The organism is Thalassobaculum fulvum (genome assembly GCF_014652915.1).
Classification (GTDB): Bacteria; Pseudomonadota; Alphaproteobacteria; order Thalassobaculales; family Thalassobaculaceae; genus Thalassobaculum_A; species Thalassobaculum_A fulvum.
This window is the reverse complement of sequence record NZ_BMZS01000011.1, coordinates 1-54,277: the sequence shown is the minus strand read 5'-3', so window position 1 is coordinate 54,277 and position 54,277 is coordinate 1. Positions and strand designations below refer to the sequence as shown.

58 protein-coding genes and 1 tRNA gene (1 of these 59 cut by a window edge) are annotated in these 54,277 nt (G+C 71.9%); 30 read left to right on the top strand and 29 right to left on the bottom strand.

Translation table 11 applies throughout. The features are described 5' to 3' along the window. The 5 genes from IE246_RS21680 to rplU form a co-directional block, all read right to left on the bottom strand. Positions 1-1,011, bottom strand: the 5' portion of a protein-coding gene (locus IE246_RS21680) for a glutamate-5-semialdehyde dehydrogenase (protein ID WP_189993621.1). Its footprint begins 285 nt before the window's first position; the window shows 1,011 of its 1,296 coding nt (coding positions 1-1,011); it begins with the start codon at positions 1,009-1,011; its stop codon lies beyond the left edge, outside the window. Further along, complete coding sequence (gene proB, locus IE246_RS21675; protein WP_229837431.1) at positions 1,008-2,174, bottom strand: glutamate 5-kinase; 1,167 nt, start codon at positions 2,172-2,174, stop codon at positions 1,008-1,010. Before proB ends, IE246_RS21680 begins: the two co-directional genes overlap by 4 nt. After that, the gene (obgE, locus tag IE246_RS21670) at positions 2,162-3,223 is read right to left on the bottom strand and encodes a GTPase ObgE (RefSeq protein ID WP_189993619.1); all 1,062 of its coding nucleotides are present in this window, start codon (positions 3,221-3,223) and stop codon (positions 2,162-2,164) included. Before obgE ends, proB begins: the two co-directional genes overlap by 13 nt. A 103-nt stretch (positions 3,224-3,326) precedes the next feature. After that, positions 3,327-3,599, bottom strand: a complete 273-nt coding sequence (gene rpmA, locus IE246_RS21665; protein ID WP_189993617.1) for a 50S ribosomal protein L27 — start codon at positions 3,597-3,599, stop codon at positions 3,327-3,329. A gap of 26 nt (positions 3,600-3,625) precedes the next feature. Further along, positions 3,626-3,943: a 50S ribosomal protein L21 gene (gene rplU, locus IE246_RS21660; protein WP_189993615.1), complete on the bottom strand. Its 318-nt coding sequence runs from the start codon at positions 3,941-3,943 to the stop codon at positions 3,626-3,628. A 237-nt stretch (positions 3,944-4,180) separates the two neighbouring features. Between rplU and IE246_RS21655 the strand changes: the two genes are divergently transcribed. The 9 genes from IE246_RS21655 (at position 4,181) to IE246_RS21615 (ending at position 11,511) form a co-directional block, all read left to right on the top strand. After that, a complete protein-coding gene (locus IE246_RS21655; RefSeq protein WP_229837430.1) occupies positions 4,181-5,287 on the top strand; it encodes a cytochrome b/b6 domain-containing protein in 1,107 nt (368 codons plus the stop codon). Further along, positions 5,284-5,682 (top strand): DUF1924 domain-containing protein, encoded by a 399-nt coding sequence (locus tag IE246_RS21650; RefSeq protein ID WP_189993611.1) that lies wholly within the window; start codon positions 5,284-5,286, stop codon positions 5,680-5,682. The genes IE246_RS21655 and IE246_RS21650 overlap by 4 nt, the downstream gene beginning before the upstream one ends. Positions 5,683-5,720: 38 nt before the next feature. Further along, positions 5,721-6,227 (top strand): diheme cytochrome c, encoded by a 507-nt coding sequence (locus tag IE246_RS21645; RefSeq protein ID WP_189993609.1) that lies wholly within the window; start codon positions 5,721-5,723, stop codon positions 6,225-6,227. A gap of 88 nt (positions 6,228-6,315) precedes the next feature. Next, entirely contained in the window at positions 6,316-7,152 is an 837-nt protein-coding gene (locus IE246_RS21640; RefSeq protein WP_189993607.1) for an arginase family protein, read from the top strand. 17 nt (positions 7,153-7,169) lie between these two features. After that, complete coding sequence (locus IE246_RS21635) at positions 7,170-7,682, top strand: PAS domain-containing protein (protein WP_189993604.1); 513 nt, start codon at positions 7,170-7,172, stop codon at positions 7,680-7,682. 135 nt (positions 7,683-7,817) lie between these two features. Beyond that, positions 7,818-8,666: a chromate resistance protein ChrB domain-containing protein gene (locus IE246_RS21630; RefSeq protein ID WP_189993602.1), complete on the top strand. Its 849-nt coding sequence runs from the start codon at positions 7,818-7,820 to the stop codon at positions 8,664-8,666. After that, a complete protein-coding gene (gene chrA, locus IE246_RS21625) occupies positions 8,663-10,000 on the top strand; it encodes a chromate efflux transporter (RefSeq protein ID WP_189993600.1) in 1,338 nt (445 codons plus the stop codon). The genes IE246_RS21630 and chrA overlap by 4 nt, the downstream gene beginning before the upstream one ends. A 168-nt stretch (positions 10,001-10,168) precedes the next feature. Next, positions 10,169-11,206: an NAD(P)/FAD-dependent oxidoreductase gene (locus tag IE246_RS21620; RefSeq protein ID WP_189993598.1), complete on the top strand. Its 1,038-nt coding sequence runs from the start codon at positions 10,169-10,171 to the stop codon at positions 11,204-11,206. Beyond that, positions 11,203-11,511, top strand: coding sequence for a 2Fe-2S iron-sulfur cluster-binding protein (locus IE246_RS21615; protein ID WP_189993596.1), 309 nt, complete (start codon positions 11,203-11,205; stop codon positions 11,509-11,511). The genes IE246_RS21620 and IE246_RS21615 overlap by 4 nt, the downstream gene beginning before the upstream one ends. Before the next feature lie 186 nt (positions 11,512-11,697). Here the strand turns inward: IE246_RS21615 and IE246_RS21610 are convergent, their stop codons facing one another. Continuing rightward, positions 11,698-11,961, bottom strand: coding sequence for a Usg family protein (locus tag IE246_RS21610; RefSeq protein WP_189993595.1), 264 nt, complete (start codon positions 11,959-11,961; stop codon positions 11,698-11,700). A 308-nt stretch (positions 11,962-12,269) separates the two neighbouring features. Between IE246_RS21610 and IE246_RS21605 the strand changes: the two genes are divergently transcribed. The 3 genes from IE246_RS21605 to IE246_RS21595 all read left to right on the top strand — a co-directional run bounded on the left by IE246_RS21605 (position 12,270) and on the right by IE246_RS21595 (position 15,092). Continuing rightward, positions 12,270-12,587, top strand: a complete 318-nt coding sequence (locus tag IE246_RS21605) for a co-chaperone GroES (RefSeq protein WP_189993593.1) — start codon at positions 12,270-12,272, stop codon at positions 12,585-12,587. A 62-nt stretch (positions 12,588-12,649) separates the two neighbouring features. After that, positions 12,650-14,284, top strand: coding sequence for a chaperonin GroEL (gene groL / locus IE246_RS21600; protein WP_189993591.1), 1,635 nt, complete (start codon positions 12,650-12,652; stop codon positions 14,282-14,284). A 232-nt stretch (positions 14,285-14,516) separates the two neighbouring features. Then, positions 14,517-15,092 (top strand): PAS domain-containing protein, encoded by a 576-nt coding sequence (locus IE246_RS21595; RefSeq protein ID WP_189993589.1) that lies wholly within the window; start codon positions 14,517-14,519, stop codon positions 15,090-15,092. A gap of 7 nt (positions 15,093-15,099) precedes the next feature. Here the strand turns inward: IE246_RS21595 and IE246_RS21590 are convergent, their stop codons facing one another. From IE246_RS21590 to IE246_RS21580, 3 genes are read right to left on the bottom strand one after another with little or no spacing between them, the layout of a single operon-like run. After that, the gene (locus tag IE246_RS21590) at positions 15,100-15,729 is read right to left on the bottom strand and encodes an HAD family hydrolase (RefSeq protein WP_189993588.1); all 630 of its coding nucleotides are present in this window, start codon (positions 15,727-15,729) and stop codon (positions 15,100-15,102) included. Beyond that, positions 15,722-16,657: an NAD(P)-dependent oxidoreductase gene (locus IE246_RS21585; RefSeq protein ID WP_189993585.1), complete on the bottom strand. Its 936-nt coding sequence runs from the start codon at positions 16,655-16,657 to the stop codon at positions 15,722-15,724. Before IE246_RS21585 ends, IE246_RS21590 begins: the two co-directional genes overlap by 8 nt. A gap of 7 nt (positions 16,658-16,664) precedes the next feature. After that, positions 16,665-17,069: a tellurite resistance TerB family protein gene (locus IE246_RS21580; protein WP_189993583.1), complete on the bottom strand. Its 405-nt coding sequence runs from the start codon at positions 17,067-17,069 to the stop codon at positions 16,665-16,667. Between the two features lie 186 nt (positions 17,070-17,255). Here IE246_RS21580 and IE246_RS21575 point away from each other — a divergent pair, with 186 nt between their 5' ends. The 9 genes from IE246_RS21575 (at position 17,256) to IE246_RS21535 (ending at position 26,781) form a co-directional block, all read left to right on the top strand. Then, positions 17,256-17,933 (top strand): TetR/AcrR family transcriptional regulator, encoded by a 678-nt coding sequence (locus IE246_RS21575; protein ID WP_189993581.1) that lies wholly within the window; start codon positions 17,256-17,258, stop codon positions 17,931-17,933. Then, complete coding sequence (locus tag IE246_RS21570) at positions 17,930-19,234, top strand: phenylacetate--CoA ligase family protein (protein ID WP_189993579.1); 1,305 nt, start codon at positions 17,930-17,932, stop codon at positions 19,232-19,234. Before IE246_RS21575 ends, IE246_RS21570 begins: the two co-directional genes overlap by 4 nt. Next, positions 19,231-19,992: an enoyl-CoA hydratase/isomerase family protein gene (locus IE246_RS21565; RefSeq protein WP_189993577.1), complete on the top strand. Its 762-nt coding sequence runs from the start codon at positions 19,231-19,233 to the stop codon at positions 19,990-19,992. Before IE246_RS21570 ends, IE246_RS21565 begins: the two co-directional genes overlap by 4 nt. A gap of 113 nt (positions 19,993-20,105) precedes the next feature. Continuing rightward, entirely contained in the window at positions 20,106-21,044 is a 939-nt protein-coding gene (locus tag IE246_RS21560; protein WP_189993575.1) for an AEC family transporter, read from the top strand. A gap of 28 nt (positions 21,045-21,072) precedes the next feature. After that, on the top strand, positions 21,073-21,954 hold the full coding sequence (locus IE246_RS21555) for an NAD(P)-dependent oxidoreductase (protein ID WP_189993573.1): 882 nt from the start codon (positions 21,073-21,075) through the stop codon (positions 21,952-21,954). Between the two features lie 86 nt (positions 21,955-22,040). Next, positions 22,041-23,390, top strand: a complete 1,350-nt coding sequence (locus IE246_RS21550; RefSeq protein WP_189993570.1) for a trypsin-like serine protease — start codon at positions 22,041-22,043, stop codon at positions 23,388-23,390. A gap of 96 nt (positions 23,391-23,486) precedes the next feature. After that, entirely contained in the window at positions 23,487-24,938 is a 1,452-nt protein-coding gene (locus tag IE246_RS21545; RefSeq protein WP_189993568.1) for a trypsin-like serine protease, read from the top strand. Further along, positions 24,935-25,273 carry a hypothetical protein gene (locus IE246_RS21540; RefSeq protein ID WP_189993566.1) on the top strand — a complete coding sequence of 113 codons (339 nt, stop codon included), beginning with the start codon at positions 24,935-24,937 and terminating at the stop codon, positions 25,271-25,273. The genes IE246_RS21545 and IE246_RS21540 overlap by 4 nt, the downstream gene beginning before the upstream one ends. 122 nt (positions 25,274-25,395) lie before the next feature. Beyond that, on the top strand, positions 25,396-26,781 hold the full coding sequence (locus IE246_RS21535) for an amidase (RefSeq protein ID WP_189993564.1): 1,386 nt from the start codon (positions 25,396-25,398) through the stop codon (positions 26,779-26,781). Between the two features lie 13 nt (positions 26,782-26,794). On the opposite strand, the gene IE246_RS21530 is transcribed toward IE246_RS21535, so the two are convergent. From IE246_RS21530 to IE246_RS21520, 3 genes are all read right to left on the bottom strand, one after another. Next, a complete protein-coding gene (locus tag IE246_RS21530; RefSeq protein WP_308434499.1) occupies positions 26,795-27,646 on the bottom strand; it encodes an ABC transporter permease in 852 nt (283 codons plus the stop codon). Further along, on the bottom strand, positions 27,643-28,398 hold the full coding sequence (locus IE246_RS21525; RefSeq protein WP_189993562.1) for an ABC transporter ATP-binding protein: 756 nt from the start codon (positions 28,396-28,398) through the stop codon (positions 27,643-27,645). Before IE246_RS21525 ends, IE246_RS21530 begins: the two co-directional genes overlap by 4 nt. Before the next feature lie 245 nt (positions 28,399-28,643). Then, positions 28,644-30,278, bottom strand: a complete 1,635-nt coding sequence (locus IE246_RS21520) for a dihydroxyacetone kinase subunit DhaK (protein WP_189993560.1) — start codon at positions 30,276-30,278, stop codon at positions 28,644-28,646. A gap of 116 nt (positions 30,279-30,394) precedes the next feature. Here IE246_RS21520 and IE246_RS21515 point away from each other — a divergent pair, with 116 nt between their 5' ends. Further along, positions 30,395-32,191, top strand: coding sequence for a flavin-containing monooxygenase (locus IE246_RS21515; RefSeq protein ID WP_189993558.1), 1,797 nt, complete (start codon positions 30,395-30,397; stop codon positions 32,189-32,191). Here IE246_RS21515 and IE246_RS21510 read toward each other — a convergent pair. After that, positions 32,180-32,253 (bottom strand) — tRNA-Gly (locus IE246_RS21510). The genes IE246_RS21515 and IE246_RS21510 overlap by 12 nt on opposite strands. Positions 32,254-32,425: 172 nt before the next feature. On the opposite strand from IE246_RS21510, the gene IE246_RS21505 reads away from it, so the two are divergent. From IE246_RS21505 to argE, 4 genes are all read left to right on the top strand, one after another. Next, complete coding sequence (locus IE246_RS21505) at positions 32,426-33,541, top strand: calcium-binding protein (protein WP_189993556.1); 1,116 nt, start codon at positions 32,426-32,428, stop codon at positions 33,539-33,541. A gap of 86 nt (positions 33,542-33,627) precedes the next feature. Further along, positions 33,628-34,020, top strand: coding sequence for a Co2+/Mg2+ efflux facilitator ApaG/CorD (gene apaG, locus IE246_RS21500; RefSeq protein WP_189993554.1), 393 nt, complete (start codon positions 33,628-33,630; stop codon positions 34,018-34,020). A 169-nt stretch (positions 34,021-34,189) separates the two neighbouring features. After that, positions 34,190-34,822, top strand: a complete 633-nt coding sequence (gene folE, locus IE246_RS21495) for a GTP cyclohydrolase I FolE (protein WP_189993552.1) — start codon at positions 34,190-34,192, stop codon at positions 34,820-34,822. 10 nt (positions 34,823-34,832) lie between these two features. Continuing rightward, complete coding sequence (gene argE / locus IE246_RS21490; protein WP_189993550.1) at positions 34,833-36,014, top strand: acetylornithine deacetylase; 1,182 nt, start codon at positions 34,833-34,835, stop codon at positions 36,012-36,014. A gap of 220 nt (positions 36,015-36,234) precedes the next feature. On the opposite strand, the gene IE246_RS21485 is transcribed toward argE, so the two are convergent. The 9 genes from IE246_RS21485 to IE246_RS21445 form a co-directional block, all read right to left on the bottom strand. After that, positions 36,235-36,405, bottom strand: a complete 171-nt coding sequence (locus tag IE246_RS21485; RefSeq protein WP_189993548.1) for a hypothetical protein — start codon at positions 36,403-36,405, stop codon at positions 36,235-36,237. A 47-nt stretch (positions 36,406-36,452) separates the two neighbouring features. Continuing rightward, complete coding sequence (locus tag IE246_RS21480) at positions 36,453-37,115, bottom strand: class I SAM-dependent methyltransferase (protein ID WP_189993547.1); 663 nt, start codon at positions 37,113-37,115, stop codon at positions 36,453-36,455. Next, entirely contained in the window at positions 37,112-38,332 is a 1,221-nt protein-coding gene (locus tag IE246_RS21475; RefSeq protein ID WP_189993544.1) for a BtaA family protein, read from the bottom strand. Before IE246_RS21475 ends, IE246_RS21480 begins: the two co-directional genes overlap by 4 nt. A 102-nt stretch (positions 38,333-38,434) precedes the next feature. After that, positions 38,435-39,043: a hypothetical protein gene (locus IE246_RS21470; RefSeq protein WP_189993542.1), complete on the bottom strand. Its 609-nt coding sequence runs from the start codon at positions 39,041-39,043 to the stop codon at positions 38,435-38,437. 97 nt (positions 39,044-39,140) lie between these two features. After that, complete coding sequence (gene hslO / locus IE246_RS21465) at positions 39,141-40,109, bottom strand: Hsp33 family molecular chaperone HslO (protein ID WP_189993539.1); 969 nt, start codon at positions 40,107-40,109, stop codon at positions 39,141-39,143. Then, entirely contained in the window at positions 40,106-41,014 is a 909-nt protein-coding gene (argF, locus tag IE246_RS21460; RefSeq protein WP_189993537.1) for an ornithine carbamoyltransferase, read from the bottom strand. The genes hslO and argF overlap by 4 nt, the downstream gene beginning before the upstream one ends. Before the next feature lie 25 nt (positions 41,015-41,039). After that, on the bottom strand, positions 41,040-42,224 hold the full coding sequence (locus tag IE246_RS21455) for an aspartate aminotransferase family protein (RefSeq protein WP_189993535.1): 1,185 nt from the start codon (positions 42,222-42,224) through the stop codon (positions 41,040-41,042). Between the two features lie 131 nt (positions 42,225-42,355). Then, a complete protein-coding gene (locus IE246_RS21450; protein WP_189993533.1) occupies positions 42,356-42,685 on the bottom strand; it encodes a type II toxin-antitoxin system RelE/ParE family toxin in 330 nt (109 codons plus the stop codon). Beyond that, positions 42,682-42,912, bottom strand: coding sequence for a type II toxin-antitoxin system ParD family antitoxin (locus IE246_RS21445; RefSeq protein ID WP_229837429.1), 231 nt, complete (start codon positions 42,910-42,912; stop codon positions 42,682-42,684). The genes IE246_RS21450 and IE246_RS21445 overlap by 4 nt, the downstream gene beginning before the upstream one ends. 81 nt (positions 42,913-42,993) lie before the next feature. On the opposite strand from IE246_RS21445, the gene IE246_RS21440 reads away from it, so the two are divergent. The 3 genes from IE246_RS21440 (at position 42,994) to IE246_RS21430 (ending at position 46,538) form a co-directional block, all read left to right on the top strand. After that, complete coding sequence (locus IE246_RS21440; protein WP_189993528.1) at positions 42,994-43,554, top strand: regulatory protein RecX; 561 nt, start codon at positions 42,994-42,996, stop codon at positions 43,552-43,554. A gap of 269 nt (positions 43,555-43,823) precedes the next feature. Next, the gene (acs, locus tag IE246_RS21435) at positions 43,824-45,767 is read left to right on the top strand and encodes an acetate--CoA ligase (protein WP_189993527.1); all 1,944 of its coding nucleotides are present in this window, start codon (positions 43,824-43,826) and stop codon (positions 45,765-45,767) included. 162 nt (positions 45,768-45,929) lie between these two features. Then, on the top strand, positions 45,930-46,538 hold the full coding sequence (locus tag IE246_RS21430) for a DUF1989 domain-containing protein (protein WP_189993525.1): 609 nt from the start codon (positions 45,930-45,932) through the stop codon (positions 46,536-46,538). Positions 46,539-46,567: 29 nt separating this feature from the next. Here the strand turns inward: IE246_RS21430 and IE246_RS21425 are convergent, their stop codons facing one another. The 7 genes from IE246_RS21425 to cobT all read right to left on the bottom strand — a co-directional run bounded on the left by IE246_RS21425 (position 46,568) and on the right by cobT (position 53,625). Further along, positions 46,568-47,101: a GDYXXLXY domain-containing protein gene (locus IE246_RS21425; protein WP_189993523.1), complete on the bottom strand. Its 534-nt coding sequence runs from the start codon at positions 47,099-47,101 to the stop codon at positions 46,568-46,570. Beyond that, the gene (locus IE246_RS21420; RefSeq protein WP_189993521.1) at positions 47,094-48,140 is read right to left on the bottom strand and encodes a DUF4401 domain-containing protein; all 1,047 of its coding nucleotides are present in this window, start codon (positions 48,138-48,140) and stop codon (positions 47,094-47,096) included. The genes IE246_RS21425 and IE246_RS21420 overlap by 8 nt, the downstream gene beginning before the upstream one ends. Then, a complete protein-coding gene (locus IE246_RS21415; RefSeq protein WP_189993518.1) occupies positions 48,133-49,104 on the bottom strand; it encodes a DUF2157 domain-containing protein in 972 nt (323 codons plus the stop codon). The genes IE246_RS21420 and IE246_RS21415 overlap by 8 nt, the downstream gene beginning before the upstream one ends. Before the next feature lie 222 nt (positions 49,105-49,326). Further along, positions 49,327-50,427, bottom strand: coding sequence for a TRAP transporter substrate-binding protein (locus tag IE246_RS21410; RefSeq protein ID WP_189993516.1), 1,101 nt, complete (start codon positions 50,425-50,427; stop codon positions 49,327-49,329). 118 nt (positions 50,428-50,545) lie between these two features. Next, a complete protein-coding gene (locus IE246_RS21405; RefSeq protein WP_189993514.1) occupies positions 50,546-51,577 on the bottom strand; it encodes a histone deacetylase family protein in 1,032 nt (343 codons plus the stop codon). A 390-nt stretch (positions 51,578-51,967) separates the two neighbouring features. Further along, positions 51,968-52,597 carry an NUDIX hydrolase gene (locus IE246_RS21400; RefSeq protein WP_189993512.1) on the bottom strand — a complete coding sequence of 210 codons (630 nt, stop codon included), beginning with the start codon at positions 52,595-52,597 and terminating at the stop codon, positions 51,968-51,970. Then, positions 52,594-53,625, bottom strand: coding sequence for a nicotinate-nucleotide--dimethylbenzimidazole phosphoribosyltransferase (gene cobT / locus IE246_RS21395; RefSeq protein WP_189993509.1), 1,032 nt, complete (start codon positions 53,623-53,625; stop codon positions 52,594-52,596). Before cobT ends, IE246_RS21400 begins: the two co-directional genes overlap by 4 nt. Before the next feature lie 101 nt (positions 53,626-53,726). Here cobT and IE246_RS21390 point away from each other — a divergent pair. After that, positions 53,727-54,277: adenosylcobinamide-GDP ribazoletransferase (locus IE246_RS21390; RefSeq protein ID WP_189993507.1), on the top strand; the 551-nt coding region annotated here is incomplete at its 3' end.

Sequence of the window (54,277 nt, the reverse complement as noted above, 5' to 3'; positions counted from 1 at the left end):
GACGACGGCGACGGCGATCACCGCGTCCAGGTACTCGGTCGACCAGTCGGCCTCGGTCGCCTCGTCCATCGCCGGCACCAGCGCCCGCGCCTCGGCGTCGCCGCGCAGCGCGCAGCCGGCCTCGGCCAGGGCGGCGGCGATCCGCGGCAGCAGGCCGGCCGCCACCGCCCGGTCGACCAGCAGGGTCTCGGCGGCGCCGCACACGCTGGTCCGGCGCATCTTGGCGTTGACCGCGATCGCCTCGGCCTTGTCCGGGTCGGCGCCGGCGTCGACGTAGACGTGGCAGACGCCGTCCAGGTGCGCGAACACCGGCACCCGGCTCTCGTTCTGGACCCGCTCGATCAGCGACCGGCCGCCACGCGGCACGATCACGTCGACGTACTCGGCCATGCGCAGCAGCTCGCCGACCGCCGCCCGGTCGCGGGTCGGCACCAGCTGGATCGCGTCCTCGGTCAGCCCGGCCGCGCGCAGGCCCTTGTGCATCGCCTCGACCAGGGCGCGCGAGGAATGGAAGCTCTCCGACCCGCCGCGCAGGATCGCCGCGTTGCCGGCCTTCAGGCACAGCCCGCCGGCGTCGACCGTCACGTTCGGGCGCGACTCGTAGATGATGCCGATCACCCCCAGCGGCACCCGCTTGCGGGCGATCCTGAGGCCGTTCGGGCGGGTCCACTCGGCCAGCACCGTGCCGACCGGGTCCGGCAGCCCGGCGATCGCCTCCAGCCCGGCGGCGATGCCCTCCAGGCGCTTCGGGTCCAGCACCAGCCGGTCGACCAGGGATTCCCGCTGGCCCTTGGCGCGGGCCGCCGAAACGTCCTCGGCGTTGGCCGCCAGGATGCGCTCGGCGTCGGCGCGGATCGCCGCAGCGGCGGCGCGCAGGGCCCGGTCCTTGGCGTCGCCCGACGCCAGCGCCAGGGCGGCCGAGGCGGCACGCGCCCGCCTGCCGATGGCGAGCATGACCGCGGCCACGTCGGTGGCGGCGTCTGTCTGTTCCACGGTCTCCGCGAGGCTCATCCCTCGTCTCCCCCGGCTCCGGTGAGCACCAGATCGTCCCGGTGGACGATTTCGTCGCGGCCACGGTAGCCGAGCGCCGCCTCGATCTCACGGGATTTCCGCCCGGCGATCCGGGCCGCGTCCTCGGCCCCGTAGGCCACCAGGCCGCGCCCGAGCTCGCTGCCGTCCGGCCCGACCAGCGTGACCAGGTCGCCGCGGTCGAACCCGCCGTCGACCCCGGTCACCCCGGCCGGCAGCAGCGACTTCGCGGCCAGCAGCGCACGCGCCGCGCCGGCGTCCACCGTCAGCCGGCCCTTCGGCGCCAGGCCGCCGGCGATCCAGCGCTTGCGCGCGGTCAGCGGGCTGGCCTGGGCGGCGAACCAGGTGCAGCGGGCACCGGCCTCGAGCCGGGCGATCGGGTTGTTCTCGCGGCCGCTGGCGATCGCCATGCGGCAGCCGGCCGAGGCCGCGATCTTGGCGGCCGCCAGCTTGGTGACCATGCCGCCGGAGGCGTAGCCGGTACCCGCCGCCCCGGCCATCGCCTCGATTTCGGGGGTGACCGCCTCGACCAGCGGCAGATGGCTGGCCTGCGGGTCGCGGCGCGGATCGGCGGTGTACAGCCCGTCGATGTCGGACAGCAGCACCAGGGTGTCGGCGCTGGTCATCTGCGCCACCCGCGCCCCCAGCCGGTCGTTGTCGCCGAACCGGATCTCGGCGGTCGCCACGGTGTCGTTCTCGTTGATCACCGGCACCGCGCCCAGGCCCAGCAGGGTGTTGATGGTGGCCCGCGCGTTCAGGTGCCGGCGGCGCTGCTCGGTGTCGTCGGGCGACAGCAGGATCTGCGCGACCGTCAGGCCGTGGCGGGCCAGCGATTCCTGATAGGCGTGGGCCAGGATGATCTGGCCGGTGGCGGCGGCGGCCTGCTTCTCCTCCAGCTTCGGCCGGGCATGGCCGATGCCGAGGTGGCGGCGGCCGAGCGCAATGGCGCCGGACGACACGATCAGGACCTCGATGCCGCGCCGCCGCAGATCGGCGACGTCGTCCATCAGGGCGTCCAGCCAGGCCCGGCGGACCCGGCCACTGCGATCGTCGACCAGCAGGGCCGAGCCGATCTTGACCACCAGCCGCCGCGACTCCGCGAGCGGCGACGCGAACGCGGCGGCTTGCCCGGTCAGGGCGTCCACGTCGCCTCTCCCGCTTCCGCTTCCGAGTCGTCGTCGTCCACCCGGCCCCGGTCGGCCTGGCGGCGCGCCCGCACCAGCTCCATGATCCGGCGCAGCACGTCGCGGGTGCCGGCCCCCGAGGCCCCCGAGATCGCCAGCGGCTCCAGCCCGGTCTCCTCGACGAACAGTTCCTTCAGCGCCTGCACGTCCTCTTCCGGCATCGCGTCGATCTTGTTGATCGCCAGGATCTCCGGCTTGGCCGCCAGATCCTCGTCGTAGGCCTCGAGCTCGGCCCGCACCGTGCGCCAGGCCTCGATCGGGTTGTCGCCGGTGCCGTCGACCAGGTGCAGGATCGCAGCACAGCGCTCAACGTGCCCGAGGAACCGGTCGCCGAGGCCGGCGCCCTCGTGGGCGCCCTCGATCAGGCCGGGGATGTCGGCCAGCACCAGCTCGTCGTCGTCGATGCGCACGACTCCGAGGCCCGGGTGCAGGGTGGTGAACGGGTAGTCGGCGATCTTCGGCTTGGCCTCGGTGACCGCGGCCAGGAAGGTCGACTTGCCGGCGTTCGGCAGCCCGACCAGCCCGGCATCGGCGATCAGCTTCAGGCGCAGCCAGATCCACATCTCGGTGCCCGGCCAGCCCGGCGTGTGCTTGCGCGGCGCCTGGTTGGTCGAGGTCTTGTAGCGGGTGTTGCCGAAGCCGCCGTCGCCGCCCTTGGCCAGCACCACGCGCTGCCCCGGCTCGGTCATGTCGGCCAGCAGGGTCTCGTAGTCCTCGTCCCAGATCTGGGTGCCGACCGGGACCCGCAGCACGATGTCCTGGCCGCCGGCGCCGGTCATGTTGCGGCCCATGCCGGGGCGGCCGTTCTGGGCCCGGAAGTGCTGCTGGTAGCGGAAGTCGATCAGGGTGTTCAGCGCGTCGACGCACTCGACGATCACGTCGCCGCCGCGCCCGCCGTCGCCGCCGTCCGGGCCGCCGAACTCGATGAACTTCTCGCGACGGAAGCTGGCGCAGCCGGATCCGCCGTCGCCGCTCTTCACGTAGACCTTGGCCTGATCGAGGAACTTCATCGCGGGACCTCCCGTCCCGCCGACCCCTGTGCAACGGACCGGGCACGAAAAAAGGGAACGGAGGCCCGTTCCCTTTTCCGCCGTCCCGGTCGGGGGGACGGCTTTACTCGGCCGGGGCCTCGGCGGCCACGGCGACCACGCCGACAAAGGTCTTGTCGCGGGTCTTCTTGAACTCCACCCGGCCCTCGGCAACCGCGAAGATGGTGTGATCGCGGCCCATGCCGACGTTCACGCCCGGATGATACTTGGTGCCGCGCTGGCGGATGATGATGTTGCCCGGGATGACGGCCTCGCCCCCGAACTTCTTCACGCCGAGGCGGCGGCCCTCGGAGTCGCGCCCGTTGCGGGAGCTACCGCCGGCTTTCTTGTGCGCCATCGATCGATCTCCTTACGCGCGGACGCTCAGGCGCCCGCGGTGATGCCGGTCACGCGCAGCACGGTGATCGGCTGGCGGTGGCCACGGGTGCGCCGCGAGTTTTTCCGGCGGCGCTTCTTGAAGATGATGACCTTCGAGCCCTTGGTCTGCTCGAGCACCTCGGCGGCCACCTTGGCACCGGCGACGACCGGGGCGCCGACGGTCACCTTGGACTCGTCACCGACCATCAGAACCTGGTCGAGCTCGACAGTGGCACCGGCGTCGGCCTCGAGCTTCTCGACCTTGATCACGTCGCCCGAGGCGACCTTGTACTGCTTGCCGCCGGTTTTTACGACTGCGAACATCGCTTCGGTCCTGGCAAAAAGGATCGCACGCGCCGCCCACCGGCGCGCTGCGGAGGCGGCACTATACGCAGGCGCGGTTGCGTGTCAACCGGTGCGAGTCGAGGCCGCCCGCTTCAGGTTGCGGTCAGCTTCCGGCGGCGAAGATACCCCGTCATCGAGACGGCGGCATCCATGTACCGAGCCACGGCAGACCAGCACGAAGAACCTCGCAGCAGAACCGGCGGCCCGGTCCGCACGGTGCGCGTCTGGGACCCGTTCGTCCGGATCTTCCACTGGACGCTGGTCGCGGCGGTGGCGGTGGCCGCCGCCACCGGGCTGCTGGCCGACGCCCCCTGGATCGACGTCCACGTCTGGGCCGGTACCGTCATGGCCGGCCTGGTCGCCGCCCGCGTGGTCTGGGGCTTCCTCGGCCCCGGCTCCGCCCGGTTCGCCGGCTTCGTCGTCGGCCCGCGCGCCGTGCTGGCGCATCTGCGCGAGTTGCGCACCGGCACCGCCGGCCGGCATCTCGGCCACAACCCGCTCGGCGCCCTGATGGTGCTGGCGCTGCTGGCCGCCGCGGCCGGACTCGCCCTGACCGGCGTCGTCGCCTATGGCGGCGTGCTGAAGGCCGGGCCGCTGGCGTTCACGACCGGCTATACCGACGGCCGGGCGGTGCTGGAGGTCCACGAACTGCTGGCCTACTTCCTGCTGGCGCTGATCGCCCTGCACGTGGCCGGGGTCGTGTTCGAGAGCCGGCGCAGCCACGAGAACCTGGCGCGGGCGATGGTGACCGGCCGCAAGCCGGCCCGCCCCGACGACCACCTGCCGGCGGCGCGTCCGGCCCGGCCGGTCGCCGCGGCCGCGCTGGCGCTGGCAACCCTCGGGATCGCCGCCGCCGGCCTCGGCACCCTGGCGGCCCGTCCGCCGCTGGGCGTGCCGACCGCCGCGCTCGACCCGGCGTACGCCGCAGAATGCGCGGCCTGCCACGTCGCCTACCACCCGAGCCTGCTGCCGCGCGCGTCGTGGACCGCGCTGTTCGACGGGCTGGACGATCATTTCGGCGAGGACGCCAGCCTCGACCCGGCGACCACCGGACGGCTGCGCGCCTGGGCGTTGGCGAACGCCGCCGAGGCCTACGACACCAAGGCCGCCAACCGGCTCCGCGCCGTCGAGCCGGCGGCGCCGTTCACCATCACCGGCACCCGGTTCTGGCAGCGCACCCACGCCGACATCCCGGATTCCGTGTTCGCCGGCTCGGCGGTGGTCTCGAAGGGCAATTGCGAGGCCTGCCACGCCGACGCCCGGGCCGGCCGCTTCTACCCCGGCAACATCCGCATCCCCGCCCCCACGGAGAGTCACCCATGACCCGAATCCTTGCCGCCCTCGCCGTCGCCGCCGCGCTGGCCGCCGGTACCGCTCTGGCCGCCGGACCGCGCGACACGCTGCTCGCCGGCTACGTCGCCGAGGCCGGCGCCCCCGCCTCGGCGGCCCGCGGCGAGGCGTTCTTCAAGGCGACCCACAGCGGCGGCAAGCCCGACACCGCGTCCTGCACCGCCTGCCACACCGCCGACCCGCGCAGCGCCGGCCGGACCCGCGCCGGCAAGCCGATCGAGCCGATGGCGGTGTCGGTCAGCCCGGACCGCTTCACCGATCCGGCCAAGGTCGAGAAATGGTTCCGCCGCAACTGCAACAGCGTGCTGGGCCGCGAATGCACCGCCGCCGAGAAGGCCGACGTGGTCGCCTGGCTGACCGGCCAGTGACACCGGCACTCGATCAACAGATTGCGAAGGAGACCGACATGCACCGCCCGTTCCGCCCCGGCATCCTGGGCATCCTCGCCGGCGCCGGCGTCGCCGCGGCGCTCGCCATGGCGATCATGCTCCCGGTCGATACCGCCTCGGCCGACAGCGAGGCCCGCTTCCGCCCGGTCGACGATCCCATAGTCAAGGCCGAGTGCGGCGCCTGCCACATGGCGTTCCCGGCCGGCATGCTGCCGGCCGCCTCGTGGCAGAAGGTCATGGCCGGGCTGTCCGACCATTTCGGCGAGGACGCCAGCCTCGACGACGCGACCCGGCGCGAGATCACCGACTGGCTGGTCGCCAACGCCGCCCGGCCGGGCAGCCGGCTCGCCCGCGACATGCCGGCCGACGGGACCGTGCTGCGCATCACCGACACCCCCTGGTGGGTGCGCGAGCACCGCGGCGAGGTCCGCCCCGGCGCCTTCGAGGACCCGAAGGTCGGTTCCAAGGCGAACTGCGCGGCCTGCCACCGCGACGCCGCCCGCGGCAACTTCGACGACGACTGAGAGGGCGAAGCCGGCGGTTCGGGGCTCCGGGCGGCGGGTCGATCCTGGATGATGCCGGGATCCTCACGATCCGCTGCGGAGTCCTCCGATGCTGCGTCGCGACCCGACCTTCCTCGGCGTGCCGTTCGCGACCGATGCCGCCGAGGCGCCGGGCGCGGTGCGTGCCGCCCTCGGCTGGTACGGCGCCGACACCGCGCGCTGGGACTTCGACGCCGGCGGGCCGCTGCTCGGCGGCGCCACGGTGGTCGACTTGGGCGACGTACCGGGCGACCTGCACGACGGCGCCGCCAACCGCGCGGCGATCTCGGCCGCGATCGGCCGCACCCTGATCGCCGGAGCGGTGCCGCTCGTGCTGGGCGGCGACGACAGCGTGCCGATCCCGGTGCTGGAGGCCTATGACGGCCACCCCGGCCTGACGGTCGTCCAGGTCGACGCCCACATCGACTGGCGCCACGAGGTCGACGGCGTCACCCACGGCTTCTCTTCGACCATGCGGCGCGCGTCCGAGATGGATCACGTGAAGCGGATCGTGCAGGTCGGCGCCCGCGGCCCCGGCAGCGCCCGCGCCGAGGAGGTCGAGGCGGCACGGGCCTGGGGCGCCGTGCTGCACACCGCCCGCGACGTCCATGCCCAGGGCGTCGCCCCGGCGCTGGAGGCGGTGCCGGAAGGGGCCGACGTGTTCCTGGCGATCGACGTCGACGGCATCGACCCGTCGGTGGTCCCGGGGGTGATCCTGCCGGCGTTCGGCGGCCTGACCTACCAGCAGGTTCTCGACGTGATCCTGGGCGTCGCCGCCCGCGGCCGGATCGTCGGGGTCGACTTCGTCGAGTACGTCCCCTCGAAGGACCCGGCCGGCAGCGGCGCCAAGGCGATCGCCCGGCTGGCCAGCGTCGCCGTATCGGCGATCATGCAGGGCCGGCGATAACGCGGTATCATGTTGCCATGTCCGGTCGCGACGGATCCAACAGGGCCCGGGATTTCCTCGGCTCGCTCGATTTCGACCTCGATCCGGCGCTGCGGATCAACGAGCCCGTGGTTGCCGAGGCGCTGGCCGCCTGGAACCGGCTGCGCGGCGACCGCGCGATGCCGGCGCCGTCCGACCTCGACGTGCTCGACCTGCCGCGGCGGCTGCTGCCGCATCTCCTGCTGCTGGACATCGAGCACGAGCCGGCGCTGCGGTTCCGCTGGCGGCTGATCGGCACCCACACCACCGCCGCCCTCGGCCGCGACAGCACCGGCCGGTACTGGGACGAGCTGTACGACGGCCGTGGCTTCGGCATGCTCACGCGCGGCCCGCTGTGGGTGCTGGAGCACAGGCGCCCGGTTCGGATCCTGGGCCGGGCCGTCTATGCCGACAAAGCGCACGTCCACTCCGAGAGCGTCCACCTGCCGCTGTCGCGCGACGGCACGTCGGTCAACCGCATCCTGATCGCCACCGTCTACCGAATCCACTGAACCGCCCACCCGGTGCCTTGCATCCGCGCGGTCGACGCTCTAACTCTTTAGGTGTCGGGACAGCGCGGTCTCCCGGCCACGCCAAGGCACGTTGCCCAAGCACCGCTCGATTCTTCCGGAAGGGAGGGTTGAGCCATGGGCTCGTCCACACTCGCGATATCCCCCGCAGACCTCATCCGCCTGATCGGCGGGGCCGACGCCCCGGTGATCGTCGACGTGCGCCGGCGCCCGGCCTACGACGCCGACGACCGCGTGCTGCCGGCCGCGGTCTGGCGCGACCACCAGGCGGTCGACGCCTGGCGCGCCGAGGCGCCGGCCGGCATGCCGGTGGTCGTCTACTGCGTGCACGGGCACCAGGTCAGCCAGACGGCGGCCAGCCGGCTGCATCTGGCCGGCGTGAACGCGCGCTATCTCGCCGGCGGCATCGACGGCTGGCGGGCCGCCGGCGGCCCGCTGGTGGCCCGGCGCCCGGACTGGTGCGACCCGGCGTCGGAACGGCCGAGCCGCTGGGTGACGCGCGAGCGGCCGAAGATCGACCGCATCGCCTGCCCCTGGTTCATCCGCCGGTTCGTCGACCGCCGGGCCGAGATCCACTACGTCGGGGCCGAATGGGTGCGCGACGCGGCGGTCGAACTGCATGCGGTGCCGTTCGACGTGCCGGACGTCGAGCTCACCCACATCGGAGAGACCTGCAGCTTCGACACCCTGATCGCCGCCTACGGCGCCGCCGACCCGGCGCTGCTGCGCCTCGCCGACATCGTGCGCGGCGCCGATACCGCCCGGCTCGAACTGGCGCCGGAGGCGGCCGGGCTGCTCGCCCTGTCGCTCGGCGTGTCGGCCGCCACCGCCGACGACCAGGAGGCCCTGGGCTGGGGCCTGCGGCTGTACGACGCGCTGTACGCCTGGGCGCGGTTCGCGGCGGACGAGACCCACAACTGGCCGGCGGCCAGGACGGCAGCCCGGGCGGCGGGGGCGGTGCGATGAGCGCCGTCGCCCGGGAAGTGCCGGCCGTCGGGTTCGCCGAGGCGACCCGGACCTGGCTGCGGATCGGCCTGCTGAGCTTCGGCGGGCCGGCCGGGCAGATCGCCCTGATGCACCGGGTGCTGGTCGAGGAGAAGCGCTGGGTCGACGAGGCCCGGTTCCTGCACGCCCTCAACTACTGCATGCTGCTGCCCGGCCCGGAAGCCCAGCAGCTCGCCACCTATGTCGGCTGGCTGCTGCACGGCATCCGCGGCGGCGTGGTCGCCGGCCTGCTGTTCATCGTGCCGGGAGCGCTGGTGATGCTGGCGCTGGCGACGCTGTACGCCGGCTATGCCGACCTCGCCCCGGTGGCGGCGGCGTTCTTCGGCATCAAGGCGGCGGTCCTGGTCGTCGTCGTCGAGGCGGTGCTGCGGATCGGCCGGCGGGCGCTCAGGTCGCGCGCCGCGGTCGCGGTGGCGGCCGCCGCCTTCGTCGCGATCTTCCTGCTCGCGGTTCCGTTCCCGCTGATCGTGCTGGCGGCGGCGGCGACCGGCTGGCTGCTGCACCGGCTGCGCCCGGGTCTGCTAACCGGCGGCTCCGGGCACGGCCCCGCGGGGGCCGCCGTCGACGAGCGGCCACCGGGCAGCGCGCGCGGCGCGTTCGCGGCGGCGGCGGTCTGCCTGGCGCTGTGGGCGGCGCCGGTGCTGGCGCTGCTGCTGGCGGTCGGGCCCGACGACGCGTTCGCCCGGATCGCGCTGTTCTTCAGCAAGATGGCGGTCGTCACCTTCGGCGGCGCCTATGCGGTGCTCGGCTACATCGCGCAGCAGGCGGTGGAGACCTACGGCTGGCTGGCCCCCGGCGAGATGCTGGACGGGCTCGGCCTGGCCGAGACCACACCGGGGCCGCTGATCCTGGTCGGCCAGTTCGTCGGGTTCCTGGCGGCCTGGCGGGCTCCCGGGCCGCTCGACCCCTGGAGCGCCGGGGCGGCCGGCGCGGCGCTGACCCTGTGGGTCACCTTCGTGCCGTGCTTCCTGTGGATCTTCCTCGGCGCCCCGTTCATCGAGCGGCTGCGCGGCAACCGGGCGCTCGACGCCGCCCTGTCGGCGATCACCGCCGCCGTGGTCGGGGTGGTGCTGAACCTCGGCGTCTGGTTCGCCCTGCACCTGTTCTTCGCGGCGGTCGCGGAGACCCGGGCCGGCCCGCTGCGGCTGTTCGTCCCGGACTGGAGCAGCGTCGACCCGGCGGCCGTCGGGCTCAGCCTGCTGGCGGCGATCGCCCTGCTGCGCCTGAAGCTGCCGATGCCGGCGGTGCTGGCCGGTGCCGCGGTGCTGGGCGTGGTCGCGGGTGCCGTTCGGTGAACCCGGCAACCGGCCCCGCGGGATCCGCAGGACGGCGGCACGACATCCGGCGGCGGCGGCGGACTTGCAGCCGCCGCCGGGTTCGCATACCTACACGGGCTCGTGGCCACGGGCGCGTGGTGCCGCACGCCGCCGCCGGGATCCCGGCGGCCGAACCCTGGAGAACCGATGACCGGCGAGCCGATCCGTACCGACGTGACCATCGTGGGCGCCGGCCCGTGCGGGCTGTTCGCGGTGTTCGAGCTCGGCCTGCTCGACCTCAAGTGCCATCTGGTCGACATCCTCGACCGGCCCGGCGGCCAGTGCGCCGAGCTGTATCCCGAGAAGCCGATCTACGACATCCCGGCGGTGCCGGTCTGCACCGGCCAGGAGCTGACCGACCAGCTGATGGAGCAGATCAAGCCGTTCGACCCGGTGTTCCACTTCTCTCAGATGGCCGAGAAGCTGGAGCGCACCGACGACGGCTGGCGGCTGACCACCGACCTCGGCACGGTGATCGAGTCCAAGGTGGTGGTGATCGCCGCCGGCGGCGGCAGCTTCGTGCCGAAGAAGCCGCCGATCAAGGGCATCGAGGCCTATGAGGGCCAGGGCGACGGCAGCGGCGTGTACTACGCCGTCCGCAGGATGGAGCAGTTCCGCGGCAAGCGGCTGGTGATCGCCGGCGGCGGCGATTCCGCGCTCGACTGGACCGTCAACCTGCAGCCGCTGGCGCAGTCGCTGACGCTGGTGCACCGCCGCGACGAGTTCCGCGCCGCCCCCGACACCGTCAACAAGATGCGCGCCCTGGTCGCGGCCGGGCAGATGAACCTGGAGATCGCCCAGATCGGCGGCCTCGAGGGCCGCGACGGCAGGCTGGAAGCGGTGATCCTGAAGGACAGGGACGGCGAGCGGCGCCTGGAGTGCGACGCCCTGCTGGCGTTCTACGGCCTGACCATGAAGCTCGGCCCGGTCGCCGAGTTCGGGCTGAACCTGCACGAGAACCTGATCCCGGTCGACACCGAGAAGTTCGAGACCTCGACGCCGGGGATCTTCGCGATCGGCGACATCAACTGGTATCCGGGCAAGCTGAAGCTGATCCTGTCCGGGTTCCACGAGGCCGCGCTGATGGCCCAGGCCGCGGTCCGCATCGTCCATCCGGATCGCAAGATCCGGTTCCAGTACACGACATCCAGCTCCGACTTGCAGCAGAAACTGGGGGTTGCATGAAGATCATCGTCACCGACCGCGAGGGCGGCGAGCGCGAGCTCGAGGCGACCGACGGCTGGCGGGTCATGGAGATCATCCGCGACGCCGGGCTGCCGATCAGCGCCGAGTGCGGCGGGGCCTGCGCCTGCGCGACCTGCCACGTCTATGTCGATCCGTCCTGGTTCGCCCGGCTGGAGCCGCGCGGCGAGGAGGAGAACGACATGCTCGACCTGGCGTTCGAGGTGCAGGACAACTCGCGCCTGTCCTGCCAGATCACCATGACGCCCGAACTCGACGGCCTGAAGGTCACGCTGGCGCCGGAGTGACCGCCGGCGGTGCGGCGGCGCCCGTCGTTTCATGGGTCCCGGCTCCGTACCGCCTGCGGTGACCCGGGCCGGGATGACGTCGGGGAAAGGGCCGCGGCGCGACCTGTCCCTCCCCTCATGCCGTCAGCCCGGGCGACCCTCGACTTGATCGAGGGGAGACCCGGGAACCGGCCGTCGCTCCATCGCTCAGTGCACCCTCACCTCGTGCCCGGCGTAGGCGATCTCCTGGGGGCGCACCAGTTCGGCGTTGGCGATGCGGACCGAGTGCAGGCGACCCTCCAGGTTGCGCTCCCAGTAGTCCAGGAACCGGGTCAGCCGCGGGAAGTCGGGCGCCACGTCCATCTCCTGCCAGAGGTAGCTCTGCAGCAGGCCCGGGAAATCCGGGAAGCGGTAGAGGATTTCCGCGGTGGTGAGACGGTAGCGGTGCAGATCACGAACGCTGACGTGCATGGGCGATCCTCGCGAAGCCGAAACACTTGATATCCGCAAGGATGCTGGTAGAAGACCGCCGCCCGCAAGATTTTTTGTGTTTGATTTCAGCGGGTTAGCAGCAATCGACGAAGACTGCTGCCAGGCCGGCGCCGGCAATCCGGCGCAACGCCGCGGATTTCCGCCGAAAATCGACCGACACCCGACTTGACTCGGTAGCGCCGTTTCCCTACATCGCTGGCACTCACCGGGGGTGAGTGCTAACAGGGCTCCTCCCGGGCGACGTCGTCCAACACACGTCTCCAACCTGAGTGTACGGAGGAATGGTCATGAAGTTTCGGCCCCTGCACGACCGGGTCGTGGTTCGCCGCATCGAGGCTGACCAGAAGACCGCCGGCGGCATCATTATCCCGGATACCGCCAAGGAGAAGCCGCAGGAGGGCGAGATCCTCGCCGTCGGTCCGGGTGCTCGCGACGAGTCCGGCAAGCTCCAGGCGCTCGACGTCAAGGTCGGCGACCGGGTGCTGTTCGGCAAGTGGTCGGGCACCGAGGTGAAGATCGGCGGCGAAGACCTGCTGATCATGAAGGAGTCGGACATCATGGGCGTGCTCGAAGGCGCCGCCAAGTCCGGCAAGAAGGCCGCCTGAGCAAGGGGCCTCTGAGAGCCGCTTCCTCGAAGGGCAATTTCATTCCGAAGGAGTAAACGCACATGGCTGCCAAGGACGTTAAGTTCGGCGTCGACGCGCGCAACAAGATGCTGCACGGCGTCGATGTTCTCGCCGACGCGGTGAAGGTCACCCTGGGCCCGAAGGGCCGCAACGTGGTGCTGGAGAAGTCGTTCGGCGCGCCGCGGATCACCAAGGACGGCGTGACCGTCGCCAAGGAGATCGAGCTCTCCGACAAGTTCGAGAACATGGGCGCGCAGATGGTGCGCGAGGTGGCCTCGAAGGCCAATGACGTCGCCGGCGACGGCACCACCACCGCGACCGTGCTGGCGCAGGCCATCGTCCGCGAGGGCGCCAAGGCCGTTGCCGCCGGTATCAACCCGATGGACCTGAAGCGCGGCATCGACGCCGCGGTCGAGGCGGTCGTGACCGACCTCGAGAAGCGGTCGAAGAAGATCACCACCTCCGACCAGGTCGCCCAGGTCGGCACCATCTCGGCCAACGGTGAGCGCGAGATCGGCGAGATGATCGCCAAGGCGATGGAGAAGGTCGGCAACGAGGGTGTGATCACTGTCGAGGAGGCCAAGTCGCTGCACACCGAGCTCGACGTTGTCGAGGGCATGCAGTTCGACCGCGGCTACCTGTCGCCGTACTTCGTGACCAACGCCGACAAGATGGTGTGCGAGCTCGAGAGCCCGTACATCCTGCTGCACGAGAAGAAGGTCTCGAACCTGCAGGCCATGCTGCCGGTGCTCGAGCAGGTCGTGCAGTCGGGCAAGCCGCTGCTGATCATCGCCGAGGACGTCGAGGGCGAGGCGCTCGCGACCCTGGTGGTCAACAAGCTGCGCGGCGGCCTGAAGGTCGCGGCCGTGAAGGCCCCGGGCTTCGGCGATCGTCGCAAGGCGATGCTCGAGGACCTCGCGATCCTGACCGGCGGCACCGTCGTCTCCGAGGATCTCGGTATCCAGCTCGAGACCGTCACCCTCGACATGCTCGGCACCGCCAAGCGCGTCTCGATCACCAAGGACGAGACCACGGTCGTCGACGGCTCCGGCAAGAAGAAGGACATCGAGGCCCGCTGCTCGCAGATCCGCGCGCAGATCGAGGAGACCTCGTCCGACTACGACCGCGAGAAGCTCCAGGAGCGTCTGGCGAAGCTGGCCGGCGGCGTCGCGGTGATCCGCGTCGGCGGCTCCACCGAGGTCGAGGTGAAGGAGCGCAAGGATCGCGTCGACGACGCGATGCACGCGACCCGCGCCGCGGTCGAGGAAGGCATCCTGCCGGGCGGCGGTTCGGCGCTCGTCTACTCCCTCAAGGCCCTCGAGAAGGTGAAGCCGGCCAACGACGACCAGCGCATGGGCGTGAACATCGTCCGTCGCGCCCTGGAGGCCCCGGCCCGTCAGATCGCCTCGAACGCCGGACATGACGGCTCGGTGATCGTCGGCAAGATGCTGGAGTCGAAGGACGCCAACTGGGGCTTCGACGCCCAGAACGGCGAGTTCGTCGACCTGATCAAGGCCGGCATCATCGACCCGACCAAGGTGGTCCGCAGCGCGCTGCAGAACGCCGCCTCGGTCGCCGGCCTGCTGGTCACCACCGAGGCCATGGTCGCCGACCGGCCGGAGCCGAAGGGCGCTGCCCCGGCGATGCCGGGCGGCATGGGTGGCATGGACTTCTGATCCGGCCGCACCAGCGACCTGCTACGAATACGGCGAGGGCCGGGGAGCGATCCCCGGCCCTTTCCGCACCCGGTTCCGGCGCCCGCCGATGCCGGACATGACGGTCGACGCCGGGGGAGCCCGGCGGTAACCTGTCGCTCTACGTCTGATTGTAGAGTCAGAACCCGTCGATCGCGGCCTCGGGGAGGGCCGTCCGAGCGGGCCGGGCCTTGCCGAGGGGGAGCGTGCGCCGATGCCTCAGACGTCGCGGAACCGACCGGGTCTTCCGCTGCTCGCCGCCCGGGACGCCACCCTGGAGGCGGTCTGGGGCTACTGGGACGACCGCCGCGGCGACCGCCGCTGCCCGGCGCGCGCCGATCTCGACCCGCTCGACATCCCGCAGCTGCTGCCGCATCTCGGCCTGGTCGACGTCGAGGACGACGGCCGGCGGTTCCGCTACCGGCTGATCGGCACGCACATGAACGCCATGCTCGGCGAGAACTTCACGGGGCGCTGCCTCGACCCCGAGAACCGCGGGGCGTATGCGGCGCTGCTGCAGGACCTGTACGCCGACTGCACCCGGGCCCGGCGGCCGCTGTTCTCCGAGAACGAGGTCCGCTACCACGACGGCCGGCGGGTCACTATGCGGCGCCTGATCCTGCCGCTCGCCGGCGACGACGGCGCGCCGGTCGAGATGCTGCTGTTCTCGACCACCTTCCATCCGCATGCCGCCGACGGGGCCGAGACCACCGACTATCGATGGCTGGAGCCGCCCTACCTGCCGGACGGCGACGCCGAGATCCGGACGCTGGCGCACCTGCTGCTGTAGACAGCCGCTATACCGGCGCGCCGAGATCCCGCAGCCAGGATCGGAAGCCCTCGGCCCCCTCGAACCGGTGCGCATGGAAGCCGAGCGCCCGGGCCGCCTCGATGTTGCGTGGGGAGTCGTCGACGAAGGCGGTGCGCGCCGGGTCGAGCCCGGCCCGCTCGATCAGGATCTCGTAGATCCGCGGATCCGGCTTGATCACGCCCTCCTCGCCCGACACCACGACCGTGTCGAACGCGTTCAGGAAGCCGAAGCGCGCGCGCGTCCGCGGGAAGGTCTCGGCCCCGAAATTGGTCAGCCCGTGTACCGGGAAGCCGGCCGCCTTGAGGGTTTGCAAAACCTGCACCGTGCCGTCGATGGCGCGCGGGATCATCGCCTGGAACCGGCCGTAGTAGGAGCGGATCGCCGGGCCCATGTCCGGGTGCCGGGACAGCGCCTCGGCCTCGGCGTCGGCGATGCGGCGGCCGCGATCCTGCTCGACGTTCCAGTCGTGGTGGCAGACCTCGGACAGGAACCACTCGACCCTGGCCTCGTCCGGGGTGGCGTCGTCGCGGGTGAACACCTTGCGGTACAGGTGCCGCGGGTCCCACTCGATCAGGACCTGGCCGACGTCGAAGACGACGGCATCCACCTCACGCATCGTCCCATTCCTCCGGATCGATCGCCAGCACCAGCGCCGAATGGTCGAGATCGCCGCGCCCGGCCTCGGCCAGCGCCTCCCACAGCGGCAGGTTGGCGGCCAGGCCCGGCAGCGCCAGCCCGACCTGCTCGGCCAGGTCGCGGGCGGCGCGCATGTCCTTGCGCTGGATCGTCACCCGGGCACGCGGCTGGAAGTCGCCGGTGACCATGCGCTCGCCGTGCAGCTCCAGGATCCGGCTGTGCGCGAAGCCGCCGAAGATCGCCTCGCGCACCCGCGCCGGGTCGACCCCGGCGCGCTTCGACAGGGCCAGCGCCTCGGCGACCGCGCCGATCGTCAGCCCGACGATCATCTGGTTGGCGGTCTTGGCGATCTGCCCGGCGCCGACCGGCCCGACATGGGTAATGCGCTGGCCCATCGCCCGGAACAGCGGCTCGGCGCGCGCGAAGTCGGGGTCGCTGCCGCCGGCCATGACGGTCAGGGTGCCGGCCTCGGCGGCGGTCGTGCCGCCGGACACCGGCGCGTCCACCCAGCTGCCGCCGATCATCCGGATGCGGCCGGCGAAGTCGCGGGTGCGGTCGACCGCGGTGGTGCCCATGTCGACCACCAGCCCGTCCTCGGACAGTCCGTGGGCGATGCCCCATTCGTCCTCGTAGGGGTCGAAGACCACCGCCTCGACCGCGTCGGCGTCAGTGACCATGACGATCACGGTGTCGGCGACCTCGGCGACGTGGCGCGGCGACGGCATCGCCGCGGCCCCCGGCAACTCGGACGCCAGGGCCTCGGCCTTCTCGATGCTGCGGGTCCACAGCGCCAGCTCGGCGCCGGCGGCGGCCAGCCGGCGAACCATCGGCACGCCCATCAGGCCGAGCCCGACGAAGCCGACGCGGCGGCCGGCCAGGACTCCGTTCGGATCCGCGCCGGCCGTCATCGCCGCCTCAGATCCGGGCGTAGCGGGCGCCGGCGCCGCGCTCGACGGCGGCGGCGGTCAGCCGGTCGACCTCGATCTCGTGGCGCAGCAGTTCGAGGTAGCGCAGCTCCTCCTGGGTCGCCTCGCCGTCGGCCGCCACCACGTCGCAGGCCAGCGCGTAGGCGGTCGCCCGCAGCTTGGACGGCAGGTTCTCCTTGATCTGGGCGATCACCGCGTCGATGCCGTCCTCGACGGTCAGCAGGTCGGTGCAGGCCGAGGCGACCTGGGCCAGGTTGCCGTGCTCGAAGTCCGCGAAGATCGGCAGGTGCTCGACGATGTCGCGGATCGTCTCGAGCTCCGAGTCGGCGAGCGACCCGTCGGCCGCGGCCCCGAGGACCATCGCGTAGATCAGGGCGACGTGGTGGTTGATCATCGGATCGGGGTCCCGTGTGTCGGTGGACGAAGGTCGGCCGAAGCCACGCGAGGTATAGCGATCCGAGGGTTCGCGGGCAACGGGGGGCGCGGTCGACGAAGCAGGTCCTCCGGCGGGAAGCGGGGAGTCGTTGACATCGCGGGCAGATTTTTTGATATTGACGTCAATTTCAAAAATTGAGTCGTCATGTTGCACCCGGCCATCGTCCATCCCGCCGCTCCGGATCTCGGCTTCGCCCGGACTCTGCTCGACGCCGCGGCCGCCGGCCGCAAGTCGGAGCGCACCCGGGCCCGCCTGCAGGCCGCGGCCTGCCGGCTGCTAGAGACGGCACCTCCGAGCGAACTGAAGGTCGCCGACATCTGCGCCGCCGCCGAGGTCGCGCATGGCACCTTCTATGTCTACTTCCGCGACACCCGCCACCTGCTGGCCGACACGCTGACCCGCTTCGTCGGCTTCGTGCAGGACGCCATGCGCCGGGCCGCCCGGGGCCGGGGCGGCGACCGCGTCCGCAGCACCACCGCGGCCTATGTCGAGCTGTTCGAGCGGAACTCCGGCCTGATGCGGTGCCTGGTGTCGCGCCTCGACGACTTCCCGGAAGCGGCGGACGCGTTCGAGACGCTGAACCGGCAGTGGGCGACGACCGTGGTCGACGCCCGGATGCGCCGGCTGGCGGCCGAGGGCGGGCCGGACGGCGTGACGCGCGACGAGCTGGTGCGCCGGGCCTATGCGCTCGGGGCGATGGTCGACCAGTACCTGATCGCCCTGCTGTTCGGCCGCGACCAGACCCTTTCCGCCGTCTCCCGCGACCGGGAAGCGGTGGTCCGGACGCTCAGCCTGATCTGGGAGCGGGGAATGGAGCCATGACGCAGATCCAAGGGGCCGAGTTCCACGGCGCCGCCGAGCTGCTGCCGCACCAGCAGGCGGCCTGGCGCAGCCAGGCGCTCCACGTCGCGCAGTGTTCCGGGTTCTACCGGCGACTGTGGGCCGGCCGGCTGCCGCCCGACGACCTGCGCGACCTGGCCGCGCTGCCGCTGTCCGACAAGCACCAGCTCCGGCAGTCGCAGGCCGCGCACCCGCCGTTCGGCGACTACCTGGCGGCCGGCCGCGACACCGCCGTGCGCCTGCACCGCACCTCGGGCACCACCGGCCAGGCCATGAACCTGGCGCTGTCGGCCCGCGACTGCAGGGTCACCGAGGCCGTCGGCGGACGCTGCCACCGGGCCGCCGGGCTGGGCCCGGGCCACACCGTGGTGCACTGCCTGAACTACCAGATGTGGATGGGCGGCGTGACCGACCACATGACGCTGGAGGCCACCGGGGCCCTGGTGGTGCCGTTCGGGGTCGGCGGCACCGAGCTGCTGATCCGCACGATCCGCGAGGTCGGGATCACCGCGATCTCCTGCACGCCGTCCTACCCGGCGGTGCTGGAACGGGTGCTGGCCGAGCGGTTCCCGGGCGTGAAGCCGCGCGACCTGGGCCTGCAGCTCGGGCTGTTCGGCGGCGAGGCCGGGCTCGACGACCCGGCGCTGCGCGACCGGATCCGCGGCACCTGGGGGATGGAGCCGCGCAACGCCAACTACGGCGTGTCGGACGTGTTCTCGAACTTCGCGGCCCAGTGCGAGCACGACACCCGGCTGCACTTCATGGCGGCCGACGTGCTCTGGCCCGAGCTGATCGACCCGGACAGCGCGGTGCCGGTGCCGCTGGTGGCCGGGGCCGAGGGCGAGCTGGTGCTGACCCACCTGGTGCGCGACTGCCAGCCGCTGGTGCGGTTCCGCACCGGCGACATTATCGCGGTCGACGCGACCGAGCCCTGCCTGTGCGGGCGCACCGGCTTCCGGTTCCGGGTGATCGGGCGCAGCGACGACATGGTGGTGGTGCGCGGGCTGAACCTGTTTCCGACCATGGTGGCGGCGGTGCTGAGCGAGATTCCGGAGCTTTCGGGCGACTACCGCATCGTGCTGGACGGCCCGCCGCCCTACGACCGGCTGCCGCTGCAGGTCGAGCGGGCATCCGGCACCGCCGATACCCCCGACCTCGCCGCCCGGGTGGCGGCCGCGGTCAAGGCCAGGCTGGGCGCGACCGCCGCGGTCACGGTGCTGCCGCCCGGCACCCTGCCGGTGACCGAGGGCAAGACCAGGCGCGTGATCAGGAGCGACCGATGACCGGCTTCACCTACGACACGGTCCTGAGCGAGCTCGAGGAGGGTGCTGTCCGCCGCATCGGCCTGAACCGGCCCGACCGGCTCAACGCCATGAACCGGCGGCTGATCGACGACGTGGCGCGCGCCTTCGACGACGCCAACGCCGACCCGGCGACCCGCGCGATCGTGTTCACCGGCGAGGGCCGGGCGTTCTGCGCCGGCGACGACCGCCAGGAGCACGTGCATCCCGAGAGCGAGGCGGCGGCCCGCGACCTGGTCGAGGCGATCCAGCGCGCCACCCGCGCGATCTGCTTCGGGCCCAAGCCGGTGGTCGGCGCGATCAACGGCTGGGCGGTCGGCGGCGGCTTCGAGTGGGCGATCAACTGCGACTTCCCGATCTGGGCGGAGTCGGCGCGGGGATTCTTCCCGGAAGTGTCGCTCAACCTGTTCGTGACCGGGGCGGTGACGTCGCTGCTGCCCGCCATGGTCGGGCTGAACAAGGCGCGCGAGATGCTGTTCCTCGGCGAGCGCTACGGTGCGGCGGAGCTGGCCGAGCTCGGCGTCGCCTGGCGGGTCGTGCCCGACGGCGCGCTGCTCGACGAGGCCCGAACGGTCGCGCGCCGGCTGGCCGCGCTGCCGACCCTGTCGGTGCGGGCCATGAAGCGCACCCTGAACGCGACCGCCGCCGCCGACCTGCACCGGGCGCTGCGGCTCGAGACCGACGCGACCGTGGCCGGCTTCCTGGACCCGGAGACCACCCGGCTGCTGAAGGCGTTCTGAAGGGTCGGGCGGGCCCGGCCGTCGCCGCGCTCCGACCCTGCCCGGCTGCGCATTGCTCCGTTTCCGTCCGCGCGCTCGACACCACCCGCGTCACCCGCCTACCTTCCGGCCCCATGCAGCCCGTGTTCGACGTCGTCCTGCCGGTGTTCGCGATCCTGGCGGCCGGGTGGGCGGCGGGCCGGTTCGGGCCGTTCCCGCCGTCGTCGACCGGGGTGCTCAACGACTTCGTCTACTGGGTCGCGTTCCCGGCGCTGATCTTCAAGGCGATGGCGACCGCCCCGGTCTCCGACATCTTCGACCTGCCGTTCCTGGCGGCCTACTCCGGCGGCGTGTTCGGGGTGTTCGCGCTCAGCTACATCGTCGGGCTCGTAGTGTTCCGCTCGCGCCCGGCGGCCCTGACGCTGCAGGCGATGTGCGCGATCTTCGCCAACACCGGCTACATGGGCGTGCCGCTGCTGCCGGTCGCGTTCGGGCCGGACGCGCTGCTGCCGGCGATCATCCTGACGGTCTACAACGCCGCCTTCATGGTGGCGACCATGGTGGCGCTGATCGAGCTGGACCTGCGGTCCGACCATCCGCCGCTGAAGATCGTCGGCGGGGTGCTGCGGGCGGTGGCGCTGAACCCGCTGGTGCTGTCGACCGCCCTCGGGATCGGCTGGTCGCTGTCCGGGCTCGGCCTGCCGGCGCCGGTCCGCACGTTCTGCGACATCATCGGGGCCGCGGCCGCGCCCTCGGCGCTCTTCGCCATGGGGCTGTTCCTGGTCGGCAAGCCGCTGCGTGCCGGGCTCGGCGAGGTGTCCTGGCTGGTGTTCCTGAAGCTGCTGGTGCAGCCGGCGGTCGCCGCCTGGCTGGCGCTCGGCCCGCTCGGCCTGGACGCGCTGCAGGCCCGCTCGGTGGTGCTGGGTGCGGCGCTGCCGACCGGATCTCTGGTGTTCGTGCTCGCCTATCGCTACGGTCTGTACGTCGAGCGCTCGACCTCGGTGATCCTGATCTCGACCGTGCTGTCGGCGGTCACCCTGTCGGTCCTGCTGCTGCTGCTCGGCACCGGCTGACCCAGCGAAACCACTCCCGGAGGACCGCGTGACCGCAGACAAGCCCCGCCTCGGCTATGTCGGCCTCGGCCTGATGGGCGGCCCGATGGCGCGCCGGCTGTTGGCCGCCGGCTACCCGCTGACGGTGTGGAACCGCGACCCGGCCAAGGCCGAGGCCCTGGGCGACGCCGGCGCCGCGGTCGCGGTGTCGGCCGCCGCCGCGGCGCGGGCCAGCGACATCGTGTTCACCTGCCTGACCGACACCGCCGCGGTCGAGGCGGTGGTGTTCGGCCCCGACGGCATCGCGTCGGGCGCCCGCCGGGGCGGCGTGCTGGTCGACTTCTCGTCGATGCGTCCGGACGCCGCCGCCGGCTTCGCCGCCCGGCTGCGCGCCGAGACCGGCATGGGCTGGATCGACGCCCCGGTGTCGGGCGGCGTGCCCGGCGCCAGCAACGGCACCCTGGCGGTGATGGCCGGCGGCGACCCCACCGACTTCGAGCGGGTCGCCCCGGTGGTCGCCCATCTCGCCGGCCGGTTCACCCTGATGGGGCCGAACGGCGCCGGCCAGACCACCAAGCTGATCAACCAGATGATCGTCGGCTGCGGCTTCGCGATCGTCGCCGAGGCCTGCCAGCTCGCCGAGGACGCCGGCATCGACCCGGCCCGGATCCCGCAGGCGCTGGCCGGCGGCCGCGCCGACTCGCCGGTCCTGCAGCAGTACCTGCCGCGCATGGCTGCCCGCGACCGCGAGGTGCAGGCCCGCATCGCCATCATGATCAAGGACCTGACCACGGTGATGGACGAGGCCCGGCGGCTCGGCTCGGCACTGCCGATGACCGGCCTCGCCACCGAGCTGCACAAGCTGCTGGCCAAGCGCGGCCTGGCCGACGCCGACAACGCCGAGACGATCAGGCTGTACACGAACGAGTGATTGGAAGGAATGACCGCGCCCGGGCAGTCGTTGTGCGGGCAGGCCCCCGGCATCGGGGGACCTGAACGGCGAAGGACAGGGACGGCATGACGGTTCTGGGAACCGACGACCGGACACCGGTCGACGACACGACCGCCTACCCCTATGCGGCGATCGTCCAGGTCCGGATCGACTTCGACGGCGACGGCCGCTACGACGGCTGGGGCTCGGGCGCGATGATCAGCCCGGACGACGTCCTGACCGCCGGGCACGTGCTGTGGAGCCCGGACTACGGCTACGCCAGGAACATCCAGGTCATACCGGCGCGCGACGGTCCGTCGGTGCCGTTCGGCACCGCGCTCGGCACCGCCTGGCACGTCCCGGACGCCTATGTCGCGACCTCCGGCAGCACGTTCTACGACATCGGGGTGATCAACCTGGACCGCTCGATCGGCAGCGAGACCGGGTCCTTCGCGGTCCGGGGCAACGACAACGACGCCCTGGTCGGCACCACGGTGACGACCGCCGGCTTCCCGGGCGACCTGTCGTCGAACGGCTCGGTGATGATCACCACCGGCGACGACATCGACGGCGCCCAGGGCCTGTCGCGGATCTACTACGACGGCGCGCTCGACAGCTACGGCGGACAGAGCGGGGCGCCGCTGTGGGTCACCAACGAAGGCGTCGCGTCGATCGTCGGCGTCCACACCTCCGGCGGCACCCTCTACAACGGCGGCACCGCCGTCATACCGGACTTCTACGACCTGATCGCCGGCTGGACCGGCGGCGACCTGGCCGGCACCGCGACGGGCTCCACCGCCGGAATCGCGAGCAGTGGCAGCGATTCCGCCGATACCGTGCTCGGCAGCGGCGGCGACGACACCCTGGTCGGGCTGTCCGGCGACGACTCGATCAGCGGCGGCGCCGGCGACGACGTGCTGTACGGCAACATCGGCTCGGACCTGCTGAGCGGCGGCGCCGGCACCGACACCCTGTACGGCGGCCAGAACGACGGTCCGGCGTCGGCGGACGGCAGCTACCGGGCAGGAACCGAGACGATCCGGGGCGGCGCCGGCGACGATGTCGTGTACGGCAATCTCGGTGCCGACCTGCTGTCCGGCGGCGCCGGCGCCGACGTGCTGTACGGCGGCCAGGAGGCCGATACGGCGTATGGCGGCGACGGCGGCGACGTGCTGTACGGCAACCTCGGCGACGACCTGCTGTACGGCGACGACGCGGCAGCCTCGACCGGCGCCGGGGTCGACACCCTGTACGGCGGCGACGGCGACGACACCGCGGTCTACCTCGACGCGCTCGCGCGCTACGGCCTGGCCGTCCTCGACGACGGCGGCGTCCAGGTGGGCGGCGGCGTCCAGGTGGGCGGCGCCGACGTGGTTTACGACGTCGAGTATCTGTGGTTCGCCGACACCGTCGTCGCGGTCGACACCCTGCTCTGACCCGTTTCCGGCCGCCGGGGCCGCCCACCCGCTTGAATTTCCGCCGGCACCCGCGCATCTTCCCGTAACGGGGGTTCTCGGGCGGGAAAACACACCATGAGCGTGCACGGGACCGACGACCGCACGCGGGTCACCGACAGCACGGCCTTCCCGAACTCCGCGATCGTGCAGATCCGGGTCGATTTCGACGGCGACGGCCGCTACGACGGCCGCGCCACCGGCGCGATGATCAGCGGCAACGACGTGCTGACCGCCGGCCACGTGCTGTGGGACTCGTACTACGGCTATGCCAAGAACATCTGGGTGACGCCGGCGCTCGCCGGCTCGTCGGCGCCGTTCGGGACGGTGACCGCGACCAGCTGGCACGTGCCGAGCTCCTACGTCAGCACGCGCGGCAGCATCTCGTACGACATCGGCGTCATCAACCTGCCCGGCTCGATCGGCGACAGCACCGGCACTTTCGCGCTGCAGTCCAACAGCGTCGGCTCGCTCAAGGGCACGGTGCTGACCACCGCGGGCTATCCCGGCGACAAGTCGGGCGGCCTGTACCAGTACACCGCCACCGGCGACGTCGACTCCACGTCCGGCTCCACCCGGATCCTGTACGGGGACACCCTCGACACCTACGGCGGGCAGAGCGGCTCGCCGCTCTGGATCACGGTCGACGGGACCCCGACGATCGTCGGGGTGCACACCACGGGCGGCTACGTCTACAACGGCGGCACCGCCGTCACCTCCGACTTCTACGGGCTGATCTCCGGCTGGACCGGCGGCGACATCACCAGCGCGACCGGCACCACGACGACAACGACCACCACGGTCTCCGGCCTGGTCAGCGGTACTTCCGGCGCGGACGGGCTGACCGGCGGTTCCGGCAGCGACACCATGTACGGCTACTCCGGCAACGACTCGCTGTGGGGCCAGTCGGGCAACGACGTGCTGTACGGCAACCAGGACGTCGACCGGCTGAGCGGCGGCGAGGGCAACGACACCCTGTACGGCGGGCAGAACGACGGCCCGGCCGGCAGCGACGGGGTGCAGCGCAACGGCCTGGAGACCGTGTTCGGCGGCAACGGCGACGACGTGCTGTACGGCAACATGGGGTCCGACAGCATCGGCGGCGGCGGCGGCAACGACCGGCTGTTCGGCGGCCAGGACGCCGACACCCTGGAGGGCGGCGACGGCAACGACGAGCTGTTCGGGAACCTCGGCAACGACCTGCTGTACGGCAACACCGGCACCGACCGCCTGGTCGGCGGCGAGGGCAGCGACACCCTGTACGGCAGCGACGGCAACGACACCCTGTCGGGCGGCGCCGGCAGCGACCTGCTGTACGGCGACAACGCCAGCTCCAGCACCGGCTCCGGCACCGACAGCATCGACGGCGGCGCCGGCGAGGATACCGCGGTATACTTGCACGCCATGTCGAACTACTCGTTCACCCGCCTGAGCACGTCCTCGATCCAGGTCGGCGGCTACGACATCCTGACCGACGTCGAGTACATCCGGTTCGCCGACACCATCGTCGCCGTCGACAGCCTGATATGAGGCCGACCCTTGGCATCCTGCGCGCCCTGGTCCTGCTGCCCGCCCTGGCCGGCTGCCCGTCGCCGTCGACGGTCACGCCGTCGATCGTCAGCCCGGCCGGGGCCGACGGTCCGATGATGGTGCAGGGCCTGCCGATCGAGCGGATCGAGCCGGATCACCGGGTGGTCCTGGCCGACGGCCTGACGATCGACGGCGACGCCAGGCTGGCGGAAGCGCTGCGCGACGGCGGCGCCGGCATCGCCGAGATCGTCGTGCTGGAACGCATGCCGCCGGTGTTCGTGGTGACCTTCGCCGACGGCGAGACCCGCCGCTACCAGAGCCGCACCACCCCCTGATCCGGCTCCGCGATCCCACGCCGGCGCCGCTTGCCCCGGCGCCCCCGGCCGTGCGACCGTCTGCTCCCGCCTGACGGCATGCCAACGACAATCCGGCGACAGCGCCACCGAGGGAGAGCGACATGGCCCACCTTCCCCCCGACCCGTACGAGAGCGGCATCGCGCCGTTCGCCATGGATTTCCGCGGCGGCCGGATCACCGCGGTCGAGGCGACCGAGGCCTGCCTGGCGCGGATCGCGGCGCTGAACCCGAAGCTCGACGCCTTCGAGCTGGTCGACGCCGAACGCGCCCTGGAGGCGGCGCGCGGGATCGACGCGCTGCGGGCCGCCGGCACCGACCTCGGCCCGCTGATGGGCGTGACCCTGGCGGTCAAGGACATCATCGCGGTCGACGGCCTGCCGACCACCAACGGCTCGCGCTACCCAACCGAGCACCTGACCGGTCCGGAAGGCCCGCTGATCCACCGCCTGAAGCAGGCCGGCTGCATCATCCTCGGCAAGACCAAGACCGTCGAGTTCGCGCTCGGCGCGACCGGCGTGAACGAGGCCCGCGGCACCCCCTGGAACCCCTGGGACTCCTCGGTCCACCGGTTCCCGGGCGGCTCGTCCAGCGGCTCGGCGGTGGCGGTGGCGGCCGGGCTGTGCGGCTTCGCGCTCGGCACCGACACCGGCGGCTCGATCCGCATCCCGGCCAGCTTCACCGGCCTGTTCGGGCACAAGACCACGGTCGGGCGCTGGCCGACCGAGGGCGTGTTCCCGCTGTCGCCGACCCTCGACTCGATCGGCCCGCTGTGCCGCAGCGCCGGCGACGCCGCGCTGATCCACGCGGTGGTGCTGGACGAGCCGGTGCCGATGCCGATGCGGCTGGAGGGGCTGCGGCTCGGCCGGCCGAAGGACCTGTTCTGGGACGACCTGGACGAGACCACGCGGGCGACCGTCGAGTCGGCGCTGCTGGCGCTGTCGGCGGCCGGCATCGAGATCGTCGAGATCGACCTGCCGGAGGCGGCCGAGCGGGCCCGGCTGTTCCCGTCGATCGTGCCGGCCGAGCTGATCGCCCGGCTGACCCCCGAAGGCTTCGAGCAGGCCCGGCCGAACATGGACCCGACGACCGCCCAGCGGGCGGCGCACGGCCTGACGGTCCCGGCGGTCGAGTACGCCGCCGCCCAGTTCCGCCGGCTCGAGCTGGAGGCCGCCGCGGCCGAGCGGTTCGACGGGCTGGACGCCTGGGTGGCGCCGAGCACGCCGTTCACCGCCATGGCGATGGAGAACCTGCAGTACCCCGAGGAGGCCAAGCGCGCCCTGCTGTCGTCGCGCAACACCCAGCCGGCCAACATCTTCGGGATCTGCGCCGCCAGCATGCCGATCCAGCAGTTCGGCGCGCCGCTGCCGGTCGGCCTGCAGCTCATGGCGCCGCGCGGCCAGGACGCGAAGCTGCTGTCGCTGGCGCTGGCCTTCGAGCCGGTGCTCGGCACCGGCCCGTCGCCGGATTTGAGCGGGTTCCTGGACTAGTAGGAGTAGGTCACTACTCGCCGGTCTGCAGCAGCCGTCCGTCGCGGCGGGCGGCTGCGAAGGCCCAGGCGAACACCGCGGCGCCGATCGCCACGTACACCGCGTCGAGCGCCAGCGCCCCGGCCAGCAGGTCCCAGCGGAACACGCCGTCGACCATGACCGCGCGCATGCCCTCGAACACGTAGGCCGACGGCGTCGACCAGGCCAGCCACTGCACCGATTCCGGCAGGGTGGCGACCGGGTAGTACACGCAGCTGATCGGCGCGAACGCGAACAGCGCCACCCAGGCCAGCGACTCCGCCCCGAGGCCGTAGCGCAGCACCATCGCCACGATCACCATGCCCATCCCCCAGCCCATCAGCATCAGGGCGACGAAGAACGCCACCAGCGGCGGGCCGAGGTCGAACAGCGAGAACGCGTACAGCCCGATCGCGATGACCGACGCCACCCCGGCGCCGATCGCCGTGCGGATCAGGCTCATGGTCATCAGCGAGGCCACCAGCTCCCACGGGCGCAGCGGGCTGACGAACAGGTGGCCGAGGTTGCGCGACCACAGCTCCTCCAGGAAGCAGATCGAGAACCCGATCTGGCCGCGGAACAGGATGTCCCACAGCAGCACCCCGGCGATCAGCACCCCGGCGGCGTCGGCCAGCCAGTGCGAGTGGGTGGTGAAGAACTGGCTGATCAGCCCCCACAGGATCATCTGGATGGTCGGCCAGTAGGCCAGCTCGGCGATCCGCGGCCACGAGCCGCGGATCAGGTACCAGTAGCGCCGCACCATGGCGGCGACCCGGCGGGCCGAGGCCAGCGGGCCGGTCTGCGGCCGGGACTGGGGCCGGCGGATCGGCATGGTCGCGTCGCTCACGACACCGGCTCCAGGCGGTCGCCGCTGCGGCGCTCGCGGGCGATGTCGAGGAACACGTCCTCCAGGGTCTGCCGGCCGTAGCGGGCCAGCAGCTCGGCCGGCGAGCCGCGGTCGACCACGCGGCCGCGCCGCATCATCAGCACGTCGTCGCACAGCCGCTCGACCTCGCCCATGTTGTGCGAGGCCAGCAGGATGGTGGCGCTTGTGCGCTCGCGGTAGTCCTCGAGATAGCGCCGCACCCAGTCGCCGGTGTCGGGGTCGAGCGAGGCGGTCGGCTCGTCCAGCAGCAGCACCTCGGGCCGGTTGATCAGCGCCTTGGCCAGCGACACCCGGGTCTTCTGGCCGGCCGACAGCTTGCCGGTGGCGCGGTCCAGCAGCTCGGTGAACTGCAGCCTGTCGGCCAGCTCGCGGACCCGCTCGCGGGGATCCGGCTCGCCGTACAGCTCGGCGTAGACCAGCAGGTTCTGGGCGACCGTCAGCCGGTGCGGCAGGTCGACATAGGGCGACGAGAAGTTCATGCGCGGCAGCACCGCGTAGCGGTCGGTCGCCAGGTCGTGGCCGAGCACCTGGACGCTGCCGGCGGTCGGCGTCAGCAGGCCGAGCAGCATGGAGATCGTGGTGGTCTTGCCGGCGCCGTTGCCGCCCAGCAGGCCCACGGTGCGGCCGGGCGCGGCGCTGAAGCTGACCTCGTCGACCGCGACGACCTCGCCGAAGGTCTTGCGCAGGCCGCTGACCTCGAGGGCGTCGGTCATCGGACACCGGGGACGGTTGCAGGGGCGGAGAAGCGAACCGCGAAGATAGGGGCGGGACGAAGCGGCGGCAACCGGGCTCGGGCACGCCCGACGAGCGTGGGTCCCGGCTCTCCGCGGCTTCGCCGCTGCGGCCGGGATGAGGGAAGGTGGGGACCCTCTCATCTTCACCTCATCCCGGGCAAGCGAAGCGCGACCCGGGACCCACGGCGGCGGACCGCCGGAGATCACCCTCGACTTCCGCCCCTTCAGGCCAGCCCCTCGAACAGCCGGGCCACCGCCTCGGCGCCGGGATCGGCGTGGCCGGACAGGTCACCGGCCGACACGTAGGCCGAGCGGCCGGCCCGCGCGGTCATCGCCCGGGTGGCGTCGGCACCCGCCCGGGCGGCCTTCGCGGCGCCGGCGACGCCCCCGCCGGCCGCCAGCGCCTCGAGCGCCGGGGCCAGGGCGTCGATCATGGTCCGGTCGCCGGCCTTCGCGCCGCCGACCGCGGCCATCCGCGCGAGCCCGGCCTGCAGCGCCGCCGGCCAGTCGGCGCCCGCTGCGGCCGCCTCGCCGGCGCCGGCGAAGAAGATCGCCAGCAGCACCCCGCTCGACCCGCCCATGCTGGTGCCGAGCGCCAGCCCGATCGCGGTCAGCAGCGCCGGCCGGTCGGCCAGCGGCAGGCCGTCGGCGGCAGCCAGCAGGCTGCGCGCCGCGGTCGCCAGGGTCGAGCCGGTGTCGCCGTCGCCGACCTTGGCGTCGAGGGCGTTCAGCGCGGCCTCCTGGGAGGCCAGCACGGTGCAGCACCTCTCCAGCAGCGCCCGCATCGCCGGGTCGGCCGACGGCGCGAACGACTGCGGCGCCAGGCCGGCCGGCATCGGCCGCACCTCGGGCGGGCCGAGCGGCCGCAGCGGCGCCCAGGCCGGGCAGCCGGTCGGCGCCGTCAGCAGCACCTCCTCGCCGTCCTGCAGCGCCAGCAGCGAGACCGAGAAGCCGCGCATGTCGAGCGAGGTCATCAGCGGCGCCGGGCCGATCATCCAGCCGAGCGCCGGTGCCAGCGCGGACCGGCACAGCTCCTCGGCCAGCACCCCCATCTCCAGCGGCGTGCAGCCGCCGAGGTTGTTCAGCAGCAGCGCGTGCCGGCGGCCCGCCGCCAGATGCGGGCGCAGCCGCTCGGCGACCAGCGCGACGGCGGCCTTCGCCCCCTCGAACGCCACCTTCTCGCTGCCCGGCTCGCCGTGGATGCCGAGACCGAGCTCGGCCTGGCCGGCGGCGATCCGGCTCTCCTTCGGCGAGCCGGGGATGGTGCAGGTGTCGAGCGACATGCCGATCGACGCCAGCCGGCCGATCGCCGAGCGGGCCGCGGCCGCGACATGGTCCAGGCCGACCCCGCCGGCCGCCAGCGCGCCGGCGATCTTGTGCACGAACAGGGTGCCGGCGACGCCGCGCGCCTGCACCGCCTCGGGGAGTGCGATGTCGTCGTCGACCACCACCATCTCGACCCGCCGGCCGAGGGCGCGGGCGCGCGCCGCCGCCAGCCCGAAGTTCAGCCGGTCGCCGGTGTAGTTCTTGACGATCAGCAGGCAGCCGGCCGGGCCGGTGACCGACAGGATGCCGGCCAGCACGGCGTCGACGCTGGGCGAGGCGAACACCTCGCCGCACACCGCCGCGGTCAGCAGCCCGTCGCCGACGAAGCCGGCATGGGCCGGCTCGTGGCCGGAGCCGCCGCCGCTGATCACCGCCACCCGGTCGACCCCGTCGTTCTGCGGCCAGTCGGCGCGCACGATCACCTTGACGTGCGGATAGCCGTCGAGCCGGGCCAGCCTTCCGCCGGAACCGCGCAGCAGGCCGTCGAGCGCCTCGGTGACCAGGGTCTCGCGGGCGTTGATGAACTGGCTCATGGCATCGGCTCCGGCGCTGTCTCGGGCCGAAACGCTAGCTGCCGACGGCCCGCCCCGCTAGCCTCCCGGAAGACCATGACAAGAAACCGGAACGAGAATCGGGGAGCGAAATCGCCATGGGCTCGGAGCAGACCGCCCGCCTCCTGCCGACCGTCGACGACTGGCTGGCCCGCCTGGAGGCCGCGCTCGCGGCCGCCGACCCGACCGCGACGGCGGCCCTGTTCGAGGCCGACTCGCACTGGCGCGACGTGCTGGCGCTGACCTGGCGGATCGTGACGGTCAGCGGCGGCGACCGGCTGGCCGGCGAGCTCGCCCGGCTCGGCCGCACGCGCGCCCTGACCGGCCTCAAGGTCCACCCCGGGCGCTGCCCGCCGCGCACCGTCGAGCGCGCCGGCGTCGAGGTGATCGAGGCGATGATCGGCTTCGAGACCGACGTCGGGCGCGGCAGCGGCATCGTGCGGTTCCGGCTGGACGCCGCGCCGGGCGCGCCGGCCCGTGCCTGGACCCTGCTGACCGCGCTCGACGAGCTGCGCGGCCACGAGGAGGCGACCCTGCGGGCCGCCCGCGAGGGCCCGGTGTTCGACCGCGACTTCCACGGCCCGAACTGGCTCGACCGGCGGCGCGCGGCGGCGGCCTATGCCGACCGCGACCCGACGGTGCTGATCGTCGGCGGCGGCCACGCCGGGCTGACCGCCGCCGCCCGGCTCGGCCAGCTCGACGTCGACGCCCTGGTGGTCGACCGGATGGCACGGGTCGGCGACAATTGGCGGCTGCGCTATCACGGGCTGAAGCTGCACAACCAGAAGCACAGCAACCACCTGCCCTACCTGCCGTTCCCGGAGACCTTCCCGGCATACCTCTCCAAGGACCAGATCGCCAACTGGCTGGAGATCTACGCCGAGGCGATGGAGATCGCCTTCTGGACCGAGACGTCGTTCGAGGGTGCCGCCTGGGACGACGCCGCCGGCTGCTGGACCGCCCGCCTGCGGCTCGTCGACGGCTCGATCCGGGAGATGCGGCCGCGGCACATCGTCATGGCGACCAGCGTCAGCGGCACCCCGAGCCTGCCGGACATCCCGACCCTCGACCGGTTCGCCGGCGAGGTCGTGCACTCAAGCAGGTTCGGCGACGGCGCCGCCTGGCGCGGCCGCGATGTGCTGGTGTTCGGCACCGGCACCAGCGCCCACGACATCGCCCAGGACCTGCACGGCAGCGGCGCCCGGGTCACCATGATCCAGCGCAGCCCGACCCTGGTGGTGAACGTCGAGCCGAGCGCCCAGCTGTACGACGGCGTGTACCTCGGCCCCGGCCCGTCGCTCGACGACCGCGACCTGATCAACGCCTCGATGCCGCTGCCGCTGATGCGGACCGCCCACAAGCTGCTGACCGACAGGGTCCGCGAGCTCGACAAGCCGCTGCTCGACGGGCTGGAGAAGGCCGGCTTCCGGCTGTCGTTCGGCGAGAACGGCACCGGCTGGCCGCTGCTATACCGGACCCGCGGCGGCGGCTACTACTTCAACGTCGGCTGCTCCGACCTGATCGCCGCCGGCAAGCTGCCGGTGGTGCAGTACGCCGACATCGAGGCGTTCGAGGCCGGCGGCGCCCGGCTGGCCGACGGCCGCCTGCTGGCGGCCGAGCTGGTGGTGCTGGCGACCGGCTACAAGGGCCAGGACCACATGGTCCGCACCCTGTTCGGCGACGCGGTGGCCGAGCGCGCCGGCCCGGTCTGGGGGTTCGACCCGGAGACCCAGGAGCTGCGCAACATGTGGAGCCGCACCGGCCATCCCGGGCTGTGGTTCACCGCCGGCGCGTTCTCGCAGTGCCGCAACTACTCGAAGTACCTGGCGCTCGCCATCAAGGCGGAGGAGCTGGGGCTCATGCGATCGGCGGGGGAAGGAAGCTGGAGCGGGTGAAGGGAATCGAACCCTCGTATGCAGCTTGGGAAGCTGCCGTTCTACCATTGAACTACACCCGCGCCGTGCCCAGAACATGCGTCAGCCGGCGCGATCTTGCAAGCCCCCGGTCGTGCCCGTCCAACGAGCCTCGTGACGGGCCGGGCACGCAGTGATAAAATCTTAACCAATAGCGACTTATGCCGTGTACGGCGGGGCAGAACGCCCGAAGGCCTCAAGAATGAGGAGTGTGCCATGGCCACTGTAAGCTCGTCGGTCACAGGGCTGGCGTCCATCGCGGACGACGGAACCGACACCGGAACCCTCAACATCACCTCCGGCACGCTGGCGTCGACCAGCCTCAGCCAGTTCACCGGCTACTCGACGATCAACGTCAGCGCCAACGCCGCCCACGTCATCGACGTGCCGACCACCATCCTGGCCAGCACCAGCGCCACGCTGACCATGGTGGTGACCAGCACCATCGGCGTGTCGTTCACCGGCGCCAACCTCACCGGCACCCAGCTGAAGGTCAACCTGACCGCCTCCGAGGGCGCCGACACCATCACCGGCGGGCCCGACGACGACACCCTGGTCGGCGGCGACGGCAACGACCTGATCCGGGGCGGCAGCGGCAACGGCGACGACGTGATCTCGGGCGGGGCCGGCGACGACACCGTCACCGGCGGCGACGGCGCCGACAGTCTGTTCGGCAGCGACGGTGCCGAGCTGATGTACGGCAACGTCGGCAACGACCTGCTGTCGGGCGGCAGCGCGGCCGACACCCTGTATGGCGGCCAGGGCAACGACAGCATCGTCGGCGGCGACGGCAACGACCTGCTGTGGGGCAACGACGGCGCCGACTCGATGCTCGGTCACAACGGCGCCGACGTGATCTACGGCAACAAGGGCAACGACACGCTCAGCGGCGGCGACGGCGCCGACAGCCTGTTCGGCGGCCAGGGCAACGACTCGATCGACGGCGGCACCTCGGCCGACATCGTGTACGGCAACCTCGGCAACGACACGCTGATCGGCGGCGCCGACGCCGACTGGCTGTACGGCGGCCAGGGCAACGACACCCTGTCGGGCGGGGCCGGCGCCGACGTGTTGGCCGGCAACCGCGGCGACGACCTGCTGATCGGCGGTACCGCCGGCGACGTGTTCCTGATGGGTACGCCCTCCGGCAACGACACCATCGGCGATTTCGACAACGCCCTCGGCGACCAGATCAGCCTCGCCTCCGGCATCACCTGGTCGGCCGCCGACGTCGGCGGATCGGCGGTGGTTACGTTCTCGAACGGCGCCACCGTGACCCTGACCGGGGTTGCCGCCGCGTCCGTGGTCGACGGCTGGTTCACGACCGGCTAGGCCGAACCGGGCGCGCCTGCGGGTGTTGGAAACCGAGGGTCGCACGGCCTACATCAGGGACGTCGGGAGCGTCCGAGGATGGAGTGATGTACAGCAGCACAACGCACGACATCCGGGTCACGGTCCAGCCGGTGTTCCTCGAGGAGCAGTCGTCGCCGGACGAGCGCCAGTTCATGTGGGCCTACCAGGTCCGCATCGAGAACCTCGGCGGCCAGACCGTTCGCCTGCGCAACCGGTTCTGGTCGATCACCGACGCCGAGGGCCGCACCCAGGAGGTCCGCGGCCCCGGCGTGGTCGGCGAGCAGCCGGTGCTGCGGCCGGGCGACAGCTTCGAGTACACCAGCGGCTGCCCGCTCAATACGCCGTCCGGCATGATGGTCGGGTCCTACGGCATGGAGGTCGAGACCGGGGAGTGGCTGGAGGTGGCGATTCCGGCATTCTCGCTCGACAGCCCGCACCAGCGGGTCAGCCTGAACTGATCGCTCTGCCCCGACCACTCCACCCCGATCACTGGGCCGTGAGCGGGTGTTCTTTGATCCAATCCGCGATCTCGGCGTATAAGTGACGAACATCCCCGCACAACAAGACGTGCACTTCGGCAACTGGCTCTGCCTTCAGGGCACCCCCTCCCGAAACAAGGATCATGACATGAGCCCCTACGACAACGCGCTGGCCAAGCCCCAGAGCAACGTGCTGCCGGCCGCGCACCGGAAGCCGACCCGCGAGCAGGCGGAGCGTGCGGTCCGCACGCTGATCGAGTGGATCGGCGAGGATCCGGACCGCGAGGGGCTGGCCGACACCCCGGCGCGGGTCGTCCGCTCCTACGAGGAGCTGTTCGGCGGCTACCTGTACGATCCGGCCGACATCCTGGCCCGCACCTTCGAGGAGGTCGAGGCCTACGACGAGATCGTGCTGCTGAAGGGCGTGCGCTTCGAGTCGTTCTGCGAGCACCACATGCTGCCGATCATCGGCACCGCGCACGTCGCCTACTTCCCGCGCGACCGCGTGGTCGGGATCTCCAAGCTGGCCCGGGTCGTGGACGCCTATGCCAGGCGCATGCAGATCCAGGAGCGCCTGACCGCCCAGATCGCCAACGCGATCCAGGACGTGCTCGACCCGGTCGGGGTCGCCGTGGTGATCGAGTCCGAGCACCACTGCATGAGCACGCGCGGCGTCCACAAGCACGACGTCGGCATGGTCACCACCCGCATGCTCGGCTGCTTCAAGGACGACGCCGAGCGCCGGCGGGAGTTCTTCCAGCTGATCGGCCACCGGGGTTGAGCGCGCGTCGATGAGTGCCGGATCCGAGGGACGCCTGGAGCGTTCGATCGCCATGATCGAGCGCCTGGTGGCGTTCGACACCACCTCGCGCAACTCCAACCTGGCGCTGATCGAGGACGTGCGGGACTATCTCGCCGGCCACGGCGTCGCGGTGCGCCTGACCCACGACGAGACCGGCGGCAAGGCCAATCTGTGGGCCACCATCGGCCCCGAGGCGGCGGGCGGCGTGGTGCTGTCGGGCCACACCGACGTGGTGCCCGTCGACGGCCAGAAATGGACCTCCGACCCGTTCAAGGTCGACCGCCGCGACGGCCGGCTGTACGGCCGCGGCACCTGCGACATGAAGGGCTTCCTGGCGACCGCGCTGGCCCTGGTGCCGGACATGGCGAAGGCGAAGCTGACGGTGCCGATCCACCTCGCCCTGTCCTACGACGAGGAGGTCGGCTGCCTGGGCGTGCGCGGCATCATCAAGGACGTGACCGGCAACCTGCCGCGGCCGCGCGCCGTGATCGTCGGCGAGCCGACCTCGATGCAGCTGATCGGCGGCAACAAGGGCACCCGGGTCTACCACTCCGACATCACCGGCGTGCCGGCGCATTCCAGCAATCCGGCGCTCGGCGCCAGCGCGATCGACGCGGCCGCCAGGCTGGTCGGGTTCCTGGGCGAGCTCGGCCGCGAGTTCGAGGCCGATGCCGACCCGTTGTCGCCGTTCGACCCGCCGTGCTCGACCTTCAACGTCGGCGTGATCCACGGCGGCACCGCCCACAACATCGTCGCCGAGACCTGCCACGTCACCTGGAGCGTCCGGCTGGTCCCGACCGACGACGCCGACGCCATCGAGGCGCGCATCCGCCGGTTCTGCGCGGACGAGCTCGACCCGGTCCTGAAAGCGGCGGCCCCGCACGCCGGCGTGGTCACCGAGATGATCACCGACGTGCCGGGCCTGGCGCCCGACGAGACCTCGGCGGCCGAGGCCCTGGTGCGGCACCTGACCGGGCTGAACGCCTCCGGCGTGGTGGCCTACGGCGCCGAGGCCGGGCTGTTCCAGCGCGCCGGCATGCCGGCGGTGATCTTCGGCCCCGGCAGCATCGACCAGGCGCACAAGGCCGACGAGTACGTCGACATCGACCAGATCGACCAGTGCGCCGACTTCATCGGCAAGCTGATCGACTGGGCGAAGACGGCGGCGTAGAGCGCCGGTCGCTCCTGGGCGGCCAGTGGGTTCCGGCTCGCCCGCGCCGGGGGCGGCGCGCCCGTCGGGAATGACGAATGAAGGAGTGCTCCGAGGCGAGGCCCGTGCATTCCGTCCCGGCGTCGTCCGCACTCAACTCGCTGCCGTCATTCCGGAGCGGTCCGCCGTCGGCGGAACGCATCCGGAACCCACGAAGCGACGTGGGCCTGGGCAAGGCCCGTCACCCCAGCCCCGGGATCGGCACGCCGAAGGTCTGCAGCAGCAGCACTAGGTTGGGGGTCAGCACCACCGCGCCGCCGAGCACGGTGGCGACCGTGATGATCCGGCGGTTGGCGAACTCGCCCATGACATCGCGGCTGCCGGTGAACGGCCGCAGGACGATCATCGGCACCGGCGGGCGAGCGATCCGGAGGGGGCGGGCGGTCGCCCGCCTGCCGGTCAGGCCTTGGTCAGCGTGAAGAACTCGGCGTAGCGCCCGCCGATGGCGCGGGACTCCAGCCGGCCGGAGCCGTCGGCGGCGCGGCCCGCGAACCAGGCCCCGACCTCCGGACGGTGGGCGACGTGGAACTTCTCGAGCCACCACGCCAGCAGGCCGCGGAACCAGCCCGGCAGGCCGGCGGCGTCGCCGAAGTCGACCACGTGCAGCGTCCCGCCCGGCTTCAGCTGGGCAAGCGCGTTGTCGAGCGCCTCGACCGGACCGGGGATGATCGACAGGGTGTAGGAGAACACGATGCGGTCGAACGGCGCGTCCAGGCCGAAGGTCGCCGGCGTGAAGGTCTGGGCGTAGGCCTGGGCCAGCGGCAGCCGGCCGGACAGGCCGGCACGCGCGACCGCGGCGGCGGCGGTCTTCAGCATCTCGTCGGACGCGTCCAGGCCGTAGAACCGGGCGTCGGGGTAGCGCCGGGCCATCTTGACCAGATTGCGGGCGGTGCCGCAGCCGACCTCCAGCACGGTCTCGCCCGGCCCGGCGCCCAGCCGCTCGATCAGCCCGTCGCGGCCGAACAGGTAGTACTTGCGGGTCAGGTCGTAGAAGTGCCGCTGGAGCCGGTACATCCGGTCCATCGACTCGCGGGCGTCCGCCGCCCCCCCGGTCGCGCTCATGCGTCGCGCAGGGTGTAGACGTGGAAGCCGCCGTAGATCGACGACCGGTCCCGGGCGTTCAGCGCGCGGCTCGGCTCCTCCTCGTACCGCCAGCGATCCAGCAGGGCCGGCGGCAGGTGGTCGGGCAGGATGGTCTTCTCGCCGGCGGTGCGGAACACCACCTTGGCGCCCGGCCGGGCGGTGCGCAGGATCTGCGCCCACAGCTCGTTCATCTGCCGGCTGTCCATCCAGTCCTGGGCGTCCAGCAGCACGTAGCGGTCGAGGCTCGCCGCCGGCTCTTCGGCCAGCCGGGCGGTGATCGACGCCTGGGTGATCTCGACCCGGTCGACGGTCTCGCGCAGGGTCTCGAAATGCCGCTCCTGCAGATAGCGCGGCACGGCACGCCGGTTCTCCCGGTCGTAGGTCCGCCCGAAGGCCTGCCAGGCGAAGTAGTTGTCCGCGAGCGGGAAGTCGCAGGCCAGCCGCTCCAGCCGGCGCCGCAGCAGGGCCGCCATGTCGCCGCCGTCGGCGTCCGACTTCAGGTCGTCGAACTGCGCCGGCGGGATGCCCAGCCCGTACAGCGAGCTCGGGCTGCGGCACAGGGTGCGGACCAGCCAGGACCGGAAGATCGGCGCCAGGTTCTCGTCGAACAGCCGGCGCTGGTCCTCCATGGTCTTGGCTTCCAGCATGCAGCGCGGGTCGACCCGGTGCAGCCGGGCCAGCACGTGCACGATGGTGATGAACCGGCCGAGCAGCCCGTACTTGTACAGGTTCCGCGAGAACAGCGAGATCCGCCGGCCGCTCCAGGTCAGCTGGTCCCAGTAGGCCCGGATCTCCGGCTCCAGCCTGGCCGCGAGGTGGCGGTCGTAGACCGCGGCGTTATCCTTGCGGTCGGCCTCGCCGAAGAACCGGAAGAAGGTCTCGAAGTCCGGGAGGTGGGCGATCGCGGTGTGCTTGAGCCGGTTCAGGGCGACGTGGTGGCGGTTGAGGTCGACCGTGATCACCTTCTCGGGGCGTTCGGTCAGGTAGGCCAGCGCGTTGCAGCCGCCCGACGCGATCGAGACGATCCGCTTTCCCTCGAGCGGGCCCATCGCGGCGATGTCGACCTCGGGGTCCTCCCAGATCTGCGGATAGACCAGACCGGAGAACGCGAGGGTGAACAACCGTTCCTGCAGGCCGCGCCGCGTGTAGACCGGCGCCTTGATCACCGCCGCCTTCAGGACGTTGACCGCTCCCATCGCTCCCTCCCTGTCGAATCGGGCCCCCGTTGATACCTACTTTGTATGACAGAATCGCTGCATCGCGGAATCACGGCGAAAATCCTGGTGGAAACCCGCCGGTCAGAGGACGTACGGCGTCAGCTTTTCGCGAATCGCCCGTTCCATCGAGGCCGCGAAATCGTTCACCGTCGCCTCCACCAGAGCGTACCACAACCGTTGCCTGTCGTTGAGCGTCGCGTCCTCGGCGATGGTCTGGAAGCGCGAGGCCTCGGCCCGGGCGTTGCCGAGGGCCCGGCCGTCGGCGCCGTAGAGATCGAGCCGGGCGGCGATGGTCGCGTCGTAGCGCTCGGCCTGATCGACGGTGAACCAGCCCTTGACCCCGCCGGTGGTCTTCAAGCGGTTCTCGGTCAGGCTGCCCTGGGTGATCCGCACCACGGCGCGGCCGCCGCGGCCGGCCGGGCGCAGTACGTCACGGGCCCAGCGCTCGGCCGCGGCGCTCGGCGCCAGCGGCGCCCGGTGCTCGACGTTCGGGTCGGCCAGCGGCATCCGGTACTCGTCGACCACCTCCAGGCCGGCGACGTCGAGCCGGATCGGCTGGCGCCCGGTGAAGGTCAGGTCGGCGAACCGGACGGTCGGGTCCGGCTGGGCGCAGCCGGCGGCCAGGCCGGCCGCGGCCATCGACAGGAACAGGCGGCGGTTCATCGGGGGCGCGGGGCAGCGGGCGATCATCGGGACCTCGTCGGGAAGCAGGGCGCGGGAAGCGGGTCGCGGGAAAGCGGTCGAACCATCACATAGGGCGTCGGGGTCGACGGCGCGAGAGCCTCCGTCAGAACGACGGTGCCGCCTCGCCGTCGCGCAGGGCCGCGAGCGCCGCGTCGTCGTACCGCCACTCGCGCTTGCAGAACTCGCAGACGACGACGACGTCCTCGCCCTGCTTCAGCTCCTCCAGCTCGGCAACCGACAGCGCCCGCAGGACCCGGTCGACCCGGCTGTTCGAGCACCGGCAGGCGTCGACCACCGGCTGTGCCTGGAACGCCCGCACGCCCTCGGAGTGGAACAGCCGGAACAGCAGGCGGTCCGGCGGCAGCTCGGCCGACAGCAGCTCGGCCACGGTGCCGCTGCTCATCAGGGTCACGGCGGTGCGCCAGTTCTCGTCGTACTCGTCCTCGCTCGGCCGCCCGGGCAGGTCGCGCTGGTAGGGCAGGCGCTGGATCATCAGCGCGCCGGCCCGCCAGGCCGGGCCGTCGGCGGTGGCCGCCTGACCGGCCGCCAGCAGCACCCCGGCCTCCAGCTGCTCGGAGTTCCGGAAATACGAGTGGGTGCACTCCGACAGCGTCCGGCCCTCGAGCTCGACGATGCCCTGGTAGCGGTCGGTGTTGGCGCCCTGGTCGACGGTGAACGCGATGTAGCCGCCGCCGAGCAGCCGCGGGACCGAGCGCTCGGCGATCGCCGCCGGCTCGACCGCGGCCAGCCGGTCGGCGTCGTAGCGGGCGTAGGCGCGCATCTCGCCGTCGCTGGTGATGTCGGCCATCAGCGTGCCGATCGGCCCGTCGCCCTTGGTCTGCAGGGTGAAGATGCCGTCGTACTTCAGGGCCCCGGCCAGGCAGGCGGCCAGCGCCATGGTCTCGCCGAGCATCGCCGCGACCGCTTCCGGATAGTCGTGCCGCCCCAGGATGCGGTCGACCACCGGTCCCAGGCGGATCAGCCGTCCGCGCAGTCCGTAGGGGTCGATCTGGAAGGGCAGGATGATGTCGTCGCGTCCGGTATGCTCGAAAAGGGCTTCCCGTGCGCTCATCGTGGCTCCAGGCACCAGGACAGGACGGCCATCTGGGTGTGCATGCGGTTCTCGGCCTCGTCCCAGACGATCGACTGCGGCCCGTCGATCACCGCGGCCGTCACCTCCTCGCCGCGGTGCGCCGGCAGGCAGTGCATGAACACCGCGTCCGGCCTGGCCTCGGCCATCAGCGCCTCGTCGACCCGGTAGGCGGCCAGCAGGTTGTGCCGGTTGCTGTCGTCGTCGCCCATCGACACCCAGGTGTCGGTGACCACGGCATCGGCATCCTTCACCGCCGCCTGCGGATCGTGCAGCACGGTGATCCGGCCGCCCTTGGCGCGCGCCCAGGCGATGACCTCGGGCGGCGGCGCCAGCTCGGGCGGACAGGCGATGCGCAGCTCGAAATCAAACTGCACGGCCGCCTGGATCCACGACGCCGCCATGTTGTTGCCGTCGCCGGACCACGCCACGACCTTGTCCTTGATCGGGCCGCGGTGCTCCTCGAACGCCATCACGTCGGCCAGCAGCTGGCACGGGTGGGTGGCGTCGGTCAGGCCGTTGATCACCGGCACCGTCGCGTATTCCGCCAGCTCCATCAGGGTGCTGTGCCGGAAGGTGCGGATCATGATGCAGTCGACGTAGCGCGACAGCACTCGCGCGGTATCGGCCACCGACTCGCCGCGGCCGAGCTGCAGGTCGGCGCCCTGCAGCACGATCACCTCGCCGCCCAGCCGCTTCATGCCGGACTCGAACGACACCCGGGTGCGGGTCGACGGCTTCTCGAAGATCATCGCCAGGACCTTGCCGTCCAGCGGCCGGGCCGCCAGCCCGTCGCCGGCCTTGTAGGCCTTGGCCTGCTCGATCATGCCGCGCAGGGTCTCCGCGTCGAGCCGGTCGAGATCCAGGAAATGGCGCACACCGTTCATGGGCGGCTCCCCCGCCGCGATCGGATCAAGCGGCATCGCGTGCCAGCCCGGCACAGGCGGCGTCGACAGCCTTGACCGCCTCGTCCACATGCGCCTCCTCGATGGTCAGCGGCGGCAGCAGCCGCAGCACGTTCTCGGCGGCGCCGACGGTCAGCATGCCGTGTTCCTCGCGCAGCCGGGTCTGCAGGTCGCCGCTCGGCACCACGCATTTCAGGCCCAGCAGCATGCCGCTGCCGCGGACCTCCTCGACCACCTTGGGGTGGCGCTTGACGACGGCCTCGAGCTTGCCGTGCAGCGACGCCGCCGTGCGCTCGACCTTCGCCAGGAAGCCGTCGGCCAGGATCACGTCGAGCACCGCGTTGGCGGCCGCCATGGCGAGCGGGTTGCCGCCGAAGGTCGAGCCGTGCAGCCCCGGCTTCATGCCGGACGCCGCCTTCTCGCTGGCCAGCACCGCGCCGACCGGGAAGCCGCCGCCGAGCCCCTTGGCCGAGGCCATGATGTCCGGCGCCATGCCGGCCCATTCATGGGCCCACAGCTTGCCCGTGCGGCCCATGCCGCACTGCACCTCGTCGAAGATCAGCAGCAGGCCGAACTCGTCGGCGATCTCGCGCAGCGCCTTCAGGTAGCCCTCGGGCGCGGCGTTCACGCCGCCCTCGCCCTGCACCGGCTCGACCAGGATGGCGGCGGCATCGTCGGAGATCGCCGCGCGCATCTCGTTGAGGTTGCCGAAGGCGACGTGGCTGAAGCCCTGGACCCGCGGCCCGAAGCCCTCGCGGTAGGCCTCCTTGTCGGTCGCCGACAGCATGCCGAGGGTGCGGCCGTGGAACGAGTGGGTGCAGCAGATGATCCGGGTCCGGTGCGGCTCGCCGTTATGGAAGTGGTAGCGGCGCGCCACCTTGGTCGCCCCCTCCAGCGCCTCGACGCCGGAGTTGCAGAAGAACACGGTGTCGGCGAACGACGACGCCACCAGCCGGTCGGCCAGCTTCTCCTGCTCCGGGATCCGGTAGAGGTTGGAGACGTGCATCACGCGGCCGGCCTGCTCGCAGATCGCCCGCACCAGGTGCGGGTGGGCGTGGCCGATCGAGTTGGTGGCGATGCCGGAGGCGAAGTCGAGGTATCGTCGGCCGTCCGTGGCAAACAGGTAGGGGCCCTCACCCCGCTCGAAAGCGATGTCGATCCGGCCATAGGTCGGCATCACGCTGGAAACCACGGTCCGTACTCCTCGGATGTCCGGGGCCGCCGTTCGGCCTCGGGAAAACCGCGATACTCTGAAGGACGGTAGGGGTTGTCAACGATTCGCGCGCGACTGCGGCGTTAAGGGTCCGGGACGCGGTGCGCTGATCAGCCGCCCGCAGGCTCGCGAAGCCACTGCGGCACGTCCCGTTCGCCATGCAGAACGCGCCACACGTCGATCCGGTCGGCCTCCACCACGTAGAACACGAGATGGGGAAACCGCCTCAGAGGCCACATCCGCAACCCAGGCAAGCCCAACTCCGCCGCGTAGCGCGGGGACCCGGCATCGGGGTTGCGGCCGATATGACCGTAGGCCCGCTCCAGCGCCGCGATGAAGTCGAGGGCGGCACGCTCGCCGGTCTCCAGCAGGTAGTGGTCGATCGCCTCGTCGATGTCTCGCCCTGCGACCTCGCGTGCAACGACCGTTCGGGGCTTCACCGGTCGCGATGCCGGCGGACCCGGTCGCGCAGGCCGTCGAAATAGTCGGCGTCCGCGACGGTCGTCGGCGCCGACTCCGCGCCGGCCAGCAGCAGGCCTCGAAGATGCTGGCGATCCCGGTCCTTGCGGATCAGCTCGCGGACATACTCGCTGCTGGTTCCGTAGCCGCGCTGCGTCACCTGCTCGTCGACGAACGCCTTCAACGCCTCGGGCAGCGAGATGTTCATCGTGCTCATCCTGACAGGCTAGGATTCTTGGCAAAATTTGGCAAGGTGGGCGGGGCCGGCGAATCCTGCGACAGTCGGGTCATGACCGACCGCGAGACCGAGACGCCCCGGGGCCGCGCTCCGCGCGGGCCGCTCAAGAAGCGCAGCCTGGAGAACGCGGCGCTGCACTACCTGGAGCGCCACGCCAGCTCGGTCGAGGGGCTGCGCCGGGTGCTGGCCCGGCGGGTCGAGCGGGCGGCCCGCGAGGACCGCTGCGACCGCGACGAGGCGGCCGCCTGGGTCGAGGACATCGTCACCCGGTTCGCCCGCTCCGGCCTGGTCGACGACCGGCTGTTCGCCGAGGGCAAGGTCGCCAGCCGGCGCCGGCGCGGCGAGTCGGCGCGGCGGATCCGCATGACCCTGCGCGAGAAGGGTGTCGACCCGGACCTCATCGACCGGGCGCTGGCCGGCGAGGACGGCGACGACACCCGGGCGGCCGAGCTGGCCGCGGCCTGGCGGCTGGCCCGCCGGCGCCGGCTGGGTCCGTACCGGGCCGCCGACCGCGAAACCCACCGCGACCGCGACCTCGCCGCCCTGGCCCGCGCCGGCTTCGACCTCGGCACCGCCCGGGCCGTGATCGACTCCGAGACGCCGCCGGAGTGACCGGCGCGCTTGTCGATTCTTGACTGTCAAGGTTTGACAAACCGCCGATGGCCGCCACCAGCGGGTTTACATTTCTTCGCCCCGTGCAATCGACGGCGTTGCCCGGCACCGTGGCGGGACGGTATCGAATAGGTCCCGAAGCTCGGGGTCAGCATCTTGTTCCGCCTGGAACGGTGTGGATACTGCGCTTACGTCAACGAGAACCGGTGCGTCACCGGCCGCAGGCCGGCCGGCGGCCCAGCCGGGCGGACCAGCAAGGGAGACGGTAAATGTCCGAAGAGATGGTCATCGCTGTGCCGGAGGCCGTTGCTCGGGCGGCCCATATCGACCGTGCCAAGTACCAGGCGATGTACGCCCGCTCGGTCTCCGACCCGGAGGGCTTCTGGGCGGAGCACGGCAAGCGGATCGACTGGATCAAGCCGTACTCCAAGATCAAGGAGGTCTCCTACGACGCCGAGGATCTGCACATCCGCTGGTTCCACGACGGCACCCTGAACGCCTCGGCCAACTGCCTCGACCGTCACCTGGCGACGCGCGGCGACCAGACCGCGATCCTGTGGGAGGGCGACGACCCGAACGAGAGCAAGGCGATCACCTACCGCGAGCTGCACGCCGAGGTCTCGAAGTTCGCCAACGTCCTGAAGGCGCTCGGCGTCGAGAAGGGCGACCGGGTCACGATCTACCTGCCGATGATCCCCGAGGCCGCGGTCGCCATGCTGGCCTGCGCCCGGGTCGGCGCGATCCACTCGGTGGTGTTCGGCGGTTTCTCGCCGGACAGCCTGGCCAACCGCATCCAGGACTGCGACAGCACCATCGTCATCACCGCCGACGAGGGCCTGCGCGGCGGCCGCAAGGTGCCGCTGAAGAAGAACGCCGACGCAGCGCTGGCCAGCTGCCCGTCGTGCAAGACCTGCGTGGTGGTGCGGCGCACCGGCGGCGCGGTCGAGATGAAGGACGGTCGCGACCACTGGTACCACGACCTGATGCTGGCCGCCTCGGCGGACTGCCCGCCGGCCGAGATGCGGGCCGAGGACCCGCTGTTCATCCTCTACACCTCGGGGTCGACCGGCAAGCCGAAGGGGGTGCTGCACACCACCGGCGGCTACATGGTCTACGCCTCGATGACCCACGAGTACGTGTTCGACTACAAGCCGGGCGAGGTCTACTGGTGCACCGCCGACGTCGGCTGGGTCACCGGGCACACCTACATCCTCTACGGCCCGCTGGCGAACGGCGCCATCACCCTGATGTTCGAGGGCGTGCCGAACTACCCGGACGCCAGCCGGTTCTGGCAGGTGGTCGACAAGCACGACGTCAACATCTTCTACACCGCCCCGACCGCGATCCGCGCGCTGATGCGCGAGGGCGAGGAGCTGGTGAAGAAGACCTCGCGCAAGTCGCTGCGCCTGCTCGGCTCGGTCGGCGAGCCGATCAACCCGGAAGCCTGGCTGTGGTACCACCGCGTGGTCGGCGACGAGCGCTGCCCGATCGTCGACACCTGGTGGCAGACCGAGACCGGCGGCATCCTGATCACCCCGCTGCCGGGCGCCACCGACCTGAAGCCGGGCTCCGCCACCCTGCCGTTCTTCGGGGTCAAGCCGATGCTGGTCGACAACGACGGCAACGTGCTGGAGGGCGCGACCGAGGGCAATCTGTGCATCGCCGACAGCTGGCCGGGCCAGATGCGCACGGTGTACGGCGACCACGACCGCTTCATCCAGACCTACTTCTCGACCTTCAAGGGCCGCTACTTCACCGGTGACGGCTGCCGGCGCGACGCCGACGGCTACTACTGGATCACCGGCCGGGTCGACGACGTCATCAACGTCTCCGGCCACCGCATGGGCACCGCCGAGGTCGAGAGCGCCCTGGTCGCCCATTCCAAGGTCGCCGAGGCCGCGGTCGTCGGCTACCCGCACGACATCAAGGGCCAGGGCATCTACGCGTACGTCACGCTCAACGTCGGCGAGGAGCCGACCGAGGAGCTGCGCAAGGAGCTGGTGCAGTGGGTGCGGCGGGAGATCGGCCCGATCGCCTCGCCGGACCTGATCCAGTGGGCGCCGGCGCTGCCGAAGACCCGCTCGGGCAAGATCATGCGCCGGATCCTGCGCAAGATCGCCGCCAACGAGCACGACCAGCTCGGCGACACCTCGACCCTCGCCGACCCGGCCGTGGTCGACGACCTGGTCGGCAACCGGATGAACCGGGCGTAGCCACAGGACGGAGCCGTACGGGACGGGCCCGCCGGTACTGCGGGCCCGCCCCGAAAGTCCGAGCTGCCGTCAACCGCATCGACGACGATGCGGAGGCCTGGCGGTTGACCGGCCGCCGGAACGCTGCCTCACTTGCGCTGCACTGCAGCAAGGAGGTGTGCGATGGCGGCGTTCGCCGGTGACCTGAAAACCATCCCGGCCCGCTTCGGCGCCGCGATCCCGGTCGACAAGGGCCGCGAGCTGGTGGTGGTCAACACCCACGGCACCCAGGTCATGGACTGCTGGGCGTTCAGCCGCGCCGACGTCAGCGAGTTCATGTCGATGGAGCACACCCGCTCCAAGCTGAGCAAGGTCGTCCCGGCGGTCGGCGATGCGCTGGTGACCACCCGCCGCCGGCCGATCCTGACGGTGACCGAGGACACCTCGCCCGGCGTCCACGACACCCTGCTATGCGCCTGCAGCCCCGAGATCTACGAAGAGCACGGCTGCGCGCCCGGCCACCGGAGCTGCGAGCAGAACCTGCACGAGGCACTGGCCGAGATCGGCCTGTCCTGCCCGTGCACGCCGCCGCCGTTCAACCTGTTCATGAACGTGGCCGTCGGGCCGGCCAACGAGGTGGTCCGCGACGCACCGAAGTCGAAGCCCGGCGACTACATCCGGCTGCGGGCGGAGATGGACGCGGTGGTGGTGCTGTCGGCCTGCCCGCAGGACGTGACGGTCATCAACGGGCCCGGCCGGACCCCGCGCGAGGTGCAGTACGCCGTCGTGTGACCCGGAGGGTCGCGTCGGCCCGCGACCGCTCAGGGCCGGATCGGCCGGCGTCCGGAATCGGCCAGCCCGGCCAGCACGCTGCTGCCGTCCGGGGCCACCTTGAGGATGCCGTAGCGCGCCTCCTCGTAGGCCTCGGCGTGGCCCTCCTGGAACAGGAAGGATTCGGCGCCGATGAACAGCTCGGAGTTCTCGGGGTCGGGCTGCAGGCCGGACGGGGCGCGGCGCTTGTAGCGCAGCCGCTGCTCGTCGGCCGCCAGCGGGCCGCCGTCGTCGAAGCGCCGGAACGTCGCCACCCCGTCGGCGTCGAGCGCCACCACCACGCGGCCGTCGGTCTCCGGCGACGCGGTGTCCGCCGCGGCATCGGCCGGCACCAGCGCCTCGTGGTAGCGCAGCTCCATGTAGTCGCCCTGGATCAGCGAGCGCGGATCGACCGGCCGCAGCGCCAGCAGCACGGTGCGGCCGTCGTCCAGCACCCGCTGCTTCTCGACGATCAGCAGGTTGACCGCGACCAGCACCAGCGCCAGCCCGCCCCACAGCCCGATCGCCGGCAAGAACCTAGCCATCGGCCGCCTCCACCTTCGGGGCGATCCGGCTCCAGGCCCACCACAGCGCCAGCAGCAGCAACCCGGCGGCGGCCAGCGTCCCGGACTTCTCCAGCAGGGTCAGTTCGAGGTCGTAGTAGAACCGCCAGACGAACCACACGTGCGCGACGGCGCCGAGCGCCGCCAGCATGCGGCTGCCCAGCAGGTAGGCCAAGGTCAGCAGCAGCAGCGACCCGAGCACGCCGGCCGCGGTGACCGCGCCGAGCACCACCGAGACCGCGCCGCCGACCAGCACCAGCGGCCGCCGGTCCGGCGCAGCACCCCGCCACAGCAGACCGAGAACCGCCAGCAGCCCGACGGCGTAGACCGCGCTCGGCAGCCGGTCGACCTCGTCCCCGACCTCCAGCAGGCCGGACACCGCCAGGCTGGCCAGCGGCACCAGCAGCAACGCCAAGGCGAGGCCGCGCAGGTCGACCCGGGCCGGCGGCCGCACCAGCAGGGCCACGGCCGGCGGCAGGGTCGCCAGGATCAGCAGGCCGTCGGCGTGCGGCACCTCGTTCTCGAGCAGCGCCCACGGGACGATCCCGACCGCGAAGCCGGCGGCCAGGAACTGATGCTCGGGATCGCGCAAGGCCGCCCCCAGCACCGCGGCGACGCCGCCGGCGACCGCCGCCGCGACCGCGACGGATTCGACCTCGCCGCCGACCCCGCCGGCGATCAGCACCTGCGCGGCCAGCGCGGTGGCGACCGCGAACTGGCCGGCGAACGCGCCGCCGCCGGCGCGGTGCAGGACCACCGCGCCGACCGCCAGGATCACGCCGAACCCCGCCGCCGTCGTCGGCAGGCGATCGTCCCCGAACGCCTGGGCGAGCGCGAAACCGACCGCCAGGATCATCGCACCCGACGTCAGCCAGGCCCCGAAGCCGGTCGCCGCCCGCAGGTACCAGGGCGTGTCCGGCCCGGCCGCCGTGGCGACGGCGGCACGCACCGCCTCGGCGTCCAGCGCGAACCGGCGGCACAGCCGGTCGAGCGTGTCGTCAGCCATGGGACCGTCAGCCATGGGCCAGCATCCACATCCTCAGCCGGCGCAGCAGGGCCAGCGCGCCGCCGAACACCCCCGCCACCACCGCCAGCAGCAGGAACGAGCCGCCCACCAGGTCGTCGGTGTCGACCGCCACCCGCAGACCGATCGTGCACAGGAACAGGCTGGCGGCGAGCACCGCCAGGACTACGGCCGGCAGGTCGCGCTGCCAAGTGTAGCCGACGCCGACGCTGACCGTGGCCAGCAGGAAGCCGGCGAGCGCCAGCCGGCCGTCCTCGACCCCGAAGCCGAAGTCCAGGACCACCGGTGCCGCGAGCCAGAAAGTCAGGGCCAGGATGACGAACACCAGCAGCCGGCGCAGCCACAGCGGCCGCAGCCAGGCGAGACCGAGCCGAACACCGAGCTCGCGCGCCAGCAGTGCCACCGCGTAGAACGCCGCCACCAGCACCGTCGTCGTCTCGGCGTCGATCCGGTCCAGCGGGATCGCGACCTGGATCGCATAGGCGAAGCCGCCGAGCCCGGCGACCGTCAGCCACAGCACCCACAGCGGCAACGCCCGCGCCAGCACCACCCAGGGCAGGATCAGCAGCCCCCAGCCGACGAACAGCGTGTAGGCGTCGGCGCCGGTCTGGTAGATCTGCCCGAACACCGCCAGCAGCATCCCGACCAGCGCCGCCGCCGCGGTCAGCAGCGCCTCCCAGGCGATTTGGTGCCGGCGGCCGATCCAGGCGCCGGCGGCGCACAGCACGATGCCGCCCTGGATCAGCCCGAGCTTGGCGAACGGCGGCAGCTCGGCCCAGTTGAAGGCGAAGAAGAAGGCGATACCGGTCAGGATCTGCCCGACCGCCAGGGCCAGCAGCGCATTGCGCCCCCAGCGGTGCCACAAGGCGTCGTCACGCGACAGCAGCACCGCCTCGAGATAGCGGCCCGGCGGAATCAGCCCCGCGCGCAGCAGGGCGTAGGGAAGCGATGGATTCGCCATGGACGGCGTGGCGGCTCCTCGGTGTCGGCGTCGGGCTCGTTCTGCGATAGTCGCCCCGCCGGGCCGCCCCGGCAATCATCCCGACTCGCACCCCGGTCTTCGTCGTGTGCTCCCGGCGTCGCGATCCGCGCGCCGGGCGGGCCCCTCCGGGCCGCCCGGCGACACGGTTGGTCGGGGTCGGCGAACGGGCGGCCGGCCGTCGGGCCGGGCCGCCCGGGCCGATCAGCCGGCCATCTTGAGGACGCGGTTGCGCTGCGCGTAGTAGGCCGCGTCCGAGAGGTTCATCCAGCGGCCGACATCCGCCCGCGCCGCGACGAAGCTCTCGTGGATGCGGTTGGCGAGATCGCTGTGCTGCCGGGTCTCCTCGAAGACCGCTTCGGCGGCGCTGCCGAACGCATCGTAGACATCGTCGTTGAACTTGCGCAGCTGGACGCCGTGCTCGTCGATCAGCTTGGTGAGATACCTGCCGTTGTTGGCGTTGAACTCGGCCATCAGGTTGAGGAACTCGGCCTCGCAGGCCGCCTTGATGATTTCCTGGTCGGTCGCGGACAGGCTCTCCCACCAGGACTTGTTCATGCCGAAGGACTGCGGCCCGCCGGGTTCGTGCATGCCCGGATAGTAGTAGTACTTGGCCGCCTCGTAGAACTTCATGAAGTAGTCGTTCCAGGGGCCGACCCATTCGGTCGCGTCGATCGCGCCGGAGACCAGGTTCTCGTAGATCTGGCCGCCCGGCAGGGACACCGGCGAGGCGCCGAGCTTGGCCATGACGTCGCCGCCGAGGCCGGGGATGCGCATCTTCAGACCCTTGAGGTCCTCCGCCGAGTTGATCTCCTTGTTGAACCAGCCGCCCATCTGGACGCCGGTGTTGCCCGGGGCCAGGCACTTCAGCCCGAACTCGGCGGCGAGCTCGTCCCAGAGCTGCTGGCCGTCGCGCCAGTTCAGCCATGCCGCATGCTCGGTGTAGGTGAGGCCGAAGGGTACCGAGGTGAAGTACGCCCAGCCCGGATGCTTGCCCTTCCAGTAGTAGTCCGCCGAGTGATAGGCCTGGGCGTCGCCGGACGCGACGGCGTCGAAGGCGTCGAAGGCGCCGACCCGCTCGCCGGCCGCGAAGTACTGCACGTCGAACCGGCCTTCGGTCAGCCGTTCGATCCGCGCTGCGAGGCGCTGCGCCCCCGTACCGAGGCCCGGGAAGTCGCGCGGCCAGCTGGAGACGATCACCAGGGGGATGCGGCTCTGGGTGATGGCCGGAGTGGCAAGCGTGGTCGCAGCAACGCCGGCGACGGCTCCCGTGCCGGCGGTCTTGATGAAATTACGGCGGTCCATACGCGTCTCCTCCGAGTTGTCTGTTTGTCTGTTGAGTCAGTCGAAGTCGAAATCCTAGCCGACCGCGGGCCGCGAATGCACCCCAGACCTGCCAGCGGCCGAAGTGGCGCCGTGACGGCTACCCCCGCCCGGCCTCGAACCCGGCGAGCACCGCCGCCAGGTTGTCGCCGAGGATGTCGGAGACGTAACCGCCCTCCTGGACGATCAGGGTCGGGTACGAGGTCCGGCCGATCCGCTCGCCGATCCGCCGGAACCCGTCGGTGGTGACCGCCAGGAACGCCAGCGGATCCTTCTCCGACGGGTCGAGCCCGAGGGCGACCACCAGCACGTCCGGCCGGAACGCCTCGACCGCCGCCAGCGCGCCCCCCAGGGTCTCCAGGTAGCCGCCGTCGCCGGTGCCGCGCGGCAGCGGCAGGTTCAGGTTGGCGCCGCGGCCCGGGCCGGCGCCGATCTCGTCGGTATAGCCGGTGAAGAACGGGTAGTAGGCATGCGGGTCGCCGTGGATCGACACGGTCTGCACGTCGGCCCGGCGGTAGAAGATGCCCTGGGTGCCGTTGCCGTGGTGCACGTCGACGTCGAGAACGGTGACGCGCTTCGCGCCGGACTCCCGAAGCCGCTGGGCGGCGATCGCCGAGTTGTTCAGGAAGCAGAACCCGCCGGCCTGGTCGGCATAGGCGTGGTGCCCCGGCGGCCGGCACAGCGCATAGGCCGGGCCGCCGTCGGCCGCCACCAGGTCGGCCGCGGTGACCGCCACGTCGGCCGAGGCGCGCGCGCCTGCCCAGGTACCGGGTCCGATCGGGCAGGCGGTGTCGGCCTGGTAGTGGCCGGCCTTGCCGACGATGTGGGTCGGGTGGATCGACATGTTCCGCCCGGGATGCACGTTCGGCAGGATCTCCGGCGCGTGGTCCGGCAGCTGCTCCCACTCGGCCCAGCCGGTCTCCAGGAACTCCAGGTAGTCGGCGGCGTGGATCGCCGCGACCGGCGCCAGGCCGTGCTCGCCGGCCTCGATCACCGCATGCCCGCCGGCTTCGACCGCGCGCCGGAAGATCGCCGCCCGCTCCGGGGTCTCCGGGTTGGCGACTCGGTTGCCGCGGGCGATGAACCCGCTCGGCGCGTGGGCGATGTGGCGGTCTGTGGCGACGACGCGCATCGGGGTTCTCCGGTGTGTCCGCCAAGACCTTTCACGAAGTTCCTCAGCGGATCAAGCGGATGCGTCGGAGCGGCGGGTGGGTTCCGGATGCTGTCCGCCTGCGGCGGCCCGCTCCGGAATGACGACTGAGAGAGGAAGCGGACGCCACCGATCCCCCACATTCGTCATCCCGGAGCCGCACCGCGGACTCCGGGATCCACGCGTCCGCTCGCCCCCAGGTTGACCCATGGATCCCGGAGTCGGTCGCTCGGCGACCGCACCGGGATGACGACGGGTGGAGTGTCCCCAGCGCGCTCGCGGCTGAGCTGGCCCGCCTGCTTTCCTACGTCATTCCGGACGGATGCGCCGCCCGGGCGCAGACGATCCGGAACCCACGCTGCGCCGGGCGCCCTACCCCGCCAGCGGCGCCAGCCGCGGGTCCTCGGCGGCGTGGGCGCGGGCGTACTCGCGCGCCATCAGCAGGCTGGCGACGTGCAGCGAGGTGGTGCACCAGCCGCCGGCCATCAGCTCGCGGAACGCCTCGGCCGCCGGCTTCAGCACCACCGCGATGGTCTCGCCGGGGTCGAGGTTCCGGGTGCCGGTCGGCCGGGCGTCGAGCGCCAGGTAGGTGTACGCCCGGTTGGTCTGGGTCGCCGGGTTGGCCCACATGACCGGCAGCTCGATCCAGGTGTCGGCGACGTAACCGGTCTCCTCGGTCAGCTCGCGCGCCACCGTGGCGGCCGGGTCCTCGCCCGGCTCGACGGTTCCGGCCGGCAGGCCGCGGACCACCGCGCCGCCGCCGTGCCGGTACTCCTCGACCAGCACCAGCTCGCCGGCCGGGGTCAGCGCCACCGCGTGGCACCAGCCCTTGAACTCGAGGATGTGGAACGGGTCGAGGACGTTGCCGCGCTCGGTGATGCAGCGGTCCATGCGGTGGGTCAGGAACCGGTCCTGGTATTCGATCCGGCTCGATTCGACCGTCCAGGGCCGCGGCCTGACCGGGCCCGTACCGTCACCGCCGTCCTGGCCGCCGCCGCTCATGCCGGCCCCGACACCCCGGCGTCGGCGAAGGTCGCCATGCCGCCGTGGCACTCGACCGCCGCCTTCAGCACGCCGATCGCCAGGGTCGCGCCCGAGCCCTCGCCGAGCCGCATGCCGAAGTCGAACAGCGGCTCCTTGCCGATCGCCTCCAGCAGCCGGGTGTGGCCGGGCTCGACCGAGCGGTGGCCGACGATGCAGTGCTCCAGGGCCTTCGGGTCGATCTTCCACAGCACCGACGCCGCCACCGTGCAGGCGAAGCCGTCCAGCACCACCGGGGTGCGGGCCAGCCGGGCCGCCAGCACCGCGCCGGCGATCGCCGCCAGCTCCAGCCCGCCGAGCGCGGCCAGCAGGTCGAGCGGGTCGCCGGAGCCGCGGTGCCGCTCGACGCCCTCGCGCACCACCCGGGTCTTGGTCTCCAGCGCCGCGCCGGCGACGCCGGTGCCGCGGCCGACCCACTCCTCCGGCTCGCCGCCGAACAGCGCGCAGGCCAGCGCCGCCGCCGAGGTGGTGTTGCCGATGCCCATCTCGCCGAGGCACAGCACGTCCAGGTTCGGCTCGACCGCCATCATCCCGTAGGCCATGGCGCGGGCGCATTCCTCGCCGGTCATCGCCGGGCCCTGGGTGAAGTCGGCGGTCGGCTGCTCGAGCGCCATCTCGTAGACCCTGAGGTCGGCGTCGAAGGCCCGGCACAGCTGGTTCACCGCGGCACCGCCGGCGATGAAGTTCTGCACCATCTGCGCCGTCACCTCGGACGGATAGGCCGACACGCCCAGGGCCGCGACCCCGTGGTTGCCGGCGAACACCGCGGTCCGCGGGTGCTGCATCTGCGGCGGGTGCCTGCCCTGCCAGGTCGCCAGCCAGGCCGCCAGCTCCTCCAGCCGGCCGAGCGCGCCGCGCGGCTTGGTCAGCTGGGTCTCGCGGGCCGCCGCCTGGGTGCCGGCCTCCAGGTCGGGGCCGGGCAGCTCGCGGAACAGCGCCCGCATCTCGTCGAGGGAGACGGTGTTGGGGTCGAGGTGTTTCTCGGACATCGGGCCTCGCGCTGCCGGATCGCCGGCGGGATTGCGTTTTCGCTGGCGAGGCTATAACCGCGTTGGGGTCTCGCGGCAAAGCCCACACCGACACGGAAGCGATGCAGGACGACGCGTCACGCCCCGGAGATCAGAATTCACGAAGCCCGATCTCGGGCCGGCCGACCCGCGCCTGGCCGGACGAGCTCGGCCTGGCGACCGCGTTCCTGACCCGCCTGCCCTGGCCCGGCACGCTGCCGCACGACCGCCGGCTGATGGACGCCGCCTGGGCGTTCCCGGCGGTCGGCGTCGCGGTCGGACTGATCGCGGCGTTCGGCTGGTGGGTCGCCGACGGCTTCGGCCTGCCGGCGACCGTGGCGGCGATCGTCGCGGTTTCCGCCTCGGCGCTGGCGACCGGCGCGCTGCACGAGGACGGGCTGGCCGACGTCGCCGACGGCTTCGGCGGCGGCCGCGATGCCGAGGCCAAGCGCCGGATCATGCGCGACAGCCATATCGGCAGCTACGGCGTGCTGGCGCTGGTCCTGGTGACGGCCGCCAAGCTGGCGGCGCTGAGCGCCCTGCCCGACGCCGCCACGGCGGTGGCCACCCTGGTGGCGGCCCACGCCCTCGGCCGGGCGGCCATCCCGGCGCTGGCGCGCTGGCAGCCGCCGGC

Excerpts from the sequence above, each read along its gene's own strand:
- obgE (WP_189993619.1), bottom strand. The coding sequence starts at position 3,223 with ATGAAGTTCCTCGATCAGGCCAAGGTCTACGTGAAGAGCGGCGACGGC.
- rpmA (WP_189993617.1), bottom strand. The coding sequence starts at position 3,599 with ATGGCGCACAAGAAAGCCGGCGGTAGCTCCCGCAACGGGCGCGACTCC.
- rplU (WP_189993615.1), bottom strand. The coding sequence starts at position 3,943 with ATGTTCGCAGTCGTAAAAACCGGCGGCAAGCAGTACAAGGTCGCCTCG.
- IE246_RS21650 (WP_189993611.1), top strand. The coding sequence starts at position 5,284 with ATGACCCGAATCCTTGCCGCCCTCGCCGTCGCCGCCGCGCTGGCCGCC.
- IE246_RS21645 (WP_189993609.1), top strand. The coding sequence starts at position 5,721 with ATGCACCGCCCGTTCCGCCCCGGCATCCTGGGCATCCTCGCCGGCGCC.
- IE246_RS21640 (WP_189993607.1), top strand. The coding sequence starts at position 6,316 with ATGCTGCGTCGCGACCCGACCTTCCTCGGCGTGCCGTTCGCGACCGAT.
- IE246_RS21635 (WP_189993604.1), top strand. The coding sequence starts at position 7,170 with ATGTCCGGTCGCGACGGATCCAACAGGGCCCGGGATTTCCTCGGCTCG.
- IE246_RS21630 (WP_189993602.1), top strand. The coding sequence starts at position 7,818 with ATGGGCTCGTCCACACTCGCGATATCCCCCGCAGACCTCATCCGCCTG.
- chrA (WP_189993600.1), top strand. The coding sequence starts at position 8,663 with ATGAGCGCCGTCGCCCGGGAAGTGCCGGCCGTCGGGTTCGCCGAGGCG.
- IE246_RS21620 (WP_189993598.1), top strand. The coding sequence starts at position 10,169 with ATGACCGGCGAGCCGATCCGTACCGACGTGACCATCGTGGGCGCCGGC.
- IE246_RS21615 (WP_189993596.1), top strand. The coding sequence starts at position 11,203 with ATGAAGATCATCGTCACCGACCGCGAGGGCGGCGAGCGCGAGCTCGAG.
- IE246_RS21610 (WP_189993595.1), bottom strand. The coding sequence starts at position 11,961 with ATGCACGTCAGCGTTCGTGATCTGCACCGCTACCGTCTCACCACCGCG.
- IE246_RS21605 (WP_189993593.1), top strand. The coding sequence starts at position 12,270 with ATGAAGTTTCGGCCCCTGCACGACCGGGTCGTGGTTCGCCGCATCGAG.
- groL (WP_189993591.1), top strand. The coding sequence starts at position 12,650 with ATGGCTGCCAAGGACGTTAAGTTCGGCGTCGACGCGCGCAACAAGATG.
- IE246_RS21595 (WP_189993589.1), top strand. The coding sequence starts at position 14,517 with ATGCCTCAGACGTCGCGGAACCGACCGGGTCTTCCGCTGCTCGCCGCC.
- IE246_RS21590 (WP_189993588.1), bottom strand. The coding sequence starts at position 15,729 with ATGCGTGAGGTGGATGCCGTCGTCTTCGACGTCGGCCAGGTCCTGATC.
- IE246_RS21585 (WP_189993585.1), bottom strand. The coding sequence starts at position 16,657 with ATGACGGCCGGCGCGGATCCGAACGGAGTCCTGGCCGGCCGCCGCGTC.
- IE246_RS21580 (WP_189993583.1), bottom strand. The coding sequence starts at position 17,069 with ATGATCAACCACCACGTCGCCCTGATCTACGCGATGGTCCTCGGGGCC.
- IE246_RS21575 (WP_189993581.1), top strand. The coding sequence starts at position 17,256 with ATGTTGCACCCGGCCATCGTCCATCCCGCCGCTCCGGATCTCGGCTTC.
- IE246_RS21570 (WP_189993579.1), top strand. The coding sequence starts at position 17,930 with ATGACGCAGATCCAAGGGGCCGAGTTCCACGGCGCCGCCGAGCTGCTG.
- IE246_RS21565 (WP_189993577.1), top strand. The coding sequence starts at position 19,231 with ATGACCGGCTTCACCTACGACACGGTCCTGAGCGAGCTCGAGGAGGGT.
- IE246_RS21560 (WP_189993575.1), top strand. The coding sequence starts at position 20,106 with ATGCAGCCCGTGTTCGACGTCGTCCTGCCGGTGTTCGCGATCCTGGCG.
- IE246_RS21550 (WP_189993570.1), top strand. The coding sequence starts at position 22,041 with ATGACGGTTCTGGGAACCGACGACCGGACACCGGTCGACGACACGACC.
- IE246_RS21545 (WP_189993568.1), top strand. The coding sequence starts at position 23,487 with ATGAGCGTGCACGGGACCGACGACCGCACGCGGGTCACCGACAGCACG.
- IE246_RS21540 (WP_189993566.1), top strand. The coding sequence starts at position 24,935 with ATGAGGCCGACCCTTGGCATCCTGCGCGCCCTGGTCCTGCTGCCCGCC.
- IE246_RS21535 (WP_189993564.1), top strand. The coding sequence starts at position 25,396 with ATGGCCCACCTTCCCCCCGACCCGTACGAGAGCGGCATCGCGCCGTTC.
- IE246_RS21525 (WP_189993562.1), bottom strand. The coding sequence starts at position 28,398 with ATGACCGACGCCCTCGAGGTCAGCGGCCTGCGCAAGACCTTCGGCGAG.
- IE246_RS21520 (WP_189993560.1), bottom strand. The coding sequence starts at position 30,278 with ATGAGCCAGTTCATCAACGCCCGCGAGACCCTGGTCACCGAGGCGCTC.
- IE246_RS21515 (WP_189993558.1), top strand. The coding sequence starts at position 30,395 with ATGGGCTCGGAGCAGACCGCCCGCCTCCTGCCGACCGTCGACGACTGG.
- IE246_RS21505 (WP_189993556.1), top strand. The coding sequence starts at position 32,426 with ATGGCCACTGTAAGCTCGTCGGTCACAGGGCTGGCGTCCATCGCGGAC.
- apaG (WP_189993554.1), top strand. The coding sequence starts at position 33,628 with ATGTACAGCAGCACAACGCACGACATCCGGGTCACGGTCCAGCCGGTG.
- folE (WP_189993552.1), top strand. The coding sequence starts at position 34,190 with ATGAGCCCCTACGACAACGCGCTGGCCAAGCCCCAGAGCAACGTGCTG.
- argE (WP_189993550.1), top strand. The coding sequence starts at position 34,833 with ATGAGTGCCGGATCCGAGGGACGCCTGGAGCGTTCGATCGCCATGATC.
- IE246_RS21480 (WP_189993547.1), bottom strand. The coding sequence starts at position 37,115 with ATGAGCGCGACCGGGGGGGCGGCGGACGCCCGCGAGTCGATGGACCGG.
- IE246_RS21475 (WP_189993544.1), bottom strand. The coding sequence starts at position 38,332 with ATGGGAGCGGTCAACGTCCTGAAGGCGGCGGTGATCAAGGCGCCGGTC.
- IE246_RS21470 (WP_189993542.1), bottom strand. The coding sequence starts at position 39,043 with ATGATCGCCCGCTGCCCCGCGCCCCCGATGAACCGCCGCCTGTTCCTG.
- hslO (WP_189993539.1), bottom strand. The coding sequence starts at position 40,109 with ATGAGCGCACGGGAAGCCCTTTTCGAGCATACCGGACGCGACGACATC.
- argF (WP_189993537.1), bottom strand. The coding sequence starts at position 41,014 with ATGAACGGTGTGCGCCATTTCCTGGATCTCGACCGGCTCGACGCGGAG.
- IE246_RS21445 (WP_229837429.1), bottom strand. The coding sequence starts at position 42,912 with ATGAACATCTCGCTGCCCGAGGCGTTGAAGGCGTTCGTCGACGAGCAG.
- IE246_RS21440 (WP_189993528.1), top strand. The coding sequence starts at position 42,994 with ATGACCGACCGCGAGACCGAGACGCCCCGGGGCCGCGCTCCGCGCGGG.
- acs (WP_189993527.1), top strand. The coding sequence starts at position 43,824 with ATGTCCGAAGAGATGGTCATCGCTGTGCCGGAGGCCGTTGCTCGGGCG.
- IE246_RS21430 (WP_189993525.1), top strand. The coding sequence starts at position 45,930 with ATGGCGGCGTTCGCCGGTGACCTGAAAACCATCCCGGCCCGCTTCGGC.
- IE246_RS21425 (WP_189993523.1), bottom strand. The coding sequence starts at position 47,101 with ATGGCTAGGTTCTTGCCGGCGATCGGGCTGTGGGGCGGGCTGGCGCTG.
- IE246_RS21420 (WP_189993521.1), bottom strand. The coding sequence starts at position 48,140 with ATGGCTGACGGTCCCATGGCTGACGACACGCTCGACCGGCTGTGCCGC.
- IE246_RS21415 (WP_189993518.1), bottom strand. The coding sequence starts at position 49,104 with ATGGCGAATCCATCGCTTCCCTACGCCCTGCTGCGCGCGGGGCTGATT.
- IE246_RS21410 (WP_189993516.1), bottom strand. The coding sequence starts at position 50,427 with ATGGACCGCCGTAATTTCATCAAGACCGCCGGCACGGGAGCCGTCGCC.
- IE246_RS21405 (WP_189993514.1), bottom strand. The coding sequence starts at position 51,577 with ATGCGCGTCGTCGCCACAGACCGCCACATCGCCCACGCGCCGAGCGGG.
- IE246_RS21400 (WP_189993512.1), bottom strand. The coding sequence starts at position 52,597 with ATGAGCGGCGGCGGCCAGGACGGCGGTGACGGTACGGGCCCGGTCAGG.
- cobT (WP_189993509.1), bottom strand. The coding sequence starts at position 53,625 with ATGTCCGAGAAACACCTCGACCCCAACACCGTCTCCCTCGACGAGATG.